The organism is Nitrincola schmidtii (assembly GCF_008973715.1).
In the GTDB taxonomy this organism is placed as follows: Bacteria; Pseudomonadota; Gammaproteobacteria; order Pseudomonadales; family Balneatricaceae; genus Nitrincola; species Nitrincola schmidtii.
Window position 1 is genome coordinate 1 of sequence record NZ_WBOL01000012.1, and the last position, 57477, is coordinate 57477.

A 57477-nucleotide genomic window follows, 5' to 3' on the forward strand; every position below is an offset into this window, starting at 1 on the left:
ATCGAAGGTAAGGACGGGTATCTTAGTCCCTGAATTGGGATAGTGGGTAGCATGAGCCGTGTACGAGGCCCGTACGCACGGTTCTGTGAGAGGGATGAGGAGGTAACTCCTCACCCTACTCGATTATGTTCATGGATGAACGGTATGCCGCGAGCGCAGGGATGCGCAGGAGCGGCGAAGCATAGATGTAGTTACATCATTCAGGAATATCTTCAATGCTAATTCCAAAGCCAACACACCCATATCCACGTAAAGCATTTAATGCTCGTGGTTCAAAAGTTATTCGTTGTAAGTCCTGTTGTTTGCCAAAAGTGTCGTGTATTTGTGCTGATCTAAAACAGTGTGAATCTCAGGCAGATTTCTGGCTATTGATGCACCATAACGAATTCTATAAACCATCAAACACAGGTCGCTTGATCTGCCATACCTTTCCGTCTACAGGTGTTTCAGAGTGGCAGCGTCTATCTATGCCTTCAGACTTTGAGTCAGCTTTAATGGCTCGCAAAGAATCGGCGTGTATAGTTTTCCCTGCTGCGCCTGACTATCAGCATCGTATGATTGATGATCCGGCAGAATTACCGGATAGACCTTTATTTATCATCCCTGATGGTACGTGGCGTCAAGCACGTCGTATCTTTCGACATAGTGCTTATCTTCAAGATATGCCAGTGATAGAGCCTAAAGTACTTTCTCGAAGCCGATACTTTTTACGCAAAGCTGAGCTTGACCATCATCTTTGCACTGCAGAAGTAACGGTGGCATTGTTAGAGCAGTATGGGGATTTGAATGCAGCGGAAGCGCTGATGCATAACTTTAATCTGTTCAATCAAAAATATTATGCCGCTAAAGGAAGAAATTTGCAGGCAGCGAATGAAGCACTGCCTGCGGAAGAAGACTAATTAAAAATTAGTGTGTTTCTTCAGGAGATGCTTGCTGATCAGCGGCTTGTTGTTGAGCACGCTGTTGTAATTGCTGTGCATATAGAGCATCGAAATTGACGGGTGCAAGCATCAATGGAGGGAAGCTAGCACGTGTGGTGAAGCTGTCCACTGTTTCGCGAGCATAAGGAAATAGAATGCTAGGGCAGAAAGCACCTAATGTATGACCCATTTGTTGTGCATCTAATCCACTGATTAAGAAAACACCTGCTTGCTGCAATTCAATTAACAATGCTGTTTTTTCATTGTTTTTGATGGTCACGGTAATCGTTAGAACGACTTCATAGTGAGTATCATCTAATTGAGCTGTTTTCGTATTTAAATCCAGTTTAACATCAGGCTTCCAGCCTTGAGTGAAAACGTTTGCACCTTCTGGAGTTTCCAGAGAGGCATCTTTTAAATAAACCCGCTGTAGGGCAAATTGTGGAGTGACTTTTTCTTCAGCCATGATTAAGTTCCTTAAATAATTGTTATGCGGGTTGGTTGAGTAGTGGGTCAAGTTTATTGTCTAGGTCTAGATCGTAAAGATCATCACAACCACCGACATGATAATCACCAATAAAAATCTGCGGAACGGTATTTCGACCGCTGCGTTTTGCCATTTCTTGGCGCAGTGTTTGATCACGACCAACATCTATCTCAGTATATTTAGCCTTCTTCTTGTCAAGCAGGTACTTTGCTCGATGGCAGAAAGGGCAGGTGCTTGTAGTGTAAATGGTAACCTGTGCCATATTATTTACCTTATTTTTTCACAATCGGTAAATGTTGAGCTTTCCACTCAGTAATACCGCCAGACAGACGCGCGACCTGGGTAAAACCAGCCGTTTTTAGCTTTTTACCAGCAGAGCCGGCCGTCTGGCCTAGATTACACACCACAATGATTGGTTTTTCTTTGTAGTTGTCGAGCTCAGTAATGCGGCGATCTAGGTCGGCAAAAGGGATGTGGCGGGAGTTTGCAATATGCCCTGTATCCCATTCTTTCTTATTCCGAATGTCGAGAATCAGTGCCGATTCTTTATTAATCATTCGGGTTGCTTCCGCAGTAGTCACAGATTTGCCTGATTTACGTTTCTCAGTCCATAACAGGACTGTCAATGTGAGTAGCCAAGCCGTAACTAAGAGAGGATGATTGCCAATAAACTCAAAAATTCTTTCCATCTGGATTTCCGTTGTGTGAACTCAAAAAAACTTTGCCAAGTATACAATGTACAAGCCTTCGGGATAAGGGCAAAACGTATCTGTGTTAGCCTTAATCCTCTATAGGCAGTAAAATGGTGTTACTTCTCACTTTCATTAAATAGATGGCAGACCATGAGCGATACTCGATCAACTAAAGCACTCATTATCTTAGACGGGTTTGGAGTTGAATCTACACCCTCTTCTGCAATTGAAGCCGCTAATACTCCTGTATGGGATAAGCTGTTAGCCTCTAACCCTAACTCTCGAATTGCGACATCGGGTTTAGCTGTTGGTCTGCCTGATGGACAAATGGGTAATTCCGAAGTGGGTCATATGAACATCGGAGCGGGTCGAGTTGTTTATCAAAACTTTACCCGTATCTCTAAATCTATCGCTGACGGTGACTTTTTTACTAACCCAGCCATCACACAAGCGATGGATAAAGTTAAACAAAAGGGCACTGCGCTTCATATCTCTGGCTTGTTGTCTCCGGGTGGGGTTCATAGCCATGAGGATCACCTTTTCACCCTCGTTGAGATGGCGGTCGATCGCGGCATAACAGAAGTTTATTTGCATGCCATTTTAGATGGTCGTGATATGCCACCGCGTTCAGCTGAACCTTCCCTAGAAAAGGCTGATGCACTGTTTCGTCGCTTGGGTAGCGGTGCGGTTGCAACGGTGATTGGTCGTTATTACGCGATGGATCGAGATAATCGCTGGGACAGGGTTGAACAAGCCTATAGTGCGATGGTGAAAGGAAGTGCAAGTTTCTTTGCTCAATCTCCCCAGCAAGCCTTAGCAGAAGCCTATGTTCGTGATGAGAACGATGAGTTTGTCAAACCGACCGTGATCACGGATATGGCAGGCCATCCAAAAGGAGTTATTAAAGATGGCGATGCAGTCATTTTTGCCAACTTTCGCCCTGATCGAGCACGTGAAATCACTCGGGCTCTGATAGAAGGTGATAGCTTTACCGGTTTTGAGCGCGTATTAGTACCTCAGTTATCTGCTTATGTGATGATGACCGAGTATGCTGCGGATATTAAAGCTGACTGTGCATTTCCGCCCACGGCACTTCACAACGACTTGGGTGAATATCTGTCATCACTGGGTAAAACACAGCTCAGAATATCTGAGACTGAAAAGTATGCTCACGTGACTTTCTTTTTTAATGGCGGCCAAGAAGCTGTTTATCCGGGAGAAGAGCGTATATTAGTACCTTCACCACAGGTTGCAACTTATGACTTAAAACCAGAAATGAGTGCTTATGAAGTCACTGATAAGCTGGTTGAAGCAATCAAAAGCAAAAAGTACGACTTGATCGTTTGTAACTTCGCTAACGGTGATATGGTCGGTCACTCGGGTAAATTTGATGCTGCGGTTAAGGCTGTTGAAGTGGTTGATGAGTGTGTCGGTCGTGTACTAGAGGCGATGCGTAGTGTAGACGGTGAAACCTTGATTACCGCAGATCATGGTAATGTTGAGATGATGCAAGACCCTGAAACAGGGCAGCCGCATACCTCACACACCATTTGGCCGGTTGCCTTGATCTATGATGGTTCGCGCGCTGATAAGGTCTCTATCAAGGATGGAGCTTTGTGTGATCTTGCACCTAGCGTCCTGTATTTAATGGATTTACCAGTACCTAGTGAAATGACTGGAAAAACCTTGATTGAACTAAGTTGATCATCCGAATGTGCAAGTGGATTTTGCCTTGGATATTGGTGGGCATCGCCTGTATGCCCACGTTATTGCATGCTCAAGATGCGCAGGCTACAGCGGCTCAGTTAGAGCGCTTAAAGCGAGATGTTACGCAGCTTCAGGCACGTATTGCCACTAGAGAGAAAGAGCGTAAAGATGAGCAGCAGGCTCTTGCTGAAGCCGAGCGGGCTATCAATCGAGTAACTGCGGAATTGCGTTCACTCGATCAAGAGTTACTGCAGTTAAATGAAAATATGCAGGGGCTACAATCTCAACGTGCTGAACTTGAAACGGCTTTAGAAGAGCGGCGTGCGTTAATTAATCAATTGATTCAAGAGCAGTATCGCCAAGGCCGTCAACCTCGATTAGAGTTGTTGTTAAAGCAGGAAGATCCTGAACGGCTTGATCGTATGCTACGCTACTATGACTACTTAAATGCTGAACTGACACTGCAGTTACAAACGTATCAAGAGAAACTTGAAAGTTTAGGCAGTACAAGGCTCGCCATTGGTTCAACAGAAGAGCAGATTATAGAACGTCGAGAACAATTAACGCGTGAGCAAGAGCAGTTAGAAAAAGCTAAAAGTGATCGGCAAGCAGCGCTGACGCGTTTGGCTCAAGTTCAACAACAGGAGCAACAAAGGCTCACCAGTCTTCGTAGAGATCAGCAAGAGCTTGAATCGTTACTTGCTGAAATCCAAAAATCCTTAGAAGCGGCGAGATTAGCGCAAGATAATCAGCAGTTTGCTAGTCTAAAAGGACGTTTGCCTTGGCCTGTTGAGGGTAGTTTACTGAGAACCTATGGCAGTCAGCGCAGTGGAGTATCGTTTGAGGGCTTGTTGATTGGTAGTCAAACCGGATCACAGGTACGTGCTGTGCATCAAGGGCGTGTTGTGTTCTCGGATTGGTTGCGGGGCTATGGTTTGGTGATGATCTTAGACCACGGTGGTGGTTACATGAGCCTTTATGGACATAATCAAACCCTGTTGCGTGAACCCGGTGATTGGGTCAGTGCGGGGCAAGCTATTGCGACCGTTGGAAACAGTGGTGGACATGAAGAGATTGGACTTTATTTTGCCATACGGCATCAGGGTAAACCGGTTAACCCATCAGAATGGCTAAGCAGACCCTAGACAGGGCGGAGAGGATGAAGAGATGAAGCGTTTGCTAATCCATCCCATGTTATACGTTGTATCCCTAGCGTTCCTGAGTGGAGCCTCATCAGTCTATGCTGAAAACGATGAGTCATTTGAGATACCCACGATTCCAGTAGAAGAGATTCGTCTGTTTGCTGAAGTATTCGATCGTATCAAATCAGCTTATGTAGAACCGGTAACCGATCAGCAACTGTTAGAGGATGCCATCCGAGGTATGCTCAGTGGTCTAGATCCTCACTCCGCTTATCTTGATGCTAAAGCGTTCGAAGGATTGCAAATTAATACCTCGGGTCGCTTCGGCGGTCTCGGTATTGAAGTTGGATTACAAGATGGTTTTATTCGTGTGATCGCACCGATTGACGACACGCCTGCTCAGCGTGCAGGTATTCAGGCTGGTGATTTAATTACCAAAATTGGAGAGGAGTCCACCCAAGGGCTCTCTCTCAATGATGCCGTTGAAAGAATGCGCGGCAGAATTGGCACGAGAGTCACCATTACCATTGTTCGTGATGGCGTTGAAAAACCTTTTGAAGTGACCTTAGAGCGCGCATCAATCAGCGTGACCAGTGTGCGTCATCGCTTGTTAGAAACTGGCTATGGCATGATTCGTATTAGCCAGTTCCAGAACAACACTGCTGACCAGCTGAAAAACTCTATTGAGACGTTGCAGGGTATGGGTGAGCTAAAAGGTATTGTGCTTGATTTGCGTAATAACCCAGGGGGTGTGTTGCAGTCTGCCGTTCAGGTCAGTGATGCATTTATTTCTGAAGGCCTGATTGTTTACACAGAAGGGCGTTTGCCAAACTCTGAGCTTCGCTTTAATGCAACCAGTGACACGCTATTGCCTGATATCCCGATGGTGGTATTAATTAACGCAGGGTCTGCTTCAGCTTCTGAAATTGTCGCAGGAGCGTTACAAGATCACCGCCGGGCTGTGATTATGGGAACGGATAGCTTTGGTAAGGGCTCGGTACAAACGATACTGCCAGTCAGTTCTGGTCGCGGCGTTAAGCTAACCACTGCGCGTTACTTTACACCTGATGGCCGTTCAATTCAGGCAGATGGCATTCGCCCTGATGTCGTCGTTCAAGACGCTCGTATTACCAGTGTTGAATCAACTTCGGGTCAAATTCGTGAACGTGATTTAACAGGTCACTTAAGCGGAAGTGATGCTCAGCGCCAAAGCAATGAACCTTTGGGGCAGCGCGATTATCAACTTTATGAAGCGCTTAATTTGTTGAAAGCACTGAACATCGTTCAACCAGGAAGGAACTAAGCATCACGTGAAACAGAAACTTGCAGGGCTGTGTTGCCTGTTAGGACTTGTTTATACACTCTCATCCTATGCGGATGAGGTGTCACCACGTATGTTGTTAATTTTAGATGATCTAGGGGTTAATGCTGCGCAAGGATCAGCAGCATTAGCGCTTCCAGGTCCGATCACCTATGCCGTTCTTCCGTTTACACCAGATGCCAAAGCGTTTTCTGAAAAAGCAGATCAAGCACCTAGCAAAGAAGTCATCCTTCATGCGCCTATGGCTAATATAGCTAATCTTCCATTGGGTCCAGGCGGCTTATACCCGCATCAGTCTGAGGCTGAGTTTAAGCAGGTCCTTAGAAAAAATTTAGATTCTTTGCCAATGGTACAAGGGCTAAATAATCATATGGGAAGTCTGCTGACGCAGCAGGTAGAGCCAATGCGTTGGGTGATGGAGGTGGCGAAAGAGCGGGGCTTGTTTTTTATTGATAGCCGAACGACGGCTTTGACTCAGGCGGCTACTATTGCTCGAGAAAGCAATATTCCGGTGCTTGAACGCAACGTCTTTCTGGATCATCAAATAGATACTGATGCGATAGAGAAAGAGTTTTTGCGTGCAATTGATATCGCTTTACGGCAAGGGCAGGTCATCGTCATTGGACACCCATATCCTGAAACACTTGCGTATCTTCAGCGAGGTTTACCGATATTGGATGAATTGGGTATTCAGAGAGTCACCGCCTCAGCTTATTTGATGCAAGAGGCGGATTTAGAAGCGATAGATCAGCTAATCATCAAAGATACACAGCCCGAATCAGCTTTGCGCTTGGCGGCGGAATAATCCTTCAGCTAGCTTAGGCCATTGTTCTGGCCAGTGCTCTGTCGGACGACGACGAAACTCACTGCGTACAAACTGACGGATTTTTCCTTCAGCGGTTGCTACCAGTAAGCTTGCACAGGACCCCGCCGGGATTTGCGTCCGTATCCCTTCCCTTTGTTCAGCTTCACGCATGATCTGTTTGAGTTGAGTTTCCATGCGTTCAAATAGTTGATTGACCTGTCCACGCAAACGATCTGTTTCACCGGCTAAGGCGTCGGCCGTTAAGATGCGCGCCATACCAGGGTTTTTCTCGACAAATGCAAGCAGGAGGGTCAGGATCTGTTCACACTGACGAATACCGCTGGCATCCGATTGCGTAATGATCTTGATCCGCGTAAACAGAGTTTCCTCAATAAAACCAATCAGGCCTTCAAACATGCGTGCTTTGCTGGGAAAGTGGCGATACAGCGCAGCTTCTGAAACTCCCACTTCCCGAGCCAGTGCAGCCGTGGTTATCCGTTGACCAGGATTACCTTCAAGCATTTGAGCAAGTGCTTGGAGAATCTGCTCACGTCGTGAAATTTTCAGTTGCTGCTTGTCTGTCATGCCTACAATCCTAATGCTGAAAACGATTTGTTGGTGATTAGCGTTCCGACACCTTCATTGGTAAATATCTCAAGCATACAGGCATGTTCGACACGACCATCAATGATATGGGCTGTATTCACGCCAGATTTAACAGCACTTAAGGCGCAATCGATCTTGGGTAGCATACCACCGTAAATCGTGCCATCTTCAATAAGTGCATCCACCTGAGCAGTTGACAGTCCGGTTAGCACATTGCCTTCTTTATCCAATAAACCAGCAATATTCGTCAACAGAATCAGCTTCTCAGCCATCAAGACTTCAGCCACTTTACCTGCTACCAAATCCGCATTGATATTGTAGGCATGACCATCAGAGCCGACACCAATCGGAGCAATAACAGGGATAAAGTCTGAGTTTTCAAGCATGTTCAAGACTTTAACATTGACGCTTTCTACTTCACCGACATGGCCAATATCAATAATTTCCGGTGCTTCCATTTCGGGGGTTTTATGCTTCACGCGTAATTTACGTGCCCTTAGCAATTCACCATCTTTACCGGTCAGGCCGATCGCTTTACCGCCAGCGCTATTGATCAAGCCGACAATCTCTTTGTTGACCATGCCGCCGAGCACCATCTCAACCACATCCATGGTTTTTGAATCGGTGACACGCATACCATTAACAAAGTGAGATTCAATCTGCAATTGTTCAAGTAACTTACCGATTTGAGGGCCACCGCCGTGAACGACAATTGGGTTAATACCAATCAATTTCATCATCACGATATCGCGGGCAAAACTCGCCTTAAGCTTTTCGTCAGTCATGGCGTTGCCACCATATTTGATGACAATCGTTTTACCGACAAATTTTTGAATATAAGGCATCGCCTCACTTAGAATTTTCGAGGTATCAATGGCCTGTTTGCGTGTTAGCGGCATAATCCGATCACCTTATCTAATTGAATCTATCTAGTTGAACCACTTATTCATGCGGAATCATCAAGTCGGGTACAACCTGATGTAAGCGTTGTTGGAACGCATCACGAATGCGCTCCAGTGCTGACTGAGTTTCCGCTTCAAATCTGAGCACCAGCATGGGCGTGGTATTGGATGCACGAATCAGTCCCCAACCATCGGGGTAATCAACGCGAACGCCGTCAATATGGCTGGCATTACCGCCTTCAAAGCTGAGTTGTTGAAGCGCTTCAACAATATGGAATTTGTTGTCATCACGCACTTCAATATTGATCTCAGGTGTGCTGATATCTTCGGGGTAAGCTTTAAAAATTGCGTCAGCCGATTCTGTTCGTGTGGCTAAAATTTCCAATAAACGAGCGGCGCTGTATAGGCCATCATCAAAACCGAACCAGCGCTCTTTGAAAAAGATATGGCCGCTCATTTCACCCGCAAGCAAAGCGCCACAGGCTTTCATTTGTTGTTTAATCAGTGAGTGACCTGTTTTCCACATCGTCGCTTTACCACCCGCCGCTTCGATCACTTTCGGCAGTAAGCGTGAACACTTCACATCAAATAAAATCTCTGCCTTTGGGTTACGTGCAATCACATCTTCAGCGAAGAGCATCATCACGCGATCGGGGTAAACTACGTGACCTTGATCCGTCACCACACCCACTCTGTCACCATCACCATCAAAGGCTAAGCCAAGATCCGCTTTATGCTCTGCGACTGCTCGAATGACGTCTTGCAGGTTCTTTAATTTACCCGGATCGGGGTGGTGATTAGGAAAGGTACCATCAACGTCACAAAATAATGGAATGATTTCACAACCCAAGCGTTTGATCAGCTCGGGAGCCAAATTTCCGGGAATACCATTGCCGCAATCCACCACCACTTTTAAAGGGCGCTGCAGTTTTACATCATCTGTAATTCGCTTAAGGTAAGTTTCACTGAAGTCTTGATGTACCAGTGCTCCCTGTCCTTCGCTGTAATCTTGATTTTCAATGCGAATGCGTAGGGCTTGGATATCGTCTCCAGACAAGGTGTGTCCAGCCAGCATCATTTTGAAGCCGTTGTAGTCAGCGGGGTTATGGCTACCGGTAATCATGATGCCGGTTTTATCAGCTTGCTGGTGGGCTGCAAAGTAAAGCGTCGGAGTTGGAACAAAGCCGATATCGATGACATCACAGCCGCCTGCCAGTAAACCTTGGCAGAGTAATGTTTTAAAATTGGGACTCGATAGGCGTCCATCTGCAGCAACAACAACGGTTTTTACCTGCTGTTGTAATGCTTGCGCAGCAAAGGCGCGCCCCAAGTGCCAAACGAATGCGTCGGTCAGCGCAGTTCCCGCAATGCCGCGAATGTCATAGGCACGAAATACTTCAGCATCAAAATTATCTAATGAATAGCTCACATCAACTCCATGACTGTGTATTGATTACAAAATTGTTTAGCGTTAAGGGTTAGCGATATTTTACCTTAATGTCTCCCTGAAGAACCAAAACCACCTTCACCGCGATGACTTTCAGAGAATTCATCGACCACGTCAAAGTCGGCTTGAACAACCGGAACCAGCACTAACTGTGCAATGCGCTCGCCCGGCTCTACAACAAAGCTATTTTGTCCACGATTCCAGCAAGAAACAAACAACTGCCCTTGGTAGTCGGAGTCGATCAAACCGACTAGATTCCCTAGCACAATACCGTGTTTATGCCCTAAACCAGATCTTGGCAAAATCATGGCGCATAGGCTGGGATCATCTATATGAATCGCCATACCGGTGGGAATAAGTTCAGTCTGTCCTGGTTGAAGGGTTAAGGCTTCTTCAAGGCACGCACGCAGATCTAACCCAGCTGAACCTGACGTGGCATAGCTGGGTAATGGAAAGTCATTACCGATACGTGAGTCTAAAATTTTAACCTGTAACTTTTTCATAACCTGCCTTAGTGACTGTAATGACCTGGGTAATTTTAGTGTGTGTTTAAGCCTGTTTAGATTTCAACTGCAGCGCAATCTGATCAATCAATTGCTTAGCTAATAAGCGCTTAGAGGTTTGTGGTAAGGTTGTGGCTTTATCAGCGGTCACCAGAGTGACTTGATTTTCATTGCTATTGAAACCGATACCGGGCACAGAAACATCATTGGCAATAACCAAGTCGAGATTCTTGCGGGTTAATTTATCTCTAGCATAATGAATCAAATCACGTGTTTCAGCGGCAAAGCCAACTGTAAAGGGGCGATGTGTGTGTTTAGCGACCGTGGCAATAATGTCGGGGTTTTTGACCAGCCGAAGCTCCATGATCTCTTCATTGCCTTTTTTGATTTTATGTTCTGCAATCGCAACTGGGCGATAGTCAGCAACGGCCGCTGCACCGATAAAGAGATCACAGCTTTCGAGCCCCTCCATAGAGGCTGCAAGCATCTGTTCTGCGGTTTCTATTTGGACACAGTCCACTCTTTCTGGTGGCATTAAGTTGACGGGCCCTGAAATTAACTTAACCTTAGCGCCGGCATCCACTGCAGCTTGCGCCAAAGCGTACCCCATTTTTCCAGAGCTGTGGTTAGAGATAAAACGAACCGGATCTAAGGGTTCGCGTGTCGGACCGGCGGTAATAAATACGGTTTTTCCGCTTAACGCTAAATAGTCGAACTCGGCAGCCAGTCTTTCAGCAAGATCGGTTGGTTCTAGCATCCGTCCAGGGCCTGTGTCACCACAGGCCTGTTCACCTGCATCAGGGCCCCAGATGTTAAAGCCAGCTACCCTTAAGGCTTCGATGTTGGCTTGTGTGTGAGAATCTCGCCACATCGCTTGGTTCATCGCCGGTGCTAAACTGATTTGTGCATCGCTCGCGAGGCACAGCGTGGTCAGTAGGTCATTTCCCATACCCGCTGCGCAGCGCGCAATAAAGTCGGCACTGGCAGGGGCAATCAGAATATGGTCAGCCCAGCGTGCCAGTTCGATATGGCCCATGCCTGCTTCAGCTTCTGGATCGAGTAGTTGTAAGTGCACCGGATGACCTGACAAGGCTTGCAGTGTCAAGGGCGTAATAAACTCGGTAGCTGCAGGTGTCATGACAACACGAACATCGGCTCCTGCTTTTTTCAACAAGCGCGTCAGTTCTGCACTTTTATAGGCAGCGATGCCGCCCGTGATACCCAGAAGAATCTGTCTGTTAGTGAGTCTATGCATACCCAGAGAGCCTGAAGATTCCATGTTATTAAGGAAGACGCTAAGATAGCATCTTGCTGACAATTTTCGTAGAGCAGTGCAGGAAGGAACCTGCAAATTTGATAACAAGGAGGTAATTTCATGTCGATTCGACTCTGGCCTGAATCAGAAAGGCCACGTGAAAAGCTTTTATCTCAGGGGGCAGCCAGTCTAACGGATGCCGAACTGCTAGCGATTTTTTTACGCACAGGCATCGCTGGTAAGTCAGCAGTGGATTTAGCGCGTGAGCAACTGCATCATTTTGGAGGCTTGCGCCCCCTAATGGAGTCTAACCAGCAAACCTTTTGTATGGCGCCTGGTTTAGGGCCTGCCAAGTACGCACAGTTGCAAGCCGTACTTGAGATGGCTAGGCGGCATTTGGAGGCCTCTTTGGTTCGCGAATCTGCACTGGAAAGTCCATCCATGGTGCGTCAATATTTATCGTCTAAACTTAGACACCAAACGCGAGAGGTGTTTGCCTGCCTTTTTTTAGATAATCGTCACCGAGTGATTCGATTTGAAGAGCTGTTTTTTGGCACCTTAAATGCCGCGGCGGTCTATCCAAGAGAAGTAGTTAAGCTTGCGTTAGAGGCAAATGCGGCTGCAGTGATTCTTTCACACAATCACCCATCAGGTATCGCAGAGCCTTCACAAGCAGATCGCCAGATCACTGATCGCCTAAAAGAGGCACTGGCGTTAGTGGATATTCGTGTGTTAGATCACATGGTGGTGGGGGATAATGAGGTGATTTCGTTTGCCGAAAGAGGGTGGTTATAGTCAGTTGGTGAAAAAATCATCAATTAAGCTGGTTTAATCTTGCCAGTTGGGTATAATATGCGCCCTTCTATCCCTTAATGGTACGGTATTTTGTCCGGTACAGTGGACGCTCCGCCTGAGAGAGCTAAGTATTTTTAGCGATTTGTTTAGCCTCAATAAACATCGGATAGGTTTTAGTAACTTACAGATTTCAGGATTAATGCAATGTCTAGAGTTTGCATGGTAACGGGTAAGCGCCCGATCACTGGGAACAACGTTTCCCACTCAAACCGCAAAACGCGTCGTCGCTTTTTGCCAAACTTGCACTGGCACCGTTTTTGGGTTGAGAGTGAAAACCGCTTCGTACGTCTACGCGTTTCTTCAAAAGGTATGCGTATCATTGATAAAAAAGGCATCGACCCAGTTCTAGCTGAACTGCGTGGCCGTGGTGAAAAGGTTTAAGGAGCTAGACAATGGCAGCTAAAGGCGCTCGTGAGAAAATTCGTCTGGTATCCTCTGCAGGAACTGGTCATTTCTACACAACTGACAAGAACAAGCGTAATACACCGGACAAATTTGAATTCAAAAAATATGATCCAGTGGTTCGCAAGCACGTGATTTACAAGGAAGCTAAAATCAAGTAATTGATTTTGGATACCTCAAGCAAAGCCCGGCATTAGTTCCGGGCTTTGTTTTTTATAGAGCGTGGTTTTTTGTATAGCATGATTTTTTTGCAGAGCATGGTTTTTTCTGGAGTTTAAAAATTGCTGATACGTTCCGTGCCATTTGTCTTCGTATTGCTCTGGAGCACCGGCTTTATCGGCGCACGCTTTGCGCTACCTTGGATCGAGCCTTTCAATCTTCTGTTTATTCGCATGTTGATGACACTGGCTGTCTTCTTTTTGCTGATCCAGTTCTTTAAAGCTAAATGGCCTCCGCTGAACGAAGCGGGACATCAAATGGTCGTTGGTTTGCTCATTCATGCGCTTTATCTAGGTGGCGTTTTTGTTGCGATTAAACTGTCCTTGCCGGCAGGTATTACCGCTTTAGTGGTTGGGCTACAGCCATTATTAACAGCCCTGTTTGCTTGGTTATTTATGGGGCAGGGGATGCGACTTCAGCAAGCACTTGGCTTGCTGGTAGGCTTGTTAGGTATTTCCTTGGTGCTGGGTAATGGGTTTGTTGGCCAATCGTTTGTGCTTCATCCGGCCGCTTTAGTTGCCGTCATCGTGTCTTTAGTCAGTATTTCTATCGGTACCCTGTATCAAAAGCGTTTTGGTGGTCAGACAGATCTGTTAACAGGCTCCTTTTACCAATATCTATCCACTGCATTATGCATGGGTATATTGGCGTTCGCTTTCGAAACGCGAGAAATCATTTGGCATTCCGATCTGATTTTTGCATTGCTTTGGTTAGTGTTTGGCTTATCGATCAGTGCCGTGTTATTACTAATGCTAATGATCCGGTTAGGCGAAGTGGCTAAAGTTGCCAGTTATTTTTACTTAGTACCCCCACTGACCGCTATTGAAGCTTGGTGGTTGTTTGATGAACAATTAACGGCAATGACGTTATTGGGTGTTGCGGTAACGGTTACAGGGGTCTACTTGGCTTTAAGGCGTCCAGCGTCGGCGACAAGGTGATTGGGCGGAAGGTTTTGGCTGAGGATTTTGAGTGGAGCGTTAAATGCCAGAATTACCTGAAGTAGAAACAACCTGTCGAGGCATTGCGCCTTATACAGAAGCGCAAACGATTACAGCGATCACCATACGCCAGCCCTCATTACGCTGGCCGATCCCCAGTGAGTTAAGTGAGTTGCTTCCGGGACAGCGTGTCGAGCGAGTTTCTCGTCGAGCCAAGTATATACAGCTAGAGATGGCCAGGGGTGTGTTACTGATTCATTTGGGTATGTCCGGTAGTCTTAGGGTGATGCCGTTGAACTCGCCTGTTGGTAAGCATGATCATGTCGATTTAGAGCTCAGTAATGGCCATCTAATACGTTTCACCGACCCCCGACGTTTTGGTGCGATTCTTTGGCAAGCGAACAATACACAGCATGCTTTATTGCAAACTCTAGGTCCAGAACCACTCAGTGAGGCATTTAATCCTGAGTATCTTTATCGTTGTTGTACCGGAAGAAAGCAGCCAATAAAGCAACGTATCATGGATAATCATGTCGTGGTGGGTGTCGGTAATATTTATGCCAGCGAAGCGCTGTTTGCCTCCGGTATTGACCCTCGTCGCGCGGCAGGACGTATCTCCAAAGAACGTTTAGAGCGGCTAGTGGGCGAGATAAAGCGCGTTTTAGACTACGCTATCACGCGTGGAGGAACAACGTTGCGCGATTTTGTCGGTGGCGATGGTAAACCGGGTTATTTTCAGCAAGAACTGTTTGTCTACGGACGCAAAGGTGAGCCCTGTAAAACCTGTGGTCATCCGTTAAAAGAAGTACGCTTAGGGCAGCGAAGTAGTGTTTACTGTCCCCAATGTCAACGATAAAGGTTCAGTAAACCAAGGTGGTTTTAAGTTATGAATGATTTTTTTAATCCAATGAACTTCTTCTCCGATAAAGTGGAAGAAAGTGCATCGGGAAGAGATGTGTTAAGAGAAAAGTTAGGGTTAGTTCCTTTCCTGAAACAGCGTGAAATTATTACCATCAATGAGTCGATTCACTGCGAGTTGTTTCATCACTCGGATGAAGCACCGGTAGTCATATTTTTGCCAGGTATAGGTACTTATTGTGAGTTGTATGCAGAGCTTTTAGCGGGTGTTTCCGCTCAGGGCTTTAATGTTGTGGGTATGGATCTTCGCGGTCATGGCTACTCAGCGGGCACTCGAGGTGACTACCGTGTTGAACAGATTATAGAAGATATCGGTGCTGTGATTGATCATCTATCTGTTCAATACAAAGGGCCTTTCGGTGTTTACGGTTACTCCATTGGCGGTCTTCTTGCTGTTGCTGCTGCAGAGCGCGACGTGCGAATACTCTCTGTTCTTTGCGGTACGTTATTGGTCACAGAGATAGCACCTGATTTAGTGCATCAGTTTGGCTGGTCTTGGACGTGGAGTAGCGCGCTGTTTTTTCCACACATGAAAGTACCGATGAAAACTTTTATCGATTATGAAGAGCTTTTAAAAGGTCATCCAGCGGCTGCTGAGATCAGTAAAGATCCTCGTATTGTCTATGATTATCCTCTAGGCACTTTGGCGAGTTTGTTTACCCATACCAGCGGTTCGATGAAAAAGTACTTCAATTTTAAAGCGGCGATCGTTCATGGTGAGCATGATGAAGTCTTACCTTTGAGTTACTCTAAGCAAGTTATTGAGTCGATGACACACCCCTTCGAGCTGATCGAGCTTAAAGGTGAAGGGCACATGGTGCCTTGGGATAATCCCAAATTGTTGATAAAAGAAGTGAGTGAGTGGTTTAAGAGGACGCTTTAACACGCAAATGTCACAGTAATGTCATCTATTTGTAAAAAAAAGCCCAGCATAATAAGTGATTATCTGGGCTTTTTGCGTTAAGGATATCGAATGAAGTTACTCTATGCAGTTCAAGCAACAGGGAATGGTCATATTACACGGGCCAGAGCCATGCTTCCCGCATTGCAACGAGCGGGTATAGAGATCGACTTTCTCTTTAGTGGTCGAGAAAAAGACAGGCTGTTTGATATGCAGTGCTTTGGTGACTTTCAGCATTATCAAGGGTTCACCTTTATTACCGCTGATGGCAAGGTTCAGTCTTGGAAAACGTTAAAACAAGCTAAGTTGAAACAGTTTTGGTCTGATGTAAACAATCTTGATCTGAGTCGCTATGATCTTTTATTGAATGATTTTGAACCCGTTTCGGCCTGGGCTGCAAGACGTCAAAGTATCCCAAGTATCGGTTTAGCACATCAATACGCGTTGCGTTATGCTTTGCAGGGAACAGAAAAGTCTTTTTGGTTAAAGCCCGCTATCGATTGCTTCACCCCTTTAGATCGTTACCTAGGTGTACATTGGCACCACTTTGATCAGGCGATTTTGCCTCCTTTGTTAAGTTTATCGAATCGTCACTCAGTGGGTGATGAAGGCGATAAGCAAGCATTTATTCTTGTCTACCTGCCATTTGAATCGCTAGACAAGGTTGTCCAATGGTTACAACGCTTTCCATGCACTCAGTTCAAAATATATGCTGATATAGTTGAAGCACGTTCTTTGGGGCATATCCAGATTCACCCACTTTGTCGTCAAGCTTTTCCACGTGACCTGAAATTGTGTGAAGGGGTGATTTCCAATACGGGATTTGGTTTGTCTAGTGAAGCGCTTATGCTGGGCAAGAAGCTACTGACTAAACCCCTTGCGGGACAGATTGAGCAATATTCAAATGCCTGTATACTTAAACAGATGGGTAAAGCTCAGGTGATGCATAGTTTAGATGCCAACAAACTTGAGAACTGGCTAACACAAGAATCGATAGCGCCAATTCATTACCCTAATGTTGCAGAGCATATCGCACAGTGGTTAGTATCAGATGAAGATAGTCGAGCAGAAACATTGGTCAAAACTGTTTGGCAAGAAGTTAACTAGAAGTGTTAAGCGAAAGAGTTAAGCAAAATATTAACAAGGAAGGTTAGCTAGAGAAGCTAATAAAAAGGCTAGATAGAAAAGAGTCGCTTGAAAATTAAAGTGAGCTGAAGCCTAAAAGGCAAAGAGGGCACACTATCCATAGTACGCCCCCTTTATTGGCTATCCTAATCCTTGCGAACCCAAAACATCATGTTTCTGCATCTGCATCCGTGGTCGCTGTACTTGCCGTCCTTCAATTCGTTCCATGAACAGGAGATCCATGGGTGTTATTATGCCAAGCTTTGAAAAAGTTGATATAGGAGTTTTTCCTAAAAATCGGTTTTTTTGCATCAACGTTAAGAACAGCGATTTGGCTACTTTTTCTTTTGTCACACTACTGTCATGATATTTTTGTCTAATTGTTACCCCTGAGGAGTGAAGCGTGTCATTTAACAATAGCCAGCGTTATTTTCCAGAAACACGTATGCGCAGAATGCGTACGGATGACTTTTCTAGGCGCTTAATGCGTGAAAATCGTCTGACGCCTGACGACTTAATCTATCCTGCATTCGTGATTGAAGGTCAAAATGAACGAGAAATCGTAAACTCCATGCCGGGTGTTGAGCGCTTGAGTATTGATTTGATGGTAAAGCAGGCGAAAGAACTCTTCGCCTTAGGCATTCCAGCCATCGCCTTGTTTCCAGTCACACCCTTATCAGCCAAATCAGAACTAGGTGAAGAAGCCTTTAATCCCGATGGCCTTGCTCAGCGAGCGGTGCGTGCAATCAAAGATGCCTGCCCTGAACTAGGAGTGATTACTGATGTTGCCCTAGATCCTTTTACCACGCACGGTCAGGATGGCATTATTGATGAGAAGGGTTATGTGCTGAATGATCGCACCATAGAAACGCTGGTTGCGCAAGCCGTCTCCCATGCAGAAGCGGGTGCTGATATCGTTGCTCCCAGTGATATGATGGATGGTCGCATTGGTTACATTCGCGCCATGCTTGAAGAGCAAGGTTATGTAAATACCAAAATCATGTCCTATGCTGCAAAGTATGCAAGTGCTTACTATGGGCCATTCAGAGATGCCGTTGGCTCTGCAGGAAATTTAGGCAAGGGCAATAAGTTTAATTACCAAATGGACCCCGCTAACAGCGATGAGGCATTGCATGAAGTGGCTCTAGACCTAGCAGAAGGTGCCGATATGGTGATGGTCAAGCCAGGTATGCCTTATTTGGATATCGTACGTCGCGTTAAAGATGAATTAAAAGTTCCCGTATTCGCTTACCAAGTCAGTGGTGAATATGCCATGCATATGGCGGCCTTCCAAAATGGATGGCTAGATGAACAGAGTGTGATGTTGGAATCGTTATTAGCCTTTAAACGAGCCGGTGCAGATGGAATTTTGACCTACTTTGCGGTCAAAGCAGCTCGGGCACTGAACTGAGGAGTTAGGAATGAGTGATGTGATCATCGATCAGGCAGAAGCAGAAGCAGCCGCCGCTGCCGCCTTATTAGAAAGTCGTGAAATCTTACCCACGATTGAGCCGATCGAAGAAGTACCGGTCGATTTAAAAGCATCAGAGCTTTACATAAACCGTGAGCTGAGTCATTTGCAGTTTAACGTCCGTGTACTCGAGCAAGCCTTGGACGAAGGTTATCCATTACTCGAACGCTTGATGTTTTTGCTGATCTTTTCAAGCAACCTGGATGAGTTTTTTGAAATCCGTGTTGCAGAGCAATTGCGTCAGTTAAAATATGACCGTGAAGACGTGGGTCCAGATGCAATGCACCCGCAGAAGGTGCTGGAAAAAATTCGTGAAATTTGTGAGGTCAATGTTGATCGTCAGTACAAAATTCTCAATGAAATTATGTTTCCAGCGCTTGATGCTCAGGGTATTCGTTTCCTTCGTCGTGGTATCTGGACCACTGACCAACGTCGCTGGGTAAAAGAGTTCTTTGAAGAAAAGATCGTCCCCGTCATTAGTCCGATAGGATTAGACCCATCTCATCCATTTCCTCGATTGGTGAATAAAAGTCTAAACTTTATCGTTCAGCTAGAAGGGAAAGATGCGTTTGGTCGAGAAACTGGCTTAGCCATTATTCCTGCGCCTCGTTCTCTGCCCAGGCTGATTAAATTGCCAGACGAATTGTGTGAAGAGGGTGATAACCTCATTTTCTTATCCTCAATTATTCACGAATTTGCAGACGAACTTTTCCCAGGCATGAAAGTGCGTGGCTGTTATCAATTTCGTATTACCCGAAATGCTGACTTAAGCTTTGACTTTGAAGAGATTGAAGATTTGGCGAGAACTTTGCGTGGAGAGTTGCACTCACGCAAATATGGTGATGCCGTTAGATTGGAAGTGGATCAGCGCACGCCTGCTGAGCTGATCGGCTTTTTGATGGAAGAGTTTAAGCTCAATGATAGTCAGGTTTACCGCGTCAATGGACCGGTCAACTTAACACGCTTAATGGCCGTTCGAGACCTCGTTGATCGTCCGAATCTTCTATGGAAGCCATTTACACCGGGCGTTCCAGGAAAGCTTAAAACGGATAAGGACATTTTCACTATCTTGCGTCGTTCCGACCAGTTGCTGATGCATCCTTTCCAGTCCTTTACGCCCGTCGTCGACCTGCTGCGCCAAGCAGCTAAAGATCCGGATGTTATTGCGATTAAACAGACGCTTTACCGCACCGGTGTAAAATCGGATATCGTTAACTCCTTAGTTGAAGCCGCTCGAAACGGTAAAGAGGTTACGGTTGTTATTGAGTTGCGTGCTCGATTTGATGAAGAAAGTAACCTACAACTCGCCAGTCGCCTTCAAGAGGCGGGATGCTTGGTCGTTTATGGTGTGGTGGGCTATAAAACCCACGCGAAAATGATGCTGATTATCCGTCGCGAGGGTAATAACCTTGTACGTTACTCTCATTTAGGCACCGGTAACTATCATTCTGGAACAGCACGTCTATATACGGATTATAGTTACATCACCAGTGATAAGGATGTGGGTGAAGATGTGCATAAGGTGTTCCAGCAGTTAACGGGCATGGGTAAAATTCAAAAGCTTAAAAAGCTTTTCAATGCGCCCTTTACCCTGCATGCGCGCATGTTGGAGTTGATGCAAAACGAGATCCGCCATGTTCAAGCGGGTAAAGAAGGCCATATCATCATTAAAGTGAATGGACTGACCGAACCCAAATTGATTCGTGGACTCTACGAAGCGTCACAAGCTGGCGTGAAAATCGATCTGATTATTCGCGGAATGTGCCGTTTGCGCCCCGGTCTGCCTGAAATTTCCGAGAATATTCAGGTTCGCTCCATCATTGGCCGTTTCTTGGAGCATACCCGAGTCTACTATTTCGGTAATGGTGGTGATCCTTTGGTCTATTGCAGCAGTGCGGACTGGATGGAGCGTAATATGCTGAACCGAGTGGAAACCGGCTTCCAGCTAACAGGGCGTAACGCTGAACGTATTTTGCGCGAATTAGAATATTACCTAAAAGACAATTGTCAGAGCTGGGTGCTTCAATCCGATGGTAGTTACTCCTTGCTACAACCGGCAGAAGGTGAAGAGCGCTTTAGTGCGCAACAAGCCTTGCTAGAAGAGTTTGCTAAGGTTTAACTTATCTTCGAGCTATCTGAAGAGTAAAAACGATGGTTTAACGCTGAATAAAGGTAGCTTTCAGCAGGCAGCCATCGTTTTTGCTGGATGGTACTGGATAGCTGGTTTATATTAAGGGCTTAGTGTAAACCTATACAGAAGGATCCGGCATGACACTGACCGAGTTGCGCTATATTGTGACGCTCGCACAAGAACAGCATTTTGGCCATGCAGCTGAGCGCTGCTTTGTATCCCAACCGACTCTATCCATCGCAGTGAAAAAGCTCGAAGATGAGTTAGGTGTAGCGCTGTTTGAACGCAGCAAAAGTGCCGTTCGCGTGACTCCTGTGGGTGAAAAAGTCGTTCGCCAAGCGCAAACAGTGCTTGAGCAAGCAGAAGCGATACGTGAAATGGCACGTGCTGGCAAAGATCAGTTGGCAAGCCCTTTACGTGTCGGCGCAATCTTCACCATTGGACCCTACCTATTCCCCTCCTTGATTCCTCAAGTACAGGAACTTGCTCCGCAAATGCCATTGTATATTGAAGAAAATATGACGGAAACTTTGCGTGGGAAAATTCGCAATGGCGACTTAGATGCGATTATTATTGCGCTGCCTTTCAATGAACCCGATGTATTAACCCGTCCCGTTTACGAAGAGCCGTTTCAGATGGTGTTGCCGAAAGGTCATCCAATGAGTAAGCAGAAAGAGATAGATCCAAAGGTAATCGGTGAACTCAGAATGCTGCTGTTAGGTGAAGGTCACTGCTTTAGAGACCAAGTGTTAGAAGCTTGTCCTACGTTAAATCAATCCTTCCATAACCAACATACGGTCACAGAGGGTAGCTCTCTGGAAACCATTCGTATGATGGTTGCCTCTGGACTTGGGTGCAGTGTTTTACCGCAATCCGCCATTGAAGGGCATCCATCCAGCAAACTGGTTGAGGTACGTCCTTTCAGCAAGCCTCAGCCAAGACGAACGGTAGCGATTGCGTGGCGAGCAAGCTTTCCACGACCTCAAGCCATTGAAATCCTAGTGCAAGCGGTGCAACGCTGTCAGTTTAGAGCACCAAAGCTGGAGGCTTAATGACTGCTGTGCCGATCACTGATATTAAGGGTGTTGGCACAGCGCTGTCGCTTAAACTGGCCAAGCTGGGTATTCACAGCCTGCAAGACTTGCTCTTTCATCTGCCTATCCGTTATCAAGATAGAACACGAATTAGATCCTTAGGATCACTGCAAATCGGTGAAGAAGTGCTGATTGAAGGTGAATTAAAGCTATCTGATGTGGTGATGGGACGAAGGCGCAGTTTACTGTGTCGGTTACAGGATGGCACAGGACAAATCACGCTCAGATTTTTTCATTTTAATGCGGCTCAAAAAAATGCCTTAAGACCGGGTGTGCGGTTGCGTGCGTTTGGTGAGGTCAGACCCGGAGGTGCGGGTTTAGAAATGGTCCACCCTGAGTATCAAGTCATGAGTTCAGGGCAAACGCTGGCTGCCCCAGATCAAGCCTTGACACCGGTCTATCCGATGACTGAAGGACTGACTCAAGTCCGTATGAGAAATCTGGTTCGACAAGCCTTAGCTCAATTAAGTAGCCATGATCTACCCGATTATCTACCCGAATCACTCCGGCAATCACGAGCCTTACCTGAACTACAAAGCGCATTGCGTTACCTTCATCAACCGCCTCCGAATGCAGATCAGCAAGCCTTGTTAGCGGGAAGGCACCCAGCACAGCGACGTTTGGCGCTAGAGGAGCTTTTAGCGCATCACCTGTCACTGAGCCGTGTTCGTCAACAAATCCAGCAGCAGGGCAGTTGGGCGATGCCAGAGGCGCCTGAGTTATCACAAACCTTTTTGCAGCAATTGCCTTTTGAGCTGACCGCGGCTCAACAAAGAGTCATTGCTGAGATTCAACAAGACTTACAGCGTCCTATCCCGATGCTACGTTTGGTACAAGGAGATGTAGGTTCAGGAAAAACTTTGGTGGCCGCCTTAGCTGCCGTTCAAGTGATAGCAGCGGGCTATCAAGTCGCGGTGATGGCACCGACGGAGATCTTAGCGGAACAACACTATCAAAACTTTAGCCAATGGTTTGCCACCCTGAATGTTGACGTTGCCTGGTTAGCGGGCAAGGTGAAAGGTAAACAGCGAAAGCATCAATTAGAGCAGATTGCTTCGGGTGAAGCGGCGGTCGTGGTGGGAACCCATGCCTTGTTTCAGGAAGAGGTAGCGTTTGCCCGTTTGGCGCTGGTGGTGATTGATGAGCAGCATCGTTTTGGCGTGCATCAGCGACTCAGTCTACGAGAAAAGGGCGCTGATGGTATCAGAGCCCCTCATCAGTTGATCATGACCGCAACACCCATTCCCAGAACACTCACGATGAGTGCTTATGCCGACCTGGATTGCTCGATTATTGATGAGTTGCCTCCCGGAAGAACCCCAGTCAATACGCTGGTGATAGCGGACACTCGTCGCGAAGAAGTGATAGAGCGGGTCAAACAAGCCTGTACGCAAGGCCGTCAAGCCTACTGGGTATGCACGCTGATAGAGGAATCTGAAGCCCTGCAATGTCAAGCGGCTGAAGTGACGGCGGCTAACTTATCCGAACAACTTCCCAATCTGCGTATCGGTTTAGTTCATGGACGCATGAAGCCGGCAGAAAAAGCCGCGGTGATGGCGGAGTTTAAGTCGGCTAACATAGATCTACTGGTGGCCACCACCGTTATTGAAGTCGGTGTCGATGTGCCAAATGCCAGCTTGATGATTATAGAGAATCCTGAACGTTTGGGGCTGGCGCAACTGCATCAGCTACGAGGACGTGTCGGTCGAGGTTCTGTCGAAAGCTTCTGTGTCTTGATGTACCATCCGCCGTTATCCAAGCAAGGTCGCGAAAGGCTAGCGGTGATGCGAGAAACCACCGATGGGTTCCGTATCGCTGAAAAGGATTTGCAGCTACGAGGGCCGGGTGAAGTGTTAGGCACCCGACAAACCGGCATGATGCAATTTCGTATTGCCGATCTAGAGCGTGATGCCGACCTATTGTCAGAAGTTCACCTAATAGCGCAACCCTTACATCAGCATCCTAAGCGAGTTGAAGCACTGATAAATCGTTGGATGGGCAGCAGCGAAAGCTACGCTCAGGTATAATCGCCTTTTTGTTTTAGGTTACAGGATTTGCTATGCAGCCCACTGAGCAACAATTAGAGATCATTACGCGTCAACTGGGGCGAAAACCCCGAGGTATCGCTGCCATTGCCCACGCCACAGAAGAAGGTGTGCCAGTGGTATTACAGATGCGTTCTTTAGTGGCGAATAAACCTTTCCCTACGCTCTATTGGTTGTGTAGCCAAGATTTGGATAAAGCGATTGCGCGTATCGAAAGTACCGGTTGGATTAAGGATCTTGAAGCTGAGTTGTTGCAGGACGAAGCTTTACGGCAGGAATATCATCAACAGCAAGCCAGTTATGTGGCGCGTCGATGGGAATTGATGTCCGCTGAAGACAAACAGGCGATCGACGCTCAAGGGTTTACTGAACTATTTAATACGCTGGGTATTGGTGGTATCGCGCAATGGGACAAAGTCCGCTGCTTGCATATGCAATATGCGCATCATCTGGTAGCTGATAACTTGGTAGGTAAGCGATTGGACGCAGAATTTGGCCTGAATACACTGAAGATCAGTTTTTAACCAGCCGATAACACTCAGGTTGAATGGCGCTCTGGCAATCCAACCTGATTAGACATGTATAAATAAGCTTAAGCTTGACCGGTCAGGCGTTTGTACTTATCCATCAGCATTTCTTCGGACTCAACGTGATCTGGGTCTTTAGGAATACAATCCACCGGACACACTTCTACGCACTGAGGGGTGTCGTAGTGACCAACACATTCAGTACATTTGTTTGGATCAATCTCGTAAATCTCTTCGCCCGGATAGATTGCTTCATTCGGACATTCCGGTTCGCATACATCACAGTTGATGCATTCATCGGTGATGATTAAGGCCATGCGGCTACCTCATTGACTCGTCGTTATAGGTTATTGATCTGAACTTAAATACGTAATTAATGCCTGAGATACCTCAGGATGTACAAATTTACTCACATCCCCGCCCAGTGACGCTATCTCTCTGATTAATGTCGAAGAGATATAGGTTAAGTGCTCAGCGGGTGTCAGGAATAAACTTTCGACATCAGGGCTAAGCTTTCGGTTCATATTTGCGAGCTGAAACTCGTACTCGAAATCCGATACGGCTCTTAGTCCTCGCAAAATAATATTTGCCTGTTGTTGATGTAATAGATCGGCCAGCAAGCAATTGAATCCGACTACTTTAACATTGTTTAAGTGACTTAACGCTGTTTCAGCTAGACTGACTCTTAGATCGAGTGGTAACAGTGGGCGCTTTTTAGGGCTTTCAGCAACTGCAACCACCACTAAATCAAATATTTTACAGGCGCGCTCGACTAGATCAGTATGTCCATTAGTAATGGGATCAAACGTTCCGGGGTAGACTACCGTGTTCATAAGGCCCTCAGGGAGTCTAATGAGTATTTGCGCGGATGTTAACGGAATCCTCACTAAGGTACAAATATAAAAAAAGCATTTGCTGAGTCGAATTTGCAATATAACTGAATTCTTATATAAATGAAGCAGCATGGCTAGGCTAATATTGACCTGCATCAGTCATATTGCAATTTAAGTGAACTACTCCCGCTAAACGGCATGAGCCGTTCTAGCGTTAGTTTCTGCCGACTCATACTGAGTAAACTCAGTACCTTTCGCCAAGTCACTTGATTGGGCAAGTCTCGACTTGGGAGAACACTTTACAGCACAGGTCGTACCGACCTGTTCCAATGCTTGTTTCAGACCTTGTTGCTTGATATTGATCGCAGCATTGAGATCTCGATCCATTTCCACGCCGCAATGATCACATGCATACCATCGGTCTGATAATTTCAAATCATGCTTAATACTGCCACAGCTTGAGCAAGTTTTGGAACTGGGATAAAACCGATCTATGGTGATGAGGTTTTTACCCTGCCATGCACACTTGTATTCAAATTGTCGTAATAACTCGCCCCAAGCTATATCAGCGATGTGTCGGGACAGTTTCTTATTGCGGATTAAGCCTTTTACATGCAAGTCCTCAATGCAAATACTGGTGGCTTGGTTCTTACTCACCAGATGATTGCTGACTTGATGCAATAGATGCTTTCGAATATTCGCCACCTTCTCGTGGCATTTGGCAATGATGAGTCGTTGCTTGGCACGCGATTTAGATCCTTTCTTCTGACGGGAAAGGATTCTCTGTTCTTTTTTAAGTGTTACAAGCGCAGCCTGCAACGGTTGTGTATTTTCAATCACGGTACCATCGGACGCTACCGCAAGCGATTTAATCCCTAAATCCACACCCACCGTCAGGTCGGGTTCAATCGTACTCGGAACGGGTAAATCAAGGCCATCATCCACAAGGATGCTGACTCGATATCGACCACTGGGCGTTAACTTGACCGTTGAGGTTTTGATCTTACCCTCGAAAGGGCGATGCAGTGTCGTCTTTACCCAACCGATTTTGGGTAATTTCACACAACCCTGTTCAAAATCCACATCGGTATGTTGCGGGTTTTGATACCCGTGCCAGTGAGAGGATTTTGACTTGAAGCGTGGATACTTCTTCTTTCCGTTGAAAAAGTCTGAAAAGGCTTGATCCAAATGATCCAGCGTCGCTAGATAGCTTTGTGCATTGACTTGGTATAACCACGCATAGCGATCTCGATTCTTCTTTTTCACCAACTGATCTTGCAGTTGACGTTTGGAAAGCGATTGACCAAAGCGGCGATAATAACGACTCTTCAGCGCCAACGCCCAATTCCACACAAAGCGATTGTGGCCAAAGCTCAATACAAAGAGATCAGCTTGCGCTTTAGTGGGTTTGAGTGAGTACTGATACGCTTTAAGAGTCATGTTGTCATTATACACCAAAACCAACAGTACTAACGCACTGAGCGCTATCCATACCCAGAGGGCATAATGTCACCACCCAAATCGTCGATTCCGGGTGGAGAATTCCGCGATGTTTGTTAAATAGACGCCCGAAGACTTGCCAAGTGAGTCTGTTTAAGCCTAAATTTATACTGATATTCAATTATTTAATAACAAGAAAGATAGGGAGCCCCATGGCAAGACGTACCAAAGAGGAGGCCGCACAGACTAGAGAAGCCTTGCTGATGATGGCAATGCAACTTTATGCTGAACAAGGTATTCATGCGGTTTCATTAAAACAGATAGCAGCCGCCTGCGAGGTCACTCATGGCGCATTATATTGGCATTTTCGTAATCGAGACGATTTGTTACAACAGCTTTACCTAGCAGCTGAGAAGCCATACGAGACTCAATACATTGAACAACGCCAATCAGCTAAACAAGATCCGTTACAAGCGCTACATGACTATTTGGTCGGCGTCATCAATGCTTATGTGAATCATGCTCACTTTTGTCAGACCTATCGCCTTTTTTTAACGCGCCCTCGAGTACCTGAACTCGCTAATCTTGCTGAGCAGATAGATGAGAGTCATCTCAGTGTGGTTGATCAAATCCATTATTTTTTGAAGCAAGCCAAGAAGAAAAAACAGCTACGTAAAAAAATATCGATTAAACCAGCGGCTAAGGTGTTGGCGGATGTTCTCGATAGTCTGGTACAGAGCATCGCGTTTTCGTCCAGCGATCAACGCAGCAGCACAGAAGCACTGCTGTTGATTGGTATTTTAATGGATGGGTTAGGCGAATAAATTAACGATGATTAGAACCGAAAGGCGGACTTTCTTCTTCTGAATAGGTTAAAGAGTCTTCTGAATCCTCGGGTTCTGTGCGTTGGTAAAGCCGATAGCAAACCTGACCTGCTTGCTTTTCTCGGTACAGTTCCCAGTTATGGGGAATGGCATCGGGTTGCCAGTTGAGCTCACTTTCGACGTAGATAAAGGCTTGATCATTTAGCAAACCGCGTGACTCTAGCAAGGTTGTCACGGGTGCGATTAGATTCTTGTTAAAAGGGGGATCTAAAAAAACCACGTCATAACGCGCTTCTTGATTAGCGATTTTAGTTTCTAGCCAGTCTAAAACACTGCTGGAAACCACTTCCCCGTGTTGAGCTTTAAGTAGATTCAAGTTGTGCCGAAGGTGATAAATCACTTCGGGAGCTTTATCGACAAAAGTGACCGATGCTGCCCCACGTGACAGGGCTTCAAAACCAAGTGCACCACTGCCACAAAACAGATCCAAACAGCTGGCTCCCGGAATGCTGGTTTGCAGCCAGTTAAATAGAGTTTCTCTAACCCTATCGGGAGTGGGGCGTAACCCCTCAATTTCTGGAAAAGAGAGTTTACGACTGCGCCACTCTCCACCAATAATTCTGAGAGAAGAGCTGGTTTCTTGAATTTTATTTGAGCGCCGTGCAGCGCTATTGCGTCGACTCATATCATCTCTTTTTTACATTAGTATGGCGTTAGTGTCAGGCTAAATTGATGTTGTCTATCCAGCATTTCAACTAAGTGTTGGCGAATCTCATCATTGGACAGTTGTTTGATTGTTTCGCTATAAATTAGGTCGCTGTTTAATGGAAAGCCTAACAAAGCGGATAGCTCAAACCACTCAACAGCATTTATCACTGATGCAGTCGCGGGTTGATATTGATCCACAACCTGCTTGATCGCATCTGATAATAGCCTATCAGAAGTTTCACCAAGAAGCAGGTCAAGTAATTGATCGTCCAACCTATTATCTGGTTGCCCTTGGGTAATAATAATCAGATAGCTTTTCGGCGGTAACGGATTCCAAATCAGACGGTAGTTTGGACGCTGAGGTAAATTCTCTAAGGCCTGTTGAATGGCATTAATGCTAGCACGGTGTTTAGCCAGCGTGCTGGAGTCTTCAGACAATGGGATATGCCAAGCCAAAAGATGGTGAACCTGGCTAACATGGGCTTGTTCGGTTAGTTCTTTTGCGCTGAGGATTGGCGTCAATGACGATCGAGGTGGAATGTCTGTTTCATTTGAAGTGACGACGTTTGCTCCACTGAGCAGAAAAGTCCACTCGCTGGTAAACGCATGAGAAGTCGGTTGATCACTGAATAACCAGTGTTCAAATTCTGCAAGCAGGCGGTTTTCCGCTTGGCGTTGATCTAGCTGCCAGGTCGCCATCAATCTTTGTTGTTCATTCAGTTCAACGTTAGGACGTTGATTGAGTGCTGATGTCAGCCAGGCTATTTGTTCATCGGACGGGGGCTGACTCATTGTAATGCTGAGCTGAACAGCAGATGTCAGACTTTGAAGAGTGGCTTGCCAGCTAAGTTCATCAAGCTTTTCCAAGGTGGACTCTTCATTAAGCCAGTGTTGCAGCGATTGTAGAAGATGTGCTCGTTCTAGCGTGTTAGGTAAGTTCCAACCCGGTGCGAAGGGCTTTAATGCGCGTAATTCAATATCCGGAAGTGTTTCATAGGATAAGCGCCAGTGATCGGGATCGGCATGCCAACCCAGTGAGAGTGGCGTTGCTGCTTTTTCACGTCCAGTTGTATGCAATAACAGAATGACAATAGGAATAATCCACATTAACGCAAATAGATAACGTCGATTGAACAAAGGTTTATAAGTTGATGCAGGCATATTCCTTCCGATCAGGTTTGTCAGCTGGCGGTCTGTGGTAAGATAGCGCAAATTTTCAAACTATATCTACTTTTAGCCAGCGGACAGAATAGCTTTATGGAATCACTAAATAACTGGATGCTCTCTATGGGCCTGAATCCAGCGCTTTTACCCATTGTGATAGCAGTCCTCGCTATCGCCATCTTTGCGGTTGTTATTTTGGCACGTAAGAAGCCAGAAGGTGCAAAAAATCTAGAAAAATCTCAACCAGAAGAGCAAAAAGCCGAGCCGGAGCCAGAAGTTCTTCCTGAGCCAGAGCAACCCGCTGAAGTAGCGGTTGAAGTAGCGGCTGAAACAGAGCTAGAGGTTGAACCAAAACCAGAAGCTGAGTCAGAACCAGAAGTTCAACCTGAACCTGAAGTTGAGCCAGAACCAGAAGTTGAGCCAGAACCAGAAGTTCAACCTGAACCTGAAGTTGAGCCAGAGCCTGAAGTTGAACCAGAGCCTGAAGTTGAGCCTAAACCAGAAGTACAACCCGAACCCGAACCCGAACCTGTTAAGGCGGCTGTCGTTCAAGAAGAAGCGCCAGAACAGCGTAAAAAACGCTTATTTGAGCGTATTAAGTCTGGCTTAAGCCGAACGAAAGCAACCTTAACGAATCAGTTAAGCGATCTCTTCAGTAGCCAAAGTGAAATCGATGATGATCTGCTAGAAGAGTTAGAAACACTGTTATTGATGTCGGATGTGGGTGTTGAAGCGACAACGGCGATCATGCAGACGCTGGCAGAAAAAGTAGAGCGCAAGCTGGTCAAAGATCCGGATGCTCTCAAGGCTGCACTTAAAGCAGAGCTAACACAGCTTCTATCCGCTTCTGAAGAGCCACTTGATCTATCTGATCAAGGTAAACCAAGGGTGATTTTAGTTGTCGGCGTGAATGGGGTAGGGAAAACTACCACCATTGGTAAATTAGCGAAACGTTTTCAGCAGCAAGGAAAATCGGTCATGCTGGCAGCAGGCGACACTTTCCGCGCTGCAGCGGTCGAGCAGTTGCAAGTTTGGGGTGAGCGAAACGATGTTCCTGTGATCGCTCAACATACCGGCGCTGATTCGGCGTCCGTTATTTTTGACGCCTTGCAATCGGCGACTGCGCGTAAGACCGATATCTTGATTGCAGATACGGCAGGGCGTTTACAGAACAAAGAAAATCTAATGAATGAGCTGAGTAAGGTCGTTCGTGTCATGAAGAAAATTGATCCAGACGCACCGCATGAAGTGCTGTTAGTTCTGGATGCTGGCACAGGTCAAAATGCGATCAGTCAAGCCAAGCAGTTCCAAGAAGCGGTTGGTGTTACTGGTATTGCGCTCACTAAGCTGGATGGAACAGCCAAAGGCGGTATCATTTTTGCGGTGGCCAAACATTTCAATTTACCGATACGTTTTATCGGTGTGGGTGAACAAATAGACGATCTTCGTCCGTTCCGTGCGGATGAGTTTGTCGATGCGTTATTTGACTGAGGTCGAGCATGGCAGCGATACGCTTTAGCAATGTGGGTAAGCGTTACGAGGGTGGGTTTGATGCGTTAACCGGTGTCGACTTTACCCTTGAATCAGGGGAGATGGCGTTTCTTACCGGGCATTCAGGTGCAGGGAAAAGTACACTGTTGAAGCTAATCATGTTGATGGAAAGGGCGAGTAGAGGACAGGTTCAAGTCGGTGATCAAGATTTGAATTCGCTCAGTCGCCGAAATATTCCGCAACATCGACGTCGAATTGGCGTGGTCTTTCAAAATCACCACTTATTATTTGATCGAACGGTCTTCGATAATGTCGCACTGCCTCTACAAATAGCTGGTTACGATCCTAGCGATGCCGCCCGTCGCGTGCGTGCAGCTTTGGATAAAGTTGGGCTGTTGATGCGTGAGAAGCAAAACCCTATTGCGCTTTCCAGTGGAGAGCAGCAGCGTGTCGGTATCGCCAGAGCTATCGTGAATAAACCCGCAGTGTTACTTGCGGATGAACCAACCGGCAACCTCGACCCTGAGCTTTCTGAAGGGGTGATGCGTTTATTTGAACAATTTAACCGTATCGGAACCACCGTGCTAATTGCCAGTCATGATATTTCCTTGATAGAACGTATGCGTCGAAGAACTCTGGTGTTGCGTGGTGGGAGGTTAGTTGCTGATGGCTATTAAACCTCAAGAAAAAGCCGTCCCTCGGGGTGCACAAAAACATCGTGTTGGACACTTAGATCGCAGCCGCGGCTGGTTCCGTCATCATATAGAAGTTGCCCTGCAAGCCTTGGTGCGATTAACCATTACCCCGGTTGCCACCTTAATGACATTGGCGGTATTGGCTATAGCCTTGGCGTTACCTGGCTTCTTATTTACGGTGGTGAATAATATTCAGCAGTTCAGTATCGGCTGGGATACCAATCCGCGTATCATGCTTTACCTGAATACCGAAGTTGAAGATGCTCGTGCAGAGCAGCTAAGCCTTGAGTTGATGTTGCATGGCGGCTTATCAGGTGTTGAATTGATCGATCGAGACCAAGGGCTTAGGGAGTTCTCCAGCTATTCAGAGTTTGCTGGCATGCTGTCGTTATTAGACAGCAATCCATTACCCGCGGTAATTCTGGTATTACCAGCCGATCACCACGCGGCAGCACTGCAACAACTTCAGGCTGAACTTCAGTCTATTCCAGAAGTATCTGAGGCGGTATTGGATTTAGAATGGATTCAACGGCTAAATGCTTACCTGCTGATGGCAGAACGCTTTAGTTGGGTGTTGGCGGGTTTGCTGGCCTTGGCAGTCTTACTGGTGGTTGGCAATACCATCCGTATGACACTTGAATCGCGACGAGATGAAATCTTGGTTGCCAAACTGGTAGGGGCCACTGATGCATGGGTGCGTCGACCGTTTCTCTATTCCGGTTTCTGGTACGGCTTGATCGGCTCTTTGTTTGCCTACGTACTAGTGCAAGTTTCGCTATATTTGATCACCGGTCCCGCAAATCAATTAGCGCAGCTATATTCTAGTAACTTTGTGCTGCAGGGCTTGGATTTAACGTCAGGTTTGACTCTGATCGCGACAGGAACAGGCCTAGGTGTGCTAGGTGGTTTTCTATCGACAGGGCGCCATTTAAGGGCGATAGAACCTAGTTAATCTAAATATTCATAGGTAAATTCGCTGCTGTGTAGGACTTGATTTTTTCGTCATAGATCGCTATTTTTCACGGTCCTGTGCGATAATATACATTAGAGATCACTGAACTTTTCTTAGATTTTTAGGTCACATGGTTAGCGAAAATTTCAGCCAACAAAGAGGTTATCACTAAATGGGCACAAACTTACGGGTTATAGAACACCTGTCACCAGGCGGTAACGTAAACGCCTACGTACAGACCGTGGGTGCGATTCCTATCCTCAACGCTGAAGAGGAGCGGGCGCTAGCTGAGCGGCTGTTCTATCAACAAGATCTTGAAGCGGCTCGTCAGTTAGTCATTTCGCATCTACGTTTTGTCGTTCATATAGCTAAAACTTACTCGGGATACGGATTGCCACTGAGCGACCTCATCCAAGAAGGCAATGTCGGTTTGATGAAAGCGGTTAAGCGCTTTGATCCAACCGTTGGTGTACGTCTAGTTTCCTTTGCCGTTCACTGGATTAAGGCAGAGATGCATGAGTTTATCTTGCGTAACTGGCGTATCGTTAAAATAGCTACCACGAAAGCGCAGCGTAAACTTTTCTTTAACCTACGCTCGCAGAAAAAATCGATCAACTGGATGAACAACGACGAAGTAGAAGCGGTTGCTAAAGACTTAGGTGTCGATGCTCACGTGGTTCGTCAGATGGAAGGCAGAATGGCATCCAGCGATACTTCCTTTGATGCTCCGGTGAGTGACGATGATGAAACGGCTTGGTCGCCAGCTCAGTATCTAGAAGATGAAGAAGCTGATCCAGCGCTGCGCTTAGAAGCTGAAAACTGGGAAGAGACGTCTCAAAATCAGCTTGTTCAGGCAATGGAAGGGCTAGATGCTCGCAGTCGTGAAATTTTGAGTCGCCGCTGGTTAGCGGATGAAAAAGCGACGTTGCATGAATTGGCAGCAGAATATGACGTTTCTGCCGAGCGTATTCGTCAGCTAGAAAAAAATGCGATGAAAAAATTGCGAGAAGCGATGACCTTCGTCGCTTAACCATCAAACTGATAAAGATCCACATATTAAAGCCACCCTCGCGGTGGCTTTGTTATAATTATCGTTATAGTTTTCCAAATCTGACTGATTGATATTTGATTTTATGTATTAAGCCAAATATATCAGTTACTAATTTTTGTTTTAGATCGGAATTATTCACCATGACAGATGCAGACCTTTCAACTAATCCATTACCTCAGCGACGCATACGTAGTTTTGTTGTGCGAGCAGGTCGCATGACGGAAGGTCAAGAGCGAGGCTATCGTGAAAACTGGCCGGACTATGGTTTAGAGCTGAGCGATGGCGTATTGGATTATGTTGAGTGCTTTGGCCGTGACGCCGCTGTTGTGCTGGAAATTGGTTTCGGTATGGGTGACTCTTTGATCGAAATGGCACGTCAAATGCCAGAGAAAAACTTTATTGGTATCGAAGTACATCCACCGGGAGTGGGTCGTCTGTTAGGCAGAATTAAAGAAGAAGGTTTAACCAATATTCGTGTTTACTGTGATGATGCCGTAGAAGTGCTGGCGCAATGCATCCCTGATAAGAGTTTAGATGGCCTGCAATTGTTTTTCCCGGATCCTTGGCCAAAAAAGCGCCACCATAAGCGCCGTATCGTGCAACCAGAGTTTGCCCAGTCGATCCGTCATAAGCTGAAGATCGGTGGCCATTTTCATATGGCAACGGATTGGCAACCCTATGCAGAGCATATGATGGAAGTCATGTCAGCCGCAGAAGGTTATGCCAATGCTATGGGTGAAGGTGTTTATGCCGATCAACCTGAGTGGCGTCCGGTTACTAAATTCCAAAAGCGTGGAGAGAATCTGGGGCATGGCGTTTGGGACCTTATCTTTAGCCGAGTGAGCTAGCCTGAGTGAGACCTTCGCGTAAATGAATCAGGAGGGTTCTTCTATGCAACTAGACTGGTTGAAAGTACTTATGCTGACGGGGGTTTTTATTCTCGTTTTATTGGGTACATGGATCGCTTTTGCTGAAAAAGATCCTCAGTTAGAGCGTGAAATACGAACAGCGACACAGGAACAGTTAGAAGAGTGGTTCCCAGAAGCCATGGCTTTGCCACCCGAACTGGTTGGATTTCAGCGCGGAGACTCTGAATCAGTTGCACCACAAGTGGTGTTAATTCATGGCCTCGATGAACCCGGTGGAATTTGGAATGAAAGCCTTGCTGCTTTTGATGAGGCAGGAATCGAAGCATGGGAGTTTCGTTACCCTAATGATCAAGCGATTGACCGAAGTGCTGACTTACTTGCTCAGTACTGGAGTGCATTGCAAACTGATCAGCCGATCATTCTGATAGGACACAGTATGGGCGGCTTGGTCATTCGTGACTTTGTCACTCGTTGGCGCTATCCGGTAGATGGAGATGGCGTTGATGGACCGGAAGTATTAGGGGTTATTCAGATTGGCCCGCCTAATCAAGGATCTGCTTGGGCACGCTTTCGAGCTTGGCTAGAAGTCAGAGAGTGGCTAAGCCATATTCCAGAAGGCCAACTGTCACCCTTTATCGGATTTAGACAAGGTACTGGTGCGGCCAAAATCGATCTGCGCCCAGGTAGTCAATTTCTGACAGACTTAAACTCACGCGATTGGCCCTATCAGGTAAAGATTCAGATTATCGGTGGCAAGTTAAGTGAACCAACCTATGCCATGCTGGAAAATATTGATCAGATAGCGCGTGATCTAGAGATAACCAATGTTCGCGAACGAATGGAAACATGGTGGGATGAAATAGGTGATGATTTGGGGGATGGCGTTGTACCTTTATCCTCCTTGCCCTTTAATGGTGCACCGGAACCGATGTTATTTCCAGCGTCGCATCGAGGTTTATTGATTACGATGCCGCTAGTCGACACTCCTGCACCCGCAATAGCGCCGATGATCGATATTGTAAAATCTTGGCAAAGCAGTCCTTAAGTTGTTTTTCGATAGTTTGCTTGCCGTGTGGATTTAGCGTTAAGCAGAGTAGAAAACGTAAAGGGGTAACGAATATCTCGCTACCCCTTTAGATTATGACTCTCGAGATTGACGACGCTCTTGGCGCATTTCTTGTCTTTCTTCGCGGCTAGAGGCTTTCATATCACAGTCACCTTTACGTTTAGCCTGTTGCCCCATTTGCTCTCTTTTGCCTTGACGTTGCTCAAGGCGTTGTTCTCGGTGTTCCTGTAATTGAGCCTGTTGCTCTTCAGTTAGGATGGCACTTAAACGCTCTTGCATCTGTGCTTGCCGTGCTTCACGAACTTGGTTTCGTTGCTCAGTGGTTAGAGGTGATCCATCATTTTGTCTCATTGCAGCTTGGCGTGCATCTCGAGAAAGGCTTGATTCCTCTTTTAATGCCTGCAACGCTTCACGTTGTTCTTCAGTTAAATCCAAGATTTGTGTATAACGCTGCATGTTTTGTTGACGATCAGTTGAGCCGCGCTCGGCAAGCGCAATGGCGCTGAAGCTTAAAGCTAGGGTTAAAATACCTATTTGAGTCAGTGTAAACGTTTTCATGGCTGTTGCTCCGAATTGCATTCTCTTTGATGTGTTAAGTATGCGTCAGCACAATGCAAAGTAGGGTTGCAAAACGTAAAGTTGCGTAAAGTTGCTCGCACTAGTGTCCATTGAGACTATCCTAGGCAGCAAAGGAGATAAAAATGAGCACGCATCACATGATCGATAAAAGCAGTTACCCTCGAATTTTGATTATCGATGATGATTCGTCTTTAAGTGCGTTGCTACAGCAGTATCTGAATAACGAAGCCTTTAATGTAGATATGGCCGAATCCGCCGAAGCTGCGGAACGTTGGCTTGCATCAAACCCTCCACCTGATCTAATGATTTTAGACATCATGATGCCGGGCAAAAGTGGTTTGGAGCTATTACAAAGCTTACGTCCAAGGATGTCTATTCCTGTGATTATGTTGACCGGTCGTGGCGATGATATCGATCGCATCTTAGGTTTAGAGATGGGCGCTGATGACTATCTAGCCAAACCCTGTAATCCAAGAGAGCTTCTAGCTAGAATTCGAGCGGTATTAAGGCGTAGCCAGAACCAACCAACCTTATCAGTGGGGATATCCTTATCTGGCATTCATTTAGATCCTGCCAGTCGCGAAGTAACGGTTAACGGACAAGCGGTGGAGTTTACCGGAACTGAGTTTAATGTATTGCACACTCTCATGGCGCATGCCGGTGAAGTAGTGTCTAAAGAAAGTCTGACAGAGAAAGTTCTGCATCGAAAACTGACGCTGTATGATCGAGCGATTGATGTTCATGTCAGCCGAGTAAGGCAAAAACTCAGCGATATTTCTCCCCAAACCTCCGAGTTAATTAAGACGGTCAGAGGTGCAGGCTATCAATTTATTCGGGCACAAGCATGAAGTGGTATCAAAAACTTTTTTTTAAAGTCTTTATCGTGACATGGCTCGTCAGTGTATTGCTGATGGGTGGACTGGTGTTTGGTTTGCTTAGGGCCAATGAAACACATCATTGGCAAGCCTTGATGGAAACGCGCGCGGCTGGCTATGCACAGCTAGTATTGGAGCGCCAAGAAGCGAATGGCGATGTTCGGCACCGTCATGATTCTGATAGAAATCGAGGTCGTTTTTCACTGCGCATGACAGATCTTGAAACTGGACAAGTTATTCAGGACTTTCGACGACCCATGGCCGCAAGTGAAGTGGTTGCCTTTCAGTTAGTGGCGGATAACAACCGTACTTATTTGATCGAAATTCCTCGACCGGAACAGCCTTTGCACTTGGATAGAATGCTTAGATTTATACTCTCGGTACAGATGGTACTGATTATCATTATGGCCATGCTAGTGGCGCTGTTTGTCAGCTTGTGGGTAGTCAAACCAATTAACCGTCTAAAGCTGTTTGCTCGCTCCCTGCATGATGAACAGAACCTATCGAGTCGAACCGATTCTCAGCTTAATGCGCGAAACGATGAAATTGGTGAACTAGCACGTGAGTTTGATGCGATGGCGGGATATGTCGAAAAAACGCTGCAAGCACGACAGCAGTTACTTCGCGATGTTTCCCACGAACTGCGTGCACCGCTGGCGCGAATGCAGGTAGCGACAGCGATTTTAGAGCAACAATCCACTCAGATTGAAAACCCATTACTTGGCCAAATAAATCGTGAATCTGAACAGCTGGCAAAATTGATAGATCAGTTACTGTCGTTATCTCGACTCGATGATAAAACGCTGACAATGACAAGCTCGATAGAAGTTAAGTCATTTATAGAGTCGATAGGACAACAATGGTTACTGCTGTATCCAGAACACCACTTGGACATTGTTGTTAATCCCGAGTCACTGAATGTGACCTTAAACACAGGTTTGTTAGAGCGAATTCTAAGCAATGCACTGGAAAACGCTTTCAAGTATTCGCCCAAAGGAAGCAGTGTCAGTGTGTCAGTTTCGCAGCAAGTTAATGCCTTAAGTTTAATCATTTCAGATCAGGGGCCTGGCATTGACGATCAGCATTTAGAGCAAATATTTGAACCTTTTTATCGACTGGATGACGCCATCCAAGGATATGGCTTGGGACTGAGCATACTTAAGAGCGCTGTTAGACGTTTACACGGAGAGGTGGTTGCGAAGAACACAGCAAAAGGCGGGTTGACGATAATGATCACATTACCCAATTCAAATTAAAGCTACCATCCTTGTGCAGATGGCAGCTTTATAAAGGGCAATTCAACGTAAATAGTCAGTTTACAGCGCGTCTGGACCTGTTTCACCGGTACGAATTCGAATAACTTGTTCTAACGGTGTGACAAAAATCTTACCATCGCCGATTTTGCCAGTATTAGCGGTTTTAGTGATCGCTTCAATGACTTGATCGGTCATGTCATCATCAACCGCCACTTCGATTTTTACCTTAGGCAAAAAATCCACGACATATTCTGCTCCGCGATACAGCTCGGTATGACCTTTCTGACGCCCAAAACCCTTAACTTCGGTGACGGTGACGCCTTGGATACCGATTTCTGAGAGGGCTTCACGAACATCATCGAGCTTGAAGGGTTTAATGACCGCAGTGATCAATTTCATGGTTTAACTCCTTTAGGCTGCCCGTGGCAGACAGCCCGTGGCAGATCAAAAATGATATGAATCGTTTTCTACGTAAAGTATACCTGCATCCGACACATAAAAAAGGGGTCACAGTGGACCCCTTGGGATTTACATAGTTTTTAGCGATTATTTCTTGCTAGCAACAAACTCTGGGTAAGCTTCCATACCACATTCAGCGATATCGACACCCTCGTACTCTTCTTCTTCAGTCACACGGATACCCATGATCGCTTTCAGAATAGTCCATACAATCAAGCTGGCAATGAAGACCCAAGCGAAGATTGAGATGATGCCAAGGATCTGAGCACCGAAAGTAGCATCGCTGTTGGTGAAAGGTACAACCATGACACCGAAGATACCAACCACACCGTGAACAGAGATCGCACCAACAGGATCATCGATCTTAACTTTATCAAGCATCACGATTGAAGCCACTACAATACAACCAGCGATGGCACCAATGATAGTTGCAGTTAACGCGGTGGGTGCTAAAGGTTCTGCAGTGATAGATACAAGACCCGCCAATGCTCCGTTTAACGCCATGGTTAAGTCAGCTTTCTTGAACCATAGACGAGCTAGAACCAGAGCCGCAATCACACCACCTGCAGCAGCAGCGTTGGTGTTTACAAACACTTGAGCTACGTTGTTGGCAGAGTCGATATCTGACATTTTAAGCTCAGAACCACCGTTGAAGCCGAACCAACCCATCCACAGGATGAAGGTACCTAGGGTAGCGAGTGGTAGGTTAGCACCTGGGATCGCATTGATTTGACCATCTTTACCGTACTTGCCTTTACGAGCACCTAGTACTAACACACCAGCCAGAGCTGCAGCAGCACCTGCCATGTGAACGATACCTGAACCTGCAAAGTCAGAGAAACCAGCTTCACTTAAGAAACCACCACCCCAAGTCCAGTAACCGCTCACTGGGTAAATCAGACCCGTCATGACCACTGCAAATGCCAAGAATGCCCAAAGTTTCATACGCTCAGCAACCGCACCAGATACAATTGACATACAGGTTGCAACGAATACGACTTGGAAGAAGTAATCAGAACGCATTGAGTAGTAAGGACCATCTTCGCCACCAGATAGCACATCATCAACGCTATTTTCACCGCCAATTAGGCCGCCAAAGCTTGGGAATATTCCACCCTCAGCAGAGCTGTACATGATGTAGTAACCACACAACAGGTACATGGTACAAGCGATGGCAAAAAGTGAGATGTTTTTAGTGAGTATCTCAGTGGTGTTTTTCGAGCGAACCAAGCCTGCTTCCAACATAGAGAAGCCAGCCGCCATCCACATGACGAGCGCACCACAGATTAAGAAATAAAAGGTATCGATTGCATAAGCGAGATGTTTAACATCATCGGCTGTGCTTAGAAGAAGTTCTTCCATTGTTTAGCCCTCCATCAGGCGTGTAATCAAAAATTCAGATTAGAGTGCGTCGTGGCCGGATTCACCGGTACGGATGCGGATGACCTGCTCAAGAGGTACGACAAAAATTTTGCCGTCACCAATCTTGCCGGTTTGAGCCGCTTTGCTGATGGCTTCCACCACCTGATCAACGACGTCATCAGATACCGCTGCATCGATGCGAACTTTAGGTAGAAAATCCACCACATATTCAGCACCGCGATACAACTCGGTATGACCTTTTTGGCGACCAAAGCCTTTTACTTCAGTTACCGTGATGCCCTGAATTCCGATTTCGGACAAAGATTCTCTTACATCGTCCAGCTTGAAGGGTTTTATGATTGCTGAAACCAGTTTCATTGGTCTGACTCCTTATGGATACAAATTCATCAAGTAGTTAAGACGATTGCCTTAAATCCACTTGCCTTGATTCGTTTTATAGCGAAAGCCGTGCCATGTTTTTAAATCTGTTGTAAAACAATAATATAAAATTAATTGAATTGTTTTCTGAGCTTATATTGCAGTGCATCAAAGTTTTAAATAGCCAAGATGGTGCGCTAATTTGGTGCGCGCACTGATTTGGTGCAGTATTGATAGAGCGGGCAGGATAAGCGGTTTAAAGGTGCTTAAAAACAGTAAATACGTTAAGCTAACAGCATACAATTGAGTGTGGAGTAATCAGAATTATGATTCACCAGAAACTAGCAGAGGGTCTGTCTGAACAACTGGCCCAGTTTATGAACGGTGCAAAAGAGTTGCCCGGACAGCAAGTGATACAGCAGCAGATGCAGGCTGTTTTGCAGCAAGCCTTGAGTCGTCTAGACCTCGTCACGCGTGAAGAGTTTGATACACAAAAAGCGGTCTTATTAAGAACCCGTGAAAAACTCGAAGCACTTGAGCGCAAAATAGATGCAATGGAAGCCCAGCAAGTTAGCAGCGAATCCAACGATGCAGTTTAATAACCCATAATCAAAATCGATTTAATTAGCCAAGGAAGGCTTCTATGTCACTCGCCACTGTTTATAGCCGTGCCCAACTCGGCATCACCTCCCCTTCAGTTACGGTCGAAGTCCATTTATCGGGTGGCTTACCTGGCATGGCCATGGTGGGGTTACCTGAAACCGCAGTCAAAGAAAGCAAAGAGCGTGTTCGTAGTGCCCTGATTCACGCAGGCTTTGACTTTCCGCAACGACGCATTACAGTCAACTTGGCTCCTGCTGATCTGCCTAAAGAGGGTGGACGTTATGATTTAGCGATCGCTTTAGGGATTCTCCAAGCATCGGGTCAACTCAAAAGCCAAACGCTAGATCAGCACGAAATTGTGGCTGAATTAGCACTCTCTGGAGAAATTCGACCGATACGTGGAGCCTTGCCAGTCTCATTAGCCTGTGGAAAAGCGGGTAGGACATTAATTTTACCTGCCCATAACGCAGATGAGGCGACGTTGCTTGGTGATACTCCTGTCATCGCGGCAACACACCTTCTGGATGTCTGTCGTTATTTAAGCGGTAAAGCAGAAGCTTCATTTCATCAACCGGATAGAACACAGATCAAGCCGATAACATCGCCAGATCTTGCAGATGTGAAAGGGCAGTTTCAAGCGCGTCGCGCTTTAGAGGTTGCAGCGGCAGGGCAGTTGAATCTGTTGTTTAGTGGCCCTCCCGGCAGTGGCAAAAGCTTACTGGCGGCATGCCTACCGGGAATTCTGCCAGAGTTAACCCTTGCCGAGCGTTTAGAAGTCGCTTCAGTGCATTCCTTAGTTGGATTGCCTGTTCATGCCTGTTGTCAGGGACAGCGTCCTTTTCGTGCAGTCCACCATACCGCATCAGCCGTTGCATTGGTGGGAGGCGGTGCAAATCATCCTAGACCTGGAGAGATTTCGTTAGCAACCCAGGGAGTTTTATTTCTTGATGAAATGCCGGAATTTCCGCGAAGGGTACTGGATTTGATGCGAGAGCCGATGGAAACAGGCAAGATTTTAATCTCAAGAGCACTCAGTAAAGTAGAATATCCAGCTGCATTTCAATTGGTCAGTGCAATGAACCCGTGCCCCTGCGGACATTATCAAGACGGTACTGATAGATGCATTTGCACACCGGATCAAATTCGACGTTATCAAGGCCGTGTTTCAGGGCCATTATTAGATAGGATTGATCTACAGTTGTGGGTGTCGGCTTTGTCTGCGGACACGTTATTGCAACCAACCGAGCCTGCGGAGTCAAGCATTACGGTTAGACAGCGTGTTGCTGCGGCACGAGCGCGACAGGAGCATAGGCAAGGTTACAGTAACCGCTATTTACAAGGACGTGATTTAGAAACTTATTGCCAGTTGACGCCTGATACACGGACTATTTTATTACGAGCCATGGAGCGACTGCATCTTTCAGCGAGGGGGTGTCATCGTGTATTAAGAGTAGCTAGAACGCTTGCGGATTTAGATGCGGTTGAACCTATTCAGAAAACTCATTTATTAGAAGCGTTAGCCTTTAGAGGGATGGCATCGAAGAGGGATCATTCAGAAGCTCTATAAAAGATTCAAGTGGTACCGGTCGGCTAAAATAGAAACCTTGAGCCATAGGGCAGTGATGCTCTTTTAGAAATGCCAGTTGCTCAGCAGTTTCGACACCTTCGGCTATCACTTTTTTCTTTAAGTTGCGTGCTAAGCTAATGATGCTTCTAACGATCTCTTCATCTCCCTCAGATTTACCAATGCCTGCTACAAAGCTCTTGTCGATCTTCAATGTAGAGATCGGCAGCTTTTGCAGCATGGCAAAAGATGAATAGCCGGTACCAAAGTCATCTAAAGAGAATTCAGCGCCTAACTGGCTAAGTGACTCCATACAATAGACAACATGAGGTTCATCTCTAAAGAGAGCGGTTTCCGTTAATTCGAACTCCAGTTGGCGCGTATCGATATGATGCTGAATGATAAGACGCTCAATGGTGCTAGCAAGATAGCCATCTTGAAACTGTCGGAAAGAGAGATTCACACCGATTTGTTCTGGTAAACCTGCTTCTTTCAATAGCTGCATATCTTGGCCAACCTGCTCGACGACCCAATAACCTATCGGAACAATTAAACCTGATTTTTCACTGATAGGAATAAATTCATCGGGTGGAATCATACCGTGAACAGGATGTTCCCAGCGTATTAATGCCTCTGCACCGATAATGCGATGTGTGCTTAAACAAATACGGGGTTGGTAATAAAGACGAAATTGACGTTTTTGTAATGCCTGCCAAAGTTCTGGTTCTAAATTAATACTCTGTTTTTCATCAAGATCTTTTTGTGCATCAAAAATCGCATAACTATGTCCGCGGAGTTTTTTGGCTCGAATTCTTGCGGTATTGGCGTAACGAATAAGATCGTCAAACTCGGTGCTATGCTCCGGTGCCATCGCAACACCAATGCTACAGTGCAAATGAATAGTATGTTCATTAATTTCGTAAGCAGGCAGGAGAAGTTCAATAATTTGTTCGATTACATCACGGGTTTTGATTTTGATATGGTTTAACGGCGCACGAACAACCAAGGTAAATTCATCATTGCCAATACGGCATAGATCAAACTTACCTTGGCAACTATCCAAGCGCTCGGCTACCAGAGCCACAAGCCGATCACCAATATCATGACCATACTGATGATTGAAACTGGTAAAATTATCGATATCAAGCATCATCAAGCATAACGCTTCAGTTGAGTGTATTTGACGAAGTACTTGCTGTAACTGGTGATAAAAGTGTTGGCGGTTACCGGCACCGGTTAAAGGATCTTGAGTTTGCAGACGAATCAAGGTGTTCGGGATGCTTTGCTCTACCGGGAGTAGCAGCACGTTTTGACATTGATCATCAAGCGCTTGGTTTGCTTCAACCAGTGAGTGGCAATGGGTGATGAGCGGTGGCGTACTTTTCAACGCAGACAAAATATCGCCATTAAAGGTATGATGGTTGCTATCAACCAGAATCAGTTGAACTTCAGGGCTGTTTTTCTCCCTGTCAACGTTGGATGGCATCAAGCAGTTTCCTTATCAGAGTAGCTGTCGCTAAAATTACACTATTCATACCACTAATTAACATAGACTGGTTCGCATCAAATTGATAGTTATGGCATCCCAGAGATTAGCATGTTGTTTTTATATTTCAAACATTTGTTCCAAACCTGCTGTGTCTTTTTATGAATAAACTTAATTATCGGCAGGAAGAAGCCGTTCATTACATCGGTGGTCCATTATTAGTTCTTGCAGGCGCGGGATCAGGTAAAACCAGCGTAATTACGCGTAAAATCTCCTATTTGATCCAAACCTGCGGTATTGAAGCGCGACACATCGCTGCAGTGACCTTCACCAATAAAGCTGCACGAGAAATGAAAGAGCGAGTGCTGCAGTTATTGCCAAAAGGAGAGGGGCGAGGGCTAACGGTATCGACCTTTCATAATCTAGGCTTGAATATTATTCGACGGGAAGTAAAGCAACTGGGCTTTAAACCGGGTTTCTCTATCTTTGATGATCAAGACAGTAAAGCGTTGATTAAAGAGTTACTATTGCATCACGATGAAGATACCGAGCAGGTCGCTGCCGTTCAGCATCAAATTTCTAACTGGAAAAATGACATGCTAGAGCCTCAAGATGCACTGGCTCAGGCACGAGTACCACATGAAATTTTGGCTGCACGCGCCTACGAGGCTTATCAGCGATTACTAAAAGCCTATAACGCCGTTGATTTTGACGATCTGATTTTGATCCCCGTGCGCTTGTTTAACCAACAGCCTGACGTGTTAGAACGTTGGCAGCGCCGAATCCGCTATCTACTGGTCGATGAGTATCAAGACACTAACTTGTCGCAATATCGTTTGGTTCGTCAGTTAGTGGGTGTTCGCAGCGCTTTAACGGTAGTGGGCGATGATGATCAGTCCATCTATTCATGGCGAGGAGCAAGACCCGAAAACTTGGCGCGTCTACAAGATGATTTTCCGGGTTTAAAGCTGGTCAAGCTAGAGCAAAACTACCGCTCAACGGGTCGTATTCTAAAAGCTGCCAACATCCTCATTAATCATAATCCACACGTTTTCGAAAAAACTCTCTGGAGCGACAAAGCCTTCGGAGACCCGATTAGGGTCTTACATACACGTAACGAAGATGCCGAGTGTGAACGCATAGCCACAGAAATACTTGATAGACATCTTCGAGAGCGTATCCCTTTTCGTGATTTTGCCGTGTTATATCGTGGTAATCATCAATCTCGCTTGTTGGAAATGAAACTACAAAGTTCGCAAGTGCCTTACAAGCTCAGTGGAGGTACCTCGTTCTTTGCAAGGGCTGAGATTAAAGATTTGATGGCTTACCTTCGGCTATTGGTAAACCCCAGTGATGACAATGCTTTTTTAAGAATCATCAATCTACCCAGACGTGAAATTGGCCCTGCAACCCTGGAAAAGCTTGGCGAATATGCCTCTACCCGGCATATCAGTCTATTTGAAGCCTGTTCTGAAGTGGGTTTGCAGCAGGCGCTACCCGCTACTGCTTATGCCAGAGTTCAGCGCTTTTGTGAATGGATGCAGCAACTTCTTTATCGCTGTGAAACGGGCGATCCTATCGCCACTGTGCGCGATATGATTTTAGAAATGGATTATGAAAACTGGATACGCGAGCAAAGTTCCAGTGATGGTGTCGCGGAAAAGCGGATGCAGAACGTCTGGTTCTTAGTGGACTCTCTTAAATCCACACTGGAACGGTTGCAAGAAGAAGATCCGGATGCGGGCATTAAAGAAACCATCGCTCGGTTACTCTTGATCGATATGTTAGATCGACAAGAGGAAGAAGACGATTCGGACAGAGTTCAATTGATGACCTTGCACGCATCTAAAGGATTAGAGTTTCCGCATGTATATTTGATGGGAATGGAAGAAGAGTTGCTTCCTCATCGGAATAGTATTGAATCCGATACCGTCGAAGAAGAGCGTCGGTTAGCCTATGTAGGTATTACCCGTGCTCAAGTGACTTTAACCATGACGTTGGCGAAAAAACGTCGGCAGTTTGGCGAGGTGCTAGATTGCTTACCAAGTCGCTTTTTAGATGAGTTACCCCAAGAAGATCTAGCGGTTCAAGGGCTTGGGGAGCGGGATGTGCAAGCCAATGTGGCTACAGGAAGAGCTACCATTAGTTCGTTAAAGAACTTATTGGATGATTTTTAATTAACCTGTTTAACAAATAAAATAGGCTGCCGAAGCAGCCTATTCTGGAAAACTTGACTTAATTATTCAGCATCAATCATGAACTGAATAGTCGCTTCTAACTCTTCATCAGAACAGTCATTACAAGTGCCTTTTGGAGGCATTGCACCGATACCACTGATAGAGGTAGCCAATAAGCCGTCTAAACCTTTCTCAGCTGCACGAGCAGACATTTGTCCACTGCCGAATTTTGGGGATTCCAAAATACCAGATGCATGGCACGCAGCACAGAAACGATTGTAAACTTCTTCACCCGTACGAGCAGATGCGCCAGCACTAGCAGAAGGAGCAGGAGCACCTAAACCACAAGTTTCATCGCCTGCAACACAGATATTACCATGCGGTTGGATGCGATCAATGATGGCATCACGGTCAACAGCCGCATAGACAGAAGTAGCCAGAGCAACGCTTAGCCCTAGGGTGCAGAGTGCGGAAGCAGCTTTTGCAGCAAGTTTATTCACGTTCAAGACCTCATCAATTTTAGGAACAGGTGGCGTAAATGCCTGTCATGAGTCACCCTGAAACCATAAATCCACAGGGTCGGAGCAGACAATACCGCTATCATTAGGCAGGGATTATACCCTCAAAATTACGATACGGAAATGCACCTGATCTAGTTCTTAGGGTGAATGTCTTGGCAATAGCGAAATGAGTGCGTATTATTGTCGCCCTGTCAGCTCTAGCTGACAAATCAATACGCGCCAGTAGCTCAGTTGGATAGAGTAGCAGGTTCCGATCCTGTTGGTCGGGGGTTCGAATCCCTCCTGGCGCGCCATCCGCTTTTTCTTTGCACACTTTCAGCTATCCTTATCATTCATATGTCTGCTACTGTTGATGTGTCGGATTTATTAACATTTTTTGGCGCATTGTTTGTTGGATTAGAGATCTTGTGGATTCGGTAAATGGAGTATCTTGATGAATGAGGTTATAGCCAAACTTCTTAAGTTTCGGGATGATAGGGACTGGAAACAGTTTCACAATCCTAAAGATTTATCTATCGCTCTCAGTATCGAAGCCTCAGAACTTATGGAGCTGTTTCTTTGGAAATCCCCAGAACAGGCTGACGAAAACAAGATCAAGGAAGAGTTGGCCGATGTCATTGCATACGCATTATTACTTGCTGATCACTATGATCTGGATGTCGAAAAAATAGTGACAGACAAGATTTCGTTGAACGAGACCAAATATCCTGTCAGTAAAGCAAAAGGCAAAGCAACAAAGTACACCGAGTTATGAGTCATTTGCCTATGATAGAAGTACAAAGTTACCCTTTCAGTAAAGAAACTATTAGTGGGTTGCATGAAAATGCATACGCTACCACCAATTGGCCTCTGGTATACATCCTTAGTGATGAAAGAAAATTGAGGGCTTACATAGGTGAAACAACAGATGCCCTTACCCGCCTGAGTACACATCTAAAACATGACGAGAAGCAATTACTGACAGCTGTTCACTTGATTACCAGTGAGTACTTCAATAAATCCGCAACCTTAGATGTTGAATCAATGCTGATTAAATACATTGCTGCTGATGGTAAATATAATCTGATGAACGGAAATCTCGGATTAGTTGACCACAACTACTACCAGCGCGGATCTCTGTACAATGAGGTTTTCCGAGAAGTATGGAACCGTCTAATAGCATGCGGTGTTGCTTCTCGAAGTCTCGATTATCTCGATAACTCAGATGTATTCAAGTATTCCCCATACAAATCATTGTCCTTTGATCAGCGCCAAGGACTGTTAACTATTATGCATGAACTGCTTAATCATAATGTTAAGAATATTGTGATTGAGGGTGGGGCAGGTACTGGTAAATCAGTTTTAGCAATTTTTTTGTTCAAGTTGCTTCATGCTGAAGATAATCTAATTGAGTTAAGAGAGTTCGACGATGATGTGGCTGAAATTCATTCATTGCTGCTAGCGCTAAGGCAAAAGCTACCCAATCCAAGGATGGCACTTGTGGTGCCGATGACCTCGTTCAGGACTACCCTTAAAAAAGCCTTCAAGCACGTTGCTGGACTAAGTCCTAAGATGGTAATTAGCCCATCTGAACTTGCTAATCAGCATTATGACGTTGTGCTAGTAGATGAGTCTCATCGATTGCGAAAGCGTAAGAACCTTGGTGCTTATTTCGGTAGCTTTGATAAGGCCTGTGCTGCACTTGGTTTGGATAAAAACAACTGTAGTGAAGTGGATTGGGTGTGCCAACAGTCTGATAAAGCGATTTTCTTTTATGATCAGGGGCAATCTATTAAGCCTTCAGATGCAAACATTGAAAATTTTCAGCGGCTAAAGTCATCCACCGACTCGGTAACTCATCAACTGCTTTCTCAGTTTCGAGTAAAGGCAGGACAGCCGTATGTTGAATTTATCGACAAACTGCTTAATTGCCGTATCGATAATGGCGAGGTGTTTACTGCCAAAAACTATGAGTTTGTGATGTTTGATTCTCTAGAGAGCATGATTAGTGTCCTCAATGAGAAGGAAAAGCAGGTTGGGCTATCGAGAATGATTGCTGGTTATTCATGGCCTTGGGTATCTAAAAAGAATGTCACAGCCCATGACATTGTGATCGGCAATGTTCACTTGCGTTGGAATAGTACGAACACAGACTGGATTAATCAAGAAGACTCATATAAGGAAGTTGGCTGTATTCATACTACTCAGGGTTACGATCTAAACTATGCTGCCATCATATTTGGCGAAGAGATTCGTTATGATGTTCAGAGTAGGTCTATAGTGATAGACAAAAGCAAATATCATGACCGTAACGGTAGGCAAGGTATCAATGATCCGGTTGAGCTAAAGCAGTACATTATCAATATATACCGAACCATCATGCTGCGAGGCATACGGGGTACTTTTGTTTATGCCTGTGATGATGCCTTGCGTGATTACTTTAAACACCATGTCCCTTTTTACGCTAATGATAGTCAGGTCATAGAAGAAACAAATGTTGTAGCAATTGAACCATACGTCAATTCAGTGCCGCTTTTTGACTTGCAAGCTGCGGCTGGCAATTTCAGTGAAATTCATCTTGCTGAACATAAGAACTGGGTTGCTGTTCCTGAAGGCACAAAAATTAATCAAGGAATGTTTGCATGTAGGGTTATTGGCGAGTCCATGAACAGAGTTATTCCTAATAATGCACTTTGCTTATTTCGTATGGATGAGGGCGGCACTAGAAATGGAAAAACTGTCCTAGTTGAGTGTATTGATTCGGTTGATGCAGAATCAGGCTCTCGATACACCGTAAAGGTATACGAAAGCCATAAATATGAGGATGAAAGTGGTTGGCGTCATACTCGTATTCAGTTGAAACCAAACTCTTATGACAAGAGTTTTCATACTCTCGAACTTGAGGATGATGAGAGCTTGCAATATAGAGTTGTAGGTGAGTTTATTCGCGTTCTTTCTGAGTAACTTACTCAACGCATACAGTTTTTTTAAGCATCAGTACTAACGTTCGAAATACTAACTTTTGGTTTTCTGATCAACCAAGTTCAGTTAGCTGCTTCTTTGGGCGTTAGAGTCGATCTTAATCACAGTGGAGGGTGGAATGGGCCGTAGGAGTGGTTACTATTAAATGATTGTTCTGAATTAGGATGTTTGCAGTCATGGACTGGTTTTCCCCGCTTTTTACCTCGCTTATTGTTGTTCTACTATTTTTAATCCTTTTGTTTTTCACTACAGGTGTGGCGATTTATACAAAATGAATGCTTTCGAAGGATCGTGTATCTCTTTTAGGTTCAAACTTGCTGAGGCCTGCAGGGTAAAGTCTTCAAAAATCTATTGATGATCTTCAGTCTGACTTGATGGAAGCCTTTATTGCGATACCCATAATCGGTTGTTCAGTTCCATTGATGCTGATTTTGAAATATTTACTCCTACCCTGATCTCCTCGACCTCGACTTCGATCTCTCTAACTCAAGCTCGCTCTGATATCTGCAATGGTTATAAATAGCTTGTTTTCAGCATCTTTAAAAGTTTGAAACCCATAGCGTTCATAGAAGAGTTTTGCGCCATTCTTTGCGTCTACGATAACAACTGGGAATGCGACACTGTCACTAGCCATTAAAAGTTTACGGAGAGCATCGATCAGTAGCCACTCTCCAAAGCCCTTACCTTTGTATCGATCATCGACAGCTAAACGAGCAATTAGACCACCTGAGGTCGATGATTGGTGATTCTTCTGAAGCTTTTTGGGTAATGCCTTTAAGTCAATGGGTGTCATGGTCAGTGTATAAAAGCCGATGATATGCGAGTCGTCATTATCATCTTCCAACACAAAGGTTCTAGTATTGTCTTTTTTGGCTTGCTGGCTCGCCATGACTTTTAAGTAATTGTTTAGAGCATCAATGCCACAGTCGAATCGATTTCTGTCGTGTTTGTCTTTATCGAGAAGTACCGACTGCATCATTGAGTTTTGTACTCATAGCGTTCGGACGCTAATTTTAGTTTAGTGTTTACTTTAGCAGGCTTATCGAGCGCTTCCATCAATAACATAGCGTCAGCTTGGCTAAGTTTTAGAGTCTGCTCATGTTCTATCACTTGTTTTGCTTTTTCGATGGCAGCATTCAAAACAAATGAATTTATACTAGACATGCCGGAGAGAGCGGCAGCCTTTGCGAGTAAATCTTGAGTATCGACATCAACTCTAGCTGTGATGCGAGGCAAAATAGTCGCCATATTGTGATCTCCTCTTGTGCCAATCTGTCACATGATTATTATGGCGTCATTCCGCATAAGTCGCAAGCCTTGTGCCACTTTGGCACGCGGTCTAAAGTGCAGAAGGGGATTACTAGGGCGCCACACTTTATAAGTCTGTTACCTTTTCTCCCCTCATGACCAGTGATCAAACCAGAAAATGCTTTTCCGTTATCTCCACAGCCTTCTTTTTCATCAACACATTACCTTGGTGAACTGACATTAGTACGTCACTCTGATTTCTCAACACCGTGTAATCATCTTCGCCATCCAGCAAGATGAAGTGAGCTGGTTTGCCAACCTCAATCGCATAGTCGTCACGTAGGTTCATTGTTTTTGCGCTGTTGCGGGTAATGAGATCTAGAGCCGTATCGAAATCGTTACGTCCCATCATATGACAAATATGAAGACCAAAATCGAGTGTCCGCAGCAGTTTGCCATTACCTAAGGAATACCAAGGGTCATTAATGGAGTCTTGTCCAAAGCAGACATTCATACCCGCTTCATTTAACTCTTTAACACGGGTTAACCCACGGCGTTTGGGGTAGCTATCAAAACGTCCTTGCAGGTGGATGCTTTCAGTAGGGCAGGAGATAAAGTTAATTTCAGATTTTTTCAGCAGTTTAAACAGTCTTGAGCAGTAAGCGTTGTCGTAGGAACCCATGGCGGTGGTATGGCTGGCCGTAACGCGTGAACCCAGTCCGGAATTGAGTGCTTCATAGGCAAGCACTTCTAGGAACCTCGAATTAGGATCATCTGTTTCGTCGCAATGCACGTCCACTAAACGGTTATATTTTTGTGCCAGTTCAATGACTAACTTCATGGATTGTTCACCCAGTTCACGGGTGAATTCAAAATGAGGAATGCCTCCGACCACATCTGCACCGTACTCAAGCGCTTCCTCCATTAAGGCCACTCCGTTAGGGAAAGATAACAGCCCTTCCTGAGGAAACGCGACCACTTGTAATGTTATCTTTCCTTTGACCTCATCTCGAATATCACAGAGGGTTTTCAGCCCAACCAAGCTAGGGTCTGATACGTCGGCATGGGTTCTGACAAACTGTATGCCGTTTTCGACCAGCAGATCGAGTGTTTTCAATGCCCGCTGTCTGATGTCTTCTGCGCTGAGCATCGGTTTCCGCTCACTCCAGCGCTGAATGCCTTCAAATAATGTGCCGCTCATATTCCAGTTGGGTTCCCCCGCTGTCAGGGCAGCATCCAGATGAATGTGTGGCTCTACAAAGGGTAAGGAAAGAAGTTTACCTTGTGCATCAACTGTGGCTGAGGCGTCATGAATGTATGAGCTTTGTTGTTCAATGTGAGACCAAACACCTTGGTTGATACTCAGTGTAAATAATTCTGAGCGATGACGTAGTCTGGCATTGATAATTTTCATGCGTAAATCCTTAAAAATGGTTCTTTCGATGTTAATGAATATCGTGTCGTTGAAGTACTATCTGCTCAATAAACAGTGCGTTTTGTATGTTGAGTCGTGTAAAGGCATCATTTAGATGATGGCCAATCAGAGGTTCAATTCGGCTTAATCGGTGCCTAAGGGTGTTTCGATGAATACCCAGCGCATCAGCGGCCTGTTGATGATTACCCAGCAGGTTCAGGTATTTTGCTAAGGTTTCTTTCAGTACTTTTGCGTCCTTATCGGATGAAAAGCAGAGTTCTCCTAGATAAATCTGACAAAACTCGGTCAGTAGTCGTCGATTGGGAATCGCATCAAAGAGTTTAGCGATGCCGAGTTGCTCATAAAAGAATAAGCGTTGATGTTGAGCATTTACTGCAAACTGAACCGTCTGTCGTGCCTGTTCAACTGCTTGGCTCAGCGAGCCTAGCTCCATATGCAGATCGCTGACGCCGAGGTAAAACGGGTTTGAGCCGTTGGCAACGGGTAGTTGATCGAGAATCGTCTGAAACTCATCTACTAAAGATGATGAGTCGGCTTTATCTCTTGGAAAAACCGCGATGATGTCCTGTTCAAGCCGCAATAGAGGCCATTTAACGCCGCGTCGTTTCAGTAGCAGAGAAAGCGCATCTTCGATGATGTCTATCGATAAATTCTCATGCGGAGGTAAGCTCTCTATCTTTTCCGTTGTTTGACGCAGTGCCAACACGTAAAAAGACGATTGATGATCCAGCCCGAGTTCTATCGCTTTGATTTTAATCAACTCAGGTGTATCCGCGTAGCCATTGATCAGCCGAGTTAAAAATAATTTGGTCGACTGACCCATGAGGTTTTCTTGAACAATTGCATTGCTGATGATTTCAGTAACTTCAACCAGTCGTAAACTATAGGGCTGTTCCAATAATGGGAATCCCAGTGTGTTGGCGAGTTCTATAACACTTGCGGGAATCGTTTGAATGAACTCTGATCCGGTTAAAATAACCATGCCTGCCACACCATGTTCAACCGATTCATGGATAATTTGTAAAAGATTGCTTTCATTACGGCGGCGATTAATGCCCGTAATAAAAACCAGTTCACCGCCTGATACCCAGGGTGCAATGCTGTCATTTTCTGCACAGTAGGGCCAGCGAACCACTCGATTACTGCCTGTCAATCCTGCGCGAAATCGTATCGATTCGAGACCCGGTAAATGAACGATTTCTGCGCAGGTGATCGCCATAATTAGCTTTGTGCCTCGGATAAATTAGCCTGTTTAGCAAGCACCATAGAGATGATGGCATAACACAGCATGGCTGAGAAAACGCCCACAACTGGCGGGATAAAGGGTGATGTGAGCGCGATTCCTGAACCAACTGCATAGGAAATAAAACCGACCCAATTAAAGTTGGGCAACTCGACCTCTTTTAGCAGTGGGTAATTGCCGCGATGCTTAATCCAGAAATCAGCCATGATCACGCCGCCAATCGGTGGGATGAAGGTACCTAGCAAAATCAAAAACGGAATGAGCAGGTTATACATCCCACCGACCGCCAGAATGATGCCAACAATTGCACCGCATACGGTGATTAGTCGTCTTTTATCGGTACGCATTAAGTTGCAACCCGCGACGGCAAAGTTGTAAATGGTATTGTCTTGCGTTGTCCAGATATTCAAAAACAACATCAGAACGGCTAATACCACAAAACCTTGAGCGATCATCACATCGACAATATCAGCCTGTTGATAAATGAGTGTGCCCAATGCTCCAGTTAACACCATCAATCCGTTACCCACAAAGAAGGCCGCCAAGGTGGCAATGACGGCGACTTTAGGGCTGCTGGCAAATCGACTCCAATTGGTGGCTTGAGTGCCTCCTGAAACGAAAGTGCCAATGATCACCGTGACAGCTGCTGCAAAACCCATGCTTTCCGTTGGAGATGTGCTTAAAAGACCTTCGAATCCACCGACATCCAATAAGCCGTTGTATAAGCTGATGAGAATAAAAATCATCATGGCCGGCACTGCTACGCGTGAAAGCATGTCCATGCCTTTGTAACCCACCATTGCCGTTAAGCAAAAAGCAAATCCAAAAAAGATCATTAATGGAATCTCATAGAGTTCAGAGATCCCTGTGGTTTTGACCAACACTATCGCAATGGTGGCTGTTCCCCATGCATACCAGCCAATTTGAGTGAAACCAAGGATGATGTCAGAGAGTTTGCTGCCCAACTCGCCAAAACAAAAGCGGCTCATCAGCGCGGTATTCAGTCCGCTTTTACAGGCAATATAGCCCAATGCTGCGGCATAAACACCCAGTAACAGATTGCCGACAAGGATAGCCATGAGTAACTCTTGAAAGGAGAAAGCTTTACCTATCGCCCCTCCTGCCCACATGGTTGAGGTGAAAAAGGTAAAGCCCATCAGTAACAGTGAAATAGAAAGAAGCCCCTTACGTTTATCCTTGGGCACTTCTGACAATGGATAATCAGTGGTTTGCATTGTGAATGCTCCTACATTAATTAATCAAATAGACCACTGAGGTTGAGCAATCCCTGTGCCCTTGCGATAGTGTTTGGGGATACTTAGATCGAGCATGGTCAATCTGACTCATACTTTGTTGCAAAAACTGTGCAACTTGCACAATCTGATAGAAAGAGTAGTAGGGTGGGTGCCTAAGCCTTGCGTCTGTCTAACCGTGTTAGCGTCCTATCCAGGAAAAGTGCTCTTGAATTGTGCGGCATTGATACAAACTGGTGCGTTATTAATAGAGTGTAAGATTATTTTTTAATAGACTCTAAAACCTTCAAAGCTCAGTAAACTCACTGGTAAGTTACGAGGTACAAATCGTAATGACGATGGCTGTTATTGGCTGAACTGAGACGATTTTTTACCGCTTATTCCCGCGTAGTGTGAACGGATTAGAGCTATATCGGCATCTGCATTGCCTGTTGTGGTAAAGGTGCCCAGGAAACCACCGCGCTTGCGCTCAAAATCCAGAAACCCCATCAGAATCGGTACATCAGCACCATGGGCGATGTGATAGAAACCGGTTTTCCACTTATCGACCTTACTGCGTGTTCCCTCCGGAGGAACAATCAGAAACATCTGCTCGCTGGCGTTCATTTCATCGATAGAAGCTTGCACCATATTGTTGGCTTTCGACCGATCAATGGGTAATCCTCCCATCCACATCATTAGATGTCGGAAGGGTGGTCTGAAGATGCTGTCTTTGCCCATCCAATAAATCGGTGCTTTCATCACGAACGCAATCATCAAGGTAAAAGGTAAGTCCCAGTTGCTGGTGTGCGGTGCGGCAATCATAACGCACTTTTTCAGATCAGCAGGAATTTCGCCTTCAACTTTCCAGCCTGCAAGACGCAACGTGATAACAGAAATGGCACGTAGAAGAGGCCGGATAACGGGTGTGTCGAACATTGTAGGGTGCATAATAATCCTATTGATAATGGTTCTTTACAGCCTGTGAGTGTAAATGTAGAAGCTTTCCGAGTGATTCAATAAATCAGTAGCATATCTAAGATGAGCTGATTGTGAAAACGCTTTTAGTTAAAGCCTAGCCTGCATGTTAGCGCTAGGTTTTAAGCTGTTAAAGATGCTTTCGTTGATAACGCGTCAGCAGATAACTCAACAGAGGCGCGGAGAGGATTAATACGAACAGCCGAATCAGGTGTATATACACCACATAGATAGGATTAATGCCTGCGGCAGTCGCAATCAGTGCCATCTCACCTACACCACCGGGAACGAGTGCCAGAAATGCATGTGACAGCGGAATAGCCGTGAGTTTCCATGTTACAAAGGCAAAAATCGCCGCGATTAGCATGCCTAAACTGGTTGCCAACACCGCGTAACGGCTCACCTTTAAAAGTTGCGTGATGCAGGCTCCTGAAAATCGGCTACCTATACCAGAGCCCAGTACCACAAAGGTAATGATCATGATCCAACTGGGCAGTTCAATATCGACGATGGTTAAAGAGAGGGATGCGCTGATGAGCATTGGACCTAGGAATTCAGCCATCGGCAGGCGTAATTGCTTAGCTAACCACCATCCGACAGGCACGAGTGCTAACCAGCCTAAGTGTGTTAGCTTGCCGAGTTCGGTGCTTGGGTTTTCTAATCCCTGCCCTGGCATAAAATAGAAAATCATTGACGTACTGATGACGACCAATGCAATCCGAAGAGTCTGTGCTATCGCTATCCAGCGAGCATCTCCGCCGAGTTTTTCACCCTGAATCACGACCGCATTCATGGTTCCTGGTAGCGAGGAAAAGACCGAGGTGATGATATCCAGTCCAGCCAGTTTTTTAAAAACCAGCGTGTTCACTATCAGTGTCACTGCAACAGAAAGAAGCATGACGAGAACACTGGGGTACCAAGTCGCCAGTTCTTTTAGTAAGCCTGCCTCGAAACCTGTGCCTAACCAGAAGCCTAATACACCTAAGAAAAATTGATTCGCTTGTCGATTGACATGAACAGGAACCCCTTTGATTGCTAGGATCATGACCAGAATAAGGGGTCCCAGCATCCAAGGTAATGGAAGGCCGAGCCACCAAGCGACCCAGCCTCCTAGTACTCCAATGATCAATGTATAAGCTGTTTTCAATGTTAATTAACCGTTTAACGTTTCTTTTAAGGGTTTGAGAAAAAGTGAACGTATCTTGATACTGAATGAAGTCAAAAGTCTGCGATATTATAGGATATCCAACTACTAGAAAATTCTAGGCACCATAAAGTGCTTTATCCGAGTGAATCAGGATCTTTTTGCGAATTTCACCTTTAGAATAGACGCATCACGAATTGAGTGTAATATTCGGACTACTCAACCCAACCGAAATGAGAGAACCTTTGCATGACATCATCGACAATTTTTAATAAGCACGTCGTCATTGTGGGTGGTGGAGCAGGCGGTTTAGAGCTAGCCACTCGTTTGGGTAGAGCCTACGCTCGCAAAGGTTTGCAGGTCACTCTAGTTGATGAAGACCCCACACATATCTGGAAACCATTACTGCATGAGGTAGCCTCCGGCTCTCTTGATCCGGGCATCGACGAGTTGAATTATCGAGCACAGGC

At 45.7% G+C, this 57477-nt stretch carries 58 protein-coding genes and 1 tRNA gene (1 of these 59 only partly in view); 33 read left to right on the forward strand and 26 right to left on the reverse strand.

Features of this window, described 5'->3' with window-relative positions; genetic code table 11:
* Positions 1-215: 215 nt before the first annotated feature.
* The gene (locus F7R24_RS11070) at positions 216-899 is read left to right on the forward strand and encodes a tRNA-uridine aminocarboxypropyltransferase (RefSeq protein ID WP_151671323.1); all 684 of its coding nucleotides are present in this window, start codon (positions 216-218) and stop codon (positions 897-899) included.
* 7 nt (positions 900-906) lie between these two features.
* Here F7R24_RS11070 and secB read toward each other — a convergent pair whose 3' ends face one another.
* From secB to F7R24_RS11085, 3 genes are read right to left on the reverse strand one after another with little or no spacing between them, the layout of a single operon-like run.
* Positions 907-1386: a protein-export chaperone SecB gene (secB, locus tag F7R24_RS11075; RefSeq protein WP_151671324.1), complete on the reverse strand. Its 480-nt coding sequence runs from the start codon at positions 1384-1386 to the stop codon at positions 907-909.
* Between the two features lie 22 nt (positions 1387-1408).
* Entirely contained in the window at positions 1409-1669 is a 261-nt protein-coding gene (gene grxC / locus F7R24_RS11080) for a glutaredoxin 3 (protein WP_151671325.1), read from the reverse strand.
* A 10-nt stretch (positions 1670-1679) separates the two neighbouring features.
* Positions 1680-2096: a rhodanese-like domain-containing protein gene (locus F7R24_RS11085; protein WP_151671326.1), complete on the reverse strand. Its 417-nt coding sequence runs from the start codon at positions 2094-2096 to the stop codon at positions 1680-1682.
* A gap of 153 nt (positions 2097-2249) precedes the next feature.
* Between F7R24_RS11085 and gpmI the strand changes: the two genes are divergently transcribed.
* From gpmI to F7R24_RS11105, 4 genes are read left to right on the forward strand one after another with little or no spacing between them, the layout of a single operon-like run.
* A complete protein-coding gene (gene gpmI, locus F7R24_RS11090; RefSeq protein WP_151671327.1) occupies positions 2250-3803 on the forward strand; it encodes a 2,3-bisphosphoglycerate-independent phosphoglycerate mutase in 1554 nt (517 codons plus the stop codon).
* An 8-nt stretch (positions 3804-3811) separates the two neighbouring features.
* On the forward strand, positions 3812-4951 hold the full coding sequence (locus F7R24_RS11095) for a murein hydrolase activator EnvC family protein (protein ID WP_151671328.1): 1140 nt from the start codon (positions 3812-3814) through the stop codon (positions 4949-4951).
* A gap of 22 nt (positions 4952-4973) precedes the next feature.
* Positions 4974-6251, forward strand: coding sequence for a S41 family peptidase (locus F7R24_RS11100; protein WP_240776090.1), 1278 nt, complete (start codon positions 4974-4976; stop codon positions 6249-6251).
* A gap of 7 nt (positions 6252-6258) precedes the next feature.
* Entirely contained in the window at positions 6259-7074 is an 816-nt protein-coding gene (locus tag F7R24_RS11105) for a divergent polysaccharide deacetylase family protein (RefSeq protein ID WP_151671329.1), read from the forward strand.
* Here the strand turns inward: F7R24_RS11105 and slmA are convergent.
* The 5 genes from slmA to coaBC form a co-directional block, all read right to left on the reverse strand.
* Entirely contained in the window at positions 7048-7659 is a 612-nt protein-coding gene (gene slmA, locus F7R24_RS11110) for a nucleoid occlusion factor SlmA (RefSeq protein WP_151671330.1), read from the reverse strand. The two genes, F7R24_RS11105 and slmA, sit on opposite strands and share 27 nt — an antisense overlap.
* A gap of 2 nt (positions 7660-7661) precedes the next feature.
* The gene (gene argB, locus F7R24_RS11115) at positions 7662-8579 is read right to left on the reverse strand and encodes an acetylglutamate kinase (RefSeq protein WP_151671331.1); all 918 of its coding nucleotides are present in this window, start codon (positions 8577-8579) and stop codon (positions 7662-7664) included.
* A gap of 43 nt (positions 8580-8622) precedes the next feature.
* The gene (locus F7R24_RS11120; RefSeq protein WP_151671332.1) at positions 8623-10011 is read right to left on the reverse strand and encodes a phosphomannomutase/phosphoglucomutase; all 1389 of its coding nucleotides are present in this window, start codon (positions 10009-10011) and stop codon (positions 8623-8625) included.
* Positions 10012-10076: 65 nt separating this feature from the next.
* On the reverse strand, positions 10077-10532 hold the full coding sequence (dut, locus tag F7R24_RS11125) for a dUTP diphosphatase (RefSeq protein ID WP_151671333.1): 456 nt from the start codon (positions 10530-10532) through the stop codon (positions 10077-10079).
* A 46-nt stretch (positions 10533-10578) separates the two neighbouring features.
* Positions 10579-11787, reverse strand: a complete 1209-nt coding sequence (gene coaBC, locus F7R24_RS11130) for a bifunctional phosphopantothenoylcysteine decarboxylase/phosphopantothenate--cysteine ligase CoaBC (RefSeq protein WP_151671334.1) — start codon at positions 11785-11787, stop codon at positions 10579-10581.
* Positions 11788-11907: 120 nt separating this feature from the next.
* On the opposite strand from coaBC, the gene radC reads away from it, so the two are divergent.
* From radC to F7R24_RS11190, 12 genes are all read left to right on the forward strand, one after another.
* Positions 11908-12582, forward strand: coding sequence for a RadC family protein (radC, locus tag F7R24_RS11135; RefSeq protein ID WP_151671335.1), 675 nt, complete (start codon positions 11908-11910; stop codon positions 12580-12582).
* A gap of 204 nt (positions 12583-12786) precedes the next feature.
* A complete protein-coding gene (rpmB, locus tag F7R24_RS11140; RefSeq protein ID WP_151671336.1) occupies positions 12787-13023 on the forward strand; it encodes a 50S ribosomal protein L28 in 237 nt (78 codons plus the stop codon).
* An 11-nt stretch (positions 13024-13034) separates the two neighbouring features.
* Positions 13035-13205, forward strand: coding sequence for a 50S ribosomal protein L33 (gene rpmG, locus F7R24_RS11145; protein WP_036511775.1), 171 nt, complete (start codon positions 13035-13037; stop codon positions 13203-13205).
* 120 nt (positions 13206-13325) lie between these two features.
* A complete protein-coding gene (locus F7R24_RS11150; RefSeq protein WP_151671337.1) occupies positions 13326-14201 on the forward strand; it encodes a DMT family transporter in 876 nt (291 codons plus the stop codon).
* Positions 14202-14244: 43 nt separating this feature from the next.
* Complete coding sequence (mutM, locus tag F7R24_RS11155) at positions 14245-15057, forward strand: bifunctional DNA-formamidopyrimidine glycosylase/DNA-(apurinic or apyrimidinic site) lyase (protein WP_151671338.1); 813 nt, start codon at positions 14245-14247, stop codon at positions 15055-15057.
* Between the two features lie 30 nt (positions 15058-15087).
* Positions 15088-16002 (forward strand): alpha/beta hydrolase, encoded by a 915-nt coding sequence (locus tag F7R24_RS11160; RefSeq protein WP_240776091.1) that lies wholly within the window; start codon positions 15088-15090, stop codon positions 16000-16002.
* A gap of 90 nt (positions 16003-16092) precedes the next feature.
* A complete protein-coding gene (locus F7R24_RS11165) occupies positions 16093-17127 on the forward strand; it encodes an MJ1255/VC2487 family glycosyltransferase (RefSeq protein WP_151671339.1) in 1035 nt (344 codons plus the stop codon).
* Positions 17128-17548: 421 nt separating this feature from the next.
* Entirely contained in the window at positions 17549-18556 is a 1008-nt protein-coding gene (gene hemB, locus F7R24_RS11170) for a porphobilinogen synthase (protein ID WP_151671340.1), read from the forward strand.
* 10 nt (positions 18557-18566) lie between these two features.
* On the forward strand, positions 18567-20735 hold the full coding sequence (gene ppk1, locus F7R24_RS11175) for a polyphosphate kinase 1 (protein WP_151671341.1): 2169 nt from the start codon (positions 18567-18569) through the stop codon (positions 20733-20735).
* 149 nt (positions 20736-20884) lie between these two features.
* Positions 20885-21799 (forward strand): hydrogen peroxide-inducible genes activator, encoded by a 915-nt coding sequence (locus F7R24_RS11180; RefSeq protein ID WP_151671342.1) that lies wholly within the window; start codon positions 20885-20887, stop codon positions 21797-21799.
* Positions 21799-23868: an ATP-dependent DNA helicase RecG gene (gene recG, locus F7R24_RS11185; protein ID WP_151671343.1), complete on the forward strand. Its 2070-nt coding sequence runs from the start codon at positions 21799-21801 to the stop codon at positions 23866-23868. Before F7R24_RS11180 ends, recG begins: the two co-directional genes overlap by 1 nt.
* Before the next feature lie 32 nt (positions 23869-23900).
* Positions 23901-24410, forward strand: coding sequence for a DUF501 domain-containing protein (locus F7R24_RS11190; protein ID WP_151671344.1), 510 nt, complete (start codon positions 23901-23903; stop codon positions 24408-24410).
* A 68-nt stretch (positions 24411-24478) separates the two neighbouring features.
* On the opposite strand, the gene F7R24_RS11195 is transcribed toward F7R24_RS11190, so the two are convergent.
* From F7R24_RS11195 to F7R24_RS11205, 3 genes are all read right to left on the reverse strand, one after another.
* On the reverse strand, positions 24479-24730 hold the full coding sequence (locus F7R24_RS11195; RefSeq protein ID WP_151671345.1) for a YfhL family 4Fe-4S dicluster ferredoxin: 252 nt from the start codon (positions 24728-24730) through the stop codon (positions 24479-24481).
* A gap of 30 nt (positions 24731-24760) precedes the next feature.
* Positions 24761-25246 (reverse strand): pantetheine-phosphate adenylyltransferase, encoded by a 486-nt coding sequence (gene coaD, locus F7R24_RS11200; protein WP_151671346.1) that lies wholly within the window; start codon positions 25244-25246, stop codon positions 24761-24763.
* 189 nt (positions 25247-25435) lie between these two features.
* A complete protein-coding gene (locus F7R24_RS11205) occupies positions 25436-26686 on the reverse strand; it encodes an RNA-guided endonuclease InsQ/TnpB family protein (protein ID WP_151671347.1) in 1251 nt (416 codons plus the stop codon).
* A 212-nt stretch (positions 26687-26898) separates the two neighbouring features.
* Between F7R24_RS11205 and F7R24_RS11210 the strand changes: the two genes are divergently transcribed.
* Positions 26899-27510, forward strand: coding sequence for a TetR family transcriptional regulator (locus tag F7R24_RS11210; RefSeq protein ID WP_151671348.1), 612 nt, complete (start codon positions 26899-26901; stop codon positions 27508-27510).
* A gap of 1 nt (position 27511) precedes the next feature.
* Here F7R24_RS11210 and rsmD read toward each other — a convergent pair whose 3' ends face one another.
* On the reverse strand, positions 27512-28195 hold the full coding sequence (gene rsmD / locus F7R24_RS11215; RefSeq protein WP_151671349.1) for a 16S rRNA (guanine(966)-N(2))-methyltransferase RsmD: 684 nt from the start codon (positions 28193-28195) through the stop codon (positions 27512-27514).
* 17 nt (positions 28196-28212) lie between these two features.
* Entirely contained in the window at positions 28213-29379 is a 1167-nt protein-coding gene (locus F7R24_RS11220; RefSeq protein ID WP_151671350.1) for a hypothetical protein, read from the reverse strand.
* 96 nt (positions 29380-29475) lie between these two features.
* Here F7R24_RS11220 and ftsY point away from each other — a divergent pair, with 96 nt between their 5' ends.
* From ftsY to F7R24_RS11250, 6 genes are all read left to right on the forward strand, one after another.
* A complete protein-coding gene (ftsY, locus tag F7R24_RS11225; protein ID WP_240776092.1) occupies positions 29476-30873 on the forward strand; it encodes a signal recognition particle-docking protein FtsY in 1398 nt (465 codons plus the stop codon).
* 8 nt (positions 30874-30881) lie between these two features.
* Positions 30882-31550 carry a cell division ATP-binding protein FtsE gene (ftsE, locus tag F7R24_RS11230; RefSeq protein WP_151671351.1) on the forward strand — a complete coding sequence of 223 codons (669 nt, stop codon included), beginning with the start codon at positions 30882-30884 and terminating at the stop codon, positions 31548-31550.
* Positions 31540-32520, forward strand: a complete 981-nt coding sequence (gene ftsX, locus F7R24_RS11235) for a permease-like cell division protein FtsX (protein WP_151671352.1) — start codon at positions 31540-31542, stop codon at positions 32518-32520. Before ftsE ends, ftsX begins: the two co-directional genes overlap by 11 nt.
* A gap of 172 nt (positions 32521-32692) precedes the next feature.
* Positions 32693-33550: an RNA polymerase sigma factor RpoH gene (gene rpoH / locus F7R24_RS11240; RefSeq protein WP_151671353.1), complete on the forward strand. Its 858-nt coding sequence runs from the start codon at positions 32693-32695 to the stop codon at positions 33548-33550.
* A gap of 161 nt (positions 33551-33711) precedes the next feature.
* A complete protein-coding gene (gene trmB, locus F7R24_RS11245) occupies positions 33712-34419 on the forward strand; it encodes a tRNA (guanosine(46)-N7)-methyltransferase TrmB (RefSeq protein ID WP_151671354.1) in 708 nt (235 codons plus the stop codon).
* 43 nt (positions 34420-34462) lie between these two features.
* On the forward strand, positions 34463-35485 hold the full coding sequence (locus tag F7R24_RS11250; protein ID WP_206057529.1) for an esterase/lipase family protein: 1023 nt from the start codon (positions 34463-34465) through the stop codon (positions 35483-35485).
* Positions 35486-35578: 93 nt separating this feature from the next.
* Here the strand turns inward: F7R24_RS11250 and F7R24_RS11255 are convergent, their stop codons facing one another.
* Entirely contained in the window at positions 35579-36064 is a 486-nt protein-coding gene (locus F7R24_RS11255) for a ribonuclease E domain-containing protein (RefSeq protein ID WP_151671356.1), read from the reverse strand.
* Positions 36065-36207: 143 nt separating this feature from the next.
* Here F7R24_RS11255 and F7R24_RS11260 point away from each other — a divergent pair, with 143 nt between their 5' ends.
* Both F7R24_RS11260 and F7R24_RS11265 read left to right on the forward strand, forming a co-directional pair.
* Positions 36208-36933, forward strand: coding sequence for a response regulator transcription factor (locus tag F7R24_RS11260; protein ID WP_240776093.1), 726 nt, complete (start codon positions 36208-36210; stop codon positions 36931-36933).
* Positions 36930-38216, forward strand: coding sequence for a HAMP domain-containing sensor histidine kinase (locus F7R24_RS11265; RefSeq protein WP_151671357.1), 1287 nt, complete (start codon positions 36930-36932; stop codon positions 38214-38216). The genes F7R24_RS11260 and F7R24_RS11265 overlap by 4 nt, the downstream gene beginning before the upstream one ends.
* 60 nt (positions 38217-38276) lie before the next feature.
* On the opposite strand, the gene glnK (F7R24_RS11270) is transcribed toward F7R24_RS11265, so the two are convergent.
* From glnK (F7R24_RS11270) to glnK (F7R24_RS11280), 3 genes are all read right to left on the reverse strand, one after another.
* Positions 38277-38615: a P-II family nitrogen regulator gene (gene glnK / locus F7R24_RS11270; RefSeq protein ID WP_151671358.1), complete on the reverse strand. Its 339-nt coding sequence runs from the start codon at positions 38613-38615 to the stop codon at positions 38277-38279.
* A gap of 147 nt (positions 38616-38762) precedes the next feature.
* The gene (locus tag F7R24_RS11275; protein ID WP_151671359.1) at positions 38763-40037 is read right to left on the reverse strand and encodes an ammonium transporter; all 1275 of its coding nucleotides are present in this window, start codon (positions 40035-40037) and stop codon (positions 38763-38765) included.
* A gap of 39 nt (positions 40038-40076) precedes the next feature.
* The gene (glnK, locus tag F7R24_RS11280; RefSeq protein ID WP_036520119.1) at positions 40077-40415 is read right to left on the reverse strand and encodes a P-II family nitrogen regulator; all 339 of its coding nucleotides are present in this window, start codon (positions 40413-40415) and stop codon (positions 40077-40079) included.
* A 326-nt stretch (positions 40416-40741) separates the two neighbouring features.
* On the opposite strand from glnK (F7R24_RS11280), the gene F7R24_RS11285 reads away from it, so the two are divergent.
* Entirely contained in the window at positions 40742-41014 is a 273-nt protein-coding gene (locus tag F7R24_RS11285; RefSeq protein ID WP_151671360.1) for an accessory factor UbiK family protein, read from the forward strand.
* Positions 41015-41058: 44 nt separating this feature from the next.
* Positions 41059-42585 carry a YifB family Mg chelatase-like AAA ATPase gene (locus F7R24_RS11290; RefSeq protein WP_151671361.1) on the forward strand — a complete coding sequence of 509 codons (1527 nt, stop codon included), beginning with the start codon at positions 41059-41061 and terminating at the stop codon, positions 42583-42585.
* On the opposite strand, the gene F7R24_RS11295 is transcribed toward F7R24_RS11290, so the two are convergent.
* Positions 42542-44068, reverse strand: a complete 1527-nt coding sequence (locus F7R24_RS11295) for a putative bifunctional diguanylate cyclase/phosphodiesterase (protein ID WP_151671362.1) — start codon at positions 44066-44068, stop codon at positions 42542-42544. The two genes, F7R24_RS11290 and F7R24_RS11295, sit on opposite strands and share 44 nt — an antisense overlap.
* 161 nt (positions 44069-44229) lie before the next feature.
* On the opposite strand from F7R24_RS11295, the gene rep reads away from it, so the two are divergent.
* Entirely contained in the window at positions 44230-46245 is a 2016-nt protein-coding gene (rep, locus tag F7R24_RS11300; protein WP_151671363.1) for a DNA helicase Rep, read from the forward strand.
* A gap of 62 nt (positions 46246-46307) precedes the next feature.
* Here rep and F7R24_RS11305 read toward each other — a convergent pair whose 3' ends face one another.
* Positions 46308-46745 carry a c-type cytochrome gene (locus F7R24_RS11305; protein ID WP_151671364.1) on the reverse strand — a complete coding sequence of 146 codons (438 nt, stop codon included), beginning with the start codon at positions 46743-46745 and terminating at the stop codon, positions 46308-46310.
* A 237-nt stretch (positions 46746-46982) separates the two neighbouring features.
* Between F7R24_RS11305 and F7R24_RS11310 the strand changes: the two genes are divergently transcribed.
* The 3 genes from F7R24_RS11310 to F7R24_RS11320 all read left to right on the forward strand — a co-directional run bounded on the left by F7R24_RS11310 (position 46983) and on the right by F7R24_RS11320 (position 49709).
* Positions 46983-47059, forward strand: a tRNA-Arg gene (locus tag F7R24_RS11310).
* Positions 47060-47199: 140 nt separating this feature from the next.
* Positions 47200-47520, forward strand: a complete 321-nt coding sequence (locus tag F7R24_RS11315; protein WP_151671365.1) for a nucleotide pyrophosphohydrolase — start codon at positions 47200-47202, stop codon at positions 47518-47520.
* An 11-nt stretch (positions 47521-47531) separates the two neighbouring features.
* A complete protein-coding gene (locus tag F7R24_RS11320) occupies positions 47532-49709 on the forward strand; it encodes a DUF2075 domain-containing protein (RefSeq protein ID WP_206057530.1) in 2178 nt (725 codons plus the stop codon).
* 499 nt (positions 49710-50208) lie between these two features.
* On the opposite strand, the gene F7R24_RS11325 is transcribed toward F7R24_RS11320, so the two are convergent.
* The 7 genes from F7R24_RS11325 to F7R24_RS11355 form a co-directional block, all read right to left on the reverse strand.
* The gene (locus F7R24_RS11325) at positions 50209-50706 is read right to left on the reverse strand and encodes a GNAT family N-acetyltransferase (RefSeq protein ID WP_151671367.1); all 498 of its coding nucleotides are present in this window, start codon (positions 50704-50706) and stop codon (positions 50209-50211) included.
* On the reverse strand, positions 50703-50975 hold the full coding sequence (locus F7R24_RS11330) for a type II toxin-antitoxin system TacA family antitoxin (RefSeq protein WP_151671368.1): 273 nt from the start codon (positions 50973-50975) through the stop codon (positions 50703-50705). Before F7R24_RS11330 ends, F7R24_RS11325 begins: the two co-directional genes overlap by 4 nt.
* A 166-nt stretch (positions 50976-51141) precedes the next feature.
* On the reverse strand, positions 51142-52389 hold the full coding sequence (gene codA, locus F7R24_RS11335) for a cytosine deaminase (RefSeq protein WP_151671369.1): 1248 nt from the start codon (positions 52387-52389) through the stop codon (positions 51142-51144).
* Between the two features lie 31 nt (positions 52390-52420).
* On the reverse strand, positions 52421-53629 hold the full coding sequence (locus F7R24_RS11340; protein ID WP_151671370.1) for a PucR family transcriptional regulator: 1209 nt from the start codon (positions 53627-53629) through the stop codon (positions 52421-52423).
* 2 nt (positions 53630-53631) lie between these two features.
* A complete protein-coding gene (gene codB, locus F7R24_RS11345; protein WP_151671371.1) occupies positions 53632-54888 on the reverse strand; it encodes a cytosine permease in 1257 nt (418 codons plus the stop codon).
* Positions 54889-55251: 363 nt separating this feature from the next.
* Positions 55252-55836, reverse strand: coding sequence for a lysophospholipid acyltransferase family protein (locus F7R24_RS11350; protein ID WP_151671372.1), 585 nt, complete (start codon positions 55834-55836; stop codon positions 55252-55254).
* Positions 55837-55993: 157 nt separating this feature from the next.
* Positions 55994-57010, reverse strand: a complete 1017-nt coding sequence (locus F7R24_RS11355; RefSeq protein ID WP_151671373.1) for an AbrB family transcriptional regulator — start codon at positions 57008-57010, stop codon at positions 55994-55996.
* Between the two features lie 246 nt (positions 57011-57256).
* On the opposite strand from F7R24_RS11355, the gene F7R24_RS11360 reads away from it, so the two are divergent.
* Positions 57257-57477 carry the beginning of an NAD(P)/FAD-dependent oxidoreductase gene (locus F7R24_RS11360; RefSeq protein ID WP_151671374.1) on the forward strand. The gene runs 1087 nt beyond the window's last position, so only the first 221 of its 1308 coding nucleotides appear in the window; the start codon lies at positions 57257-57259; its stop codon lies off the right edge, out of view.

Bases quoted from the DNA above. Each gene is read 5' to 3' on its own strand.
- F7R24_RS11070 (WP_151671323.1), top strand. From the start codon at position 216: ATGCTAATTCCAAAGCCAACACACCCATATCCACGTAAAGCATTTAAT.
- secB (WP_151671324.1), bottom strand. From the start codon at position 1,386: ATGGCTGAAGAAAAAGTCACTCCACAATTTGCCCTACAGCGGGTTTAT.
- grxC (WP_151671325.1), bottom strand. From the start codon at position 1,669: ATGGCACAGGTTACCATTTACACTACAAGCACCTGCCCTTTCTGCCAT.
- F7R24_RS11085 (WP_151671326.1), bottom strand. From the start codon at position 2,096: ATGGAAAGAATTTTTGAGTTTATTGGCAATCATCCTCTCTTAGTTACG.
- gpmI (WP_151671327.1), top strand. From the start codon at position 2,250: ATGAGCGATACTCGATCAACTAAAGCACTCATTATCTTAGACGGGTTT.
- F7R24_RS11095 (WP_151671328.1), top strand. From the start codon at position 3,812: ATGTGCAAGTGGATTTTGCCTTGGATATTGGTGGGCATCGCCTGTATG.
- F7R24_RS11100 (WP_240776090.1), top strand. From the start codon at position 4,974: ATGAAGCGTTTGCTAATCCATCCCATGTTATACGTTGTATCCCTAGCG.
- slmA (WP_151671330.1), bottom strand. From the start codon at position 7,659: ATGACAGACAAGCAGCAACTGAAAATTTCACGACGTGAGCAGATTCTC.
- argB (WP_151671331.1), bottom strand. From the start codon at position 8,579: ATGCCGCTAACACGCAAACAGGCCATTGATACCTCGAAAATTCTAAGT.
- dut (WP_151671333.1), bottom strand. From the start codon at position 10,532: ATGAAAAAGTTACAGGTTAAAATTTTAGACTCACGTATCGGTAATGAC.
- coaBC (WP_151671334.1), bottom strand. From the start codon at position 11,787: ATGCATAGACTCACTAACAGACAGATTCTTCTGGGTATCACGGGCGGC.
- radC (WP_151671335.1), top strand. From the start codon at position 11,908: ATGTCGATTCGACTCTGGCCTGAATCAGAAAGGCCACGTGAAAAGCTT.
- rpmB (WP_151671336.1), top strand. From the start codon at position 12,787: ATGTCTAGAGTTTGCATGGTAACGGGTAAGCGCCCGATCACTGGGAAC.
- rpmG (WP_036511775.1), top strand. From the start codon at position 13,035: ATGGCAGCTAAAGGCGCTCGTGAGAAAATTCGTCTGGTATCCTCTGCA.
- mutM (WP_151671338.1), top strand. From the start codon at position 14,245: ATGCCAGAATTACCTGAAGTAGAAACAACCTGTCGAGGCATTGCGCCT.
- F7R24_RS11160 (WP_240776091.1), top strand. From the start codon at position 15,088: ATGAATGATTTTTTTAATCCAATGAACTTCTTCTCCGATAAAGTGGAA.
- F7R24_RS11165 (WP_151671339.1), top strand. From the start codon at position 16,093: ATGAAGTTACTCTATGCAGTTCAAGCAACAGGGAATGGTCATATTACA.
- ppk1 (WP_151671341.1), top strand. From the start codon at position 18,567: ATGAGTGATGTGATCATCGATCAGGCAGAAGCAGAAGCAGCCGCCGCT.
- F7R24_RS11180 (WP_151671342.1), top strand. From the start codon at position 20,885: ATGACACTGACCGAGTTGCGCTATATTGTGACGCTCGCACAAGAACAG.
- recG (WP_151671343.1), top strand. From the start codon at position 21,799: ATGACTGCTGTGCCGATCACTGATATTAAGGGTGTTGGCACAGCGCTG.
- F7R24_RS11190 (WP_151671344.1), top strand. From the start codon at position 23,901: ATGCAGCCCACTGAGCAACAATTAGAGATCATTACGCGTCAACTGGGG.
- F7R24_RS11195 (WP_151671345.1), bottom strand. From the start codon at position 24,730: ATGGCCTTAATCATCACCGATGAATGCATCAACTGTGATGTATGCGAA.
- coaD (WP_151671346.1), bottom strand. From the start codon at position 25,246: ATGAACACGGTAGTCTACCCCGGAACGTTTGATCCCATTACTAATGGA.
- F7R24_RS11205 (WP_151671347.1), bottom strand. From the start codon at position 26,686: ATGACTCTTAAAGCGTATCAGTACTCACTCAAACCCACTAAAGCGCAA.
- F7R24_RS11210 (WP_151671348.1), top strand. From the start codon at position 26,899: ATGGCAAGACGTACCAAAGAGGAGGCCGCACAGACTAGAGAAGCCTTG.
- rsmD (WP_151671349.1), bottom strand. From the start codon at position 28,195: ATGAGTCGACGCAATAGCGCTGCACGGCGCTCAAATAAAATTCAAGAA.
- F7R24_RS11220 (WP_151671350.1), bottom strand. From the start codon at position 29,379: ATGCCTGCATCAACTTATAAACCTTTGTTCAATCGACGTTATCTATTT.
- ftsY (WP_240776092.1), top strand. From the start codon at position 29,476: ATGGAATCACTAAATAACTGGATGCTCTCTATGGGCCTGAATCCAGCG.
- ftsE (WP_151671351.1), top strand. From the start codon at position 30,882: ATGGCAGCGATACGCTTTAGCAATGTGGGTAAGCGTTACGAGGGTGGG.
- ftsX (WP_151671352.1), top strand. From the start codon at position 31,540: ATGGCTATTAAACCTCAAGAAAAAGCCGTCCCTCGGGGTGCACAAAAA.
- rpoH (WP_151671353.1), top strand. From the start codon at position 32,693: ATGGGCACAAACTTACGGGTTATAGAACACCTGTCACCAGGCGGTAAC.
- trmB (WP_151671354.1), top strand. From the start codon at position 33,712: ATGACAGATGCAGACCTTTCAACTAATCCATTACCTCAGCGACGCATA.
- F7R24_RS11250 (WP_206057529.1), top strand. From the start codon at position 34,463: ATGCAACTAGACTGGTTGAAAGTACTTATGCTGACGGGGGTTTTTATT.
- F7R24_RS11255 (WP_151671356.1), bottom strand. From the start codon at position 36,064: ATGAAAACGTTTACACTGACTCAAATAGGTATTTTAACCCTAGCTTTA.
- F7R24_RS11260 (WP_240776093.1), top strand. From the start codon at position 36,208: ATGAGCACGCATCACATGATCGATAAAAGCAGTTACCCTCGAATTTTG.
- F7R24_RS11265 (WP_151671357.1), top strand. From the start codon at position 36,930: ATGAAGTGGTATCAAAAACTTTTTTTTAAAGTCTTTATCGTGACATGG.
- glnK (WP_151671358.1), bottom strand. From the start codon at position 38,615: ATGAAATTGATCACTGCGGTCATTAAACCCTTCAAGCTCGATGATGTT.
- F7R24_RS11275 (WP_151671359.1), bottom strand. From the start codon at position 40,037: ATGGAAGAACTTCTTCTAAGCACAGCCGATGATGTTAAACATCTCGCT.
- glnK (WP_036520119.1), bottom strand. From the start codon at position 40,415: ATGAAACTGGTTTCAGCAATCATAAAACCCTTCAAGCTGGACGATGTA.
- F7R24_RS11285 (WP_151671360.1), top strand. From the start codon at position 40,742: ATGATTCACCAGAAACTAGCAGAGGGTCTGTCTGAACAACTGGCCCAG.
- F7R24_RS11290 (WP_151671361.1), top strand. From the start codon at position 41,059: ATGTCACTCGCCACTGTTTATAGCCGTGCCCAACTCGGCATCACCTCC.
- F7R24_RS11295 (WP_151671362.1), bottom strand. From the start codon at position 44,068: ATGCCATCCAACGTTGACAGGGAGAAAAACAGCCCTGAAGTTCAACTG.
- rep (WP_151671363.1), top strand. From the start codon at position 44,230: ATGAATAAACTTAATTATCGGCAGGAAGAAGCCGTTCATTACATCGGT.
- F7R24_RS11315 (WP_151671365.1), top strand. From the start codon at position 47,200: ATGAATGAGGTTATAGCCAAACTTCTTAAGTTTCGGGATGATAGGGAC.
- F7R24_RS11320 (WP_206057530.1), top strand. From the start codon at position 47,532: ATGATAGAAGTACAAAGTTACCCTTTCAGTAAAGAAACTATTAGTGGG.
- F7R24_RS11325 (WP_151671367.1), bottom strand. From the start codon at position 50,706: ATGATGCAGTCGGTACTTCTCGATAAAGACAAACACGACAGAAATCGA.
- F7R24_RS11330 (WP_151671368.1), bottom strand. From the start codon at position 50,975: ATGGCGACTATTTTGCCTCGCATCACAGCTAGAGTTGATGTCGATACT.
- codA (WP_151671369.1), bottom strand. From the start codon at position 52,389: ATGAAAATTATCAATGCCAGACTACGTCATCGCTCAGAATTATTTACA.
- F7R24_RS11340 (WP_151671370.1), bottom strand. From the start codon at position 53,629: ATGGCGATCACCTGCGCAGAAATCGTTCATTTACCGGGTCTCGAATCG.
- codB (WP_151671371.1), bottom strand. From the start codon at position 54,888: ATGCAAACCACTGATTATCCATTGTCAGAAGTGCCCAAGGATAAACGT.
- F7R24_RS11350 (WP_151671372.1), bottom strand. From the start codon at position 55,836: ATGCACCCTACAATGTTCGACACACCCGTTATCCGGCCTCTTCTACGT.